Raw genomic sequence first — 45224 nt, forward strand, 5'->3', positions numbered from 1 at the left:
GCATTTCCAGCAGGAATTCCACGTTCCTGGTGAAACCTGCTTCGGTGGCGTTGGCCGACCCGAGAAGCGCGTAGGTGTGGTGGTCGAAGTCGCAGAAATATGCCTTGGCGTGCAGGCCCGTGAGATCGTCGGAAACGCGCTGGAGCCCGGACTCGTCCCTCTCGCTTTGTCCGGACTCCGACGATTCGGGGATGCCGAGTTCGTCAAAAGCCTTGAACGAGGTTGCGGAATCACCCACCGTTGTCTCGTTGAGGAGATCCAGCTGGTCTCCGCGGGAGTAAACGTAGAGGGTATCTGTCCACGGATCCTGCAGCCGGCCGAGCATCGTGTCATCGAGGAAGGGCGAGATAACCAGCTTCTCCCGCCCAAAGTGGGCCCCGCTCCCGGTCTTGCCGTTGAGTGCCTTGAAGTTTTCCGGCTTGCCGAGGTGCGCGACGACTGATCCGTCTTCGAAGTTTTCGCCTATGCCCATCGGTCGGAAGGCCAGACGATGGATGTCCTCGGGCAGGTCCCAGCGGACGTCCGCCAGGCGCGCGGCCAGGCCGCGCACCCTGGCCAGCCGCCCGGCGTCGGGCGTCACTGTGCAGAGGTCGGGGAGCCCGGCGATGAAGCGTGCCAGGGGGCCGCTGTCCGGGCCGGCGTCGTCGGCGTCCTGCACGGGTTCGCCATCCAGCCGAACGAGGAGGTCCCAGCTGGCGTCGGTGGTGAGGTTGCGGCTGCTGCACAGGAAGCGGTAGCGGCGCTCGGTGTCGTTCTCGAATTCGAGGATCCAGATCTTGGGGTGAAAGAGGCCGCGCCGGACGCTGACCTGGTGGACCATCGGCTCCAGCAGTGCGAGCAGGTCCGAGGCGTCCGAGGGTGCCTTGATGTGGCCGGCCTGGCAGAAGATGTCCACGCGGTCGGAGACTTTGCGCAGGGCGCTGAGCACCGCCACCGGGTTGGTGAATTCTTCTCCGGAGCCCGCGACGAAGCTCAGCGGGACGGAAAGGGCGCTGGTCATGTCCAGCGTGAAGGTGGTGCCCACGGCGTGGGAGAGCCGGAATCCTGCCGGCGGGCGCAGTTGCTGGGTGAGTGCCTGCCTGTTTGCTGCCTCAAGCATTCGACTGCCCTTCCAGTGCGAGTCCTGCGTGGATGTCCAGGACGTTCCGGCGGACCTGCGTCCAGCGGAAAGTCAGAGCGCCCACACGGGCCGGCGGCTGCCAAGCGCGGAGCCGGCGTTCATTGCGGAACCGCGAGTTGGACTTCTTCATGAGCCTCTCCCGGGTTTCGACGGCGGCACGGAATTCGTGGTTGTCGATCAGTTTGCCGGGGCTTGTGGCTGCCTCGGCCATGGCCCGGGCGAAGCCGGCGGTGTTGCTGTTGATGCCGCGGTTCAGTGCCGTGGCGCGGTCGATGAAACTGTCGACGTTCCATTCTGCGAGGAGCTCGCGCTTGCCGTCCCGCTGCTTCTCCCACGCTGCGAGGAGTTCCTTGGTTTGCTCGAGGGTGTCCTCGCCGGCGGAGAAGACCTTTGCCGAAAGTTGCGCGAGCAGGTGCTGGTAGAGGATGGTGGCGCCGTTGTGGATGAAGGAGAACGCTTCCGCGTCCTTGAGCCACTGCGCGGGGTCGCCATCCGCGCTGCGGCACGCCGGGTCCAGCCAGGGTGCCCAAAGTCCCGGGGTAGGACTGACCTCGGATCCGACGACGTGGGCCAGCATGGTGCCGGGGCAGGTGGTCAGGATGCGTTCCTGGAGCCAGCGGGCTTCGTCGTGGGACAGTTTCAGACCCCGGTCCTCGGCCTGCGGAAAGCCTGCCGGCGGTTTGGGGAGAGTTTGGTTCCAAACCGAGTAGCTGCTTTCGCCGTCCTCGGGCGCGGGGGCGTCCGCGCACATCAACTGGGCGACGGCAGAGCGGTCGGTGTCTGGGCTGACGATGCCGTACGTGCGCAGCGCCGTCCAGTAGGCGGCCGAGGGCAGCTGCTGGACGTTCCGGCCTGCGTCGCGGCCGATGTAACTTTGCTCGCCAATCTCTTTGAACCTGCCGATCAGCTGCCGCTCTGACTCCTCGGACCGCTTCCGCAGATCATCCGGATTTCGTGTGCTGCGGTGGGCGGTTTGATAAGCCCACGGAACGAGGAGCATATAGCGTGCGCCAAGGTGCAGCACGGAAGTACCCGGGAACAAGCTGTTGCTGATCGCGTCGCGCAGCTGCCCCATACCGAGGTCATCGGTGGTTTCCGGCGTGCCAAAGAGCTTCACGAGCTCCCGCATCTTCGAGTTCTCCTCGGTAGACGCGTCGAGCCAGGAGATGAGGGAGGTCATGTGGGGTAGGGCTCGTTTCCGGTCGGACTAAGTGCCATTCGCCATTATCAAATTCTGCCGCTCGTAGTGGGTCAGTTGGAGCCACCCACGGTCAACTGCTCCCGTGGCGCCATTGGCCCCACATCCGAACTGACAAGCTGCATGAGCTCGCCGTAGTCTGTCACGACGTCATAAGTCACGTTCTCGCCACGGCTGCGGCTCATTTCAGCGAAGAACTTGCGGGCGCAGTCAATCTTGGCGTTCTCGACACCCTTCAGCTGAAGGGTCGACAACGAGCCCTTGGTCTCGGCGACGAAGTAGACGTGCTTGACGCTGCCTTCGGTGAACGCGATCGCCCAGTCGGGGTTGTAGTCGCCGACCGGGGTCGGAATGAAGAACCCGCGTGGGAGCTTCGCGTAGACCGCAACCTCCTTGCTGGTATCCAGTTCGGCGACGAACGCGCGCTCGATCTTCGAGTCGGTGACGACGTAGTCGTAGATGTGCTTCGTGAGCTTGTCGCCTACATGTGTGAAGTCTTGCTTAGTCAGGTTCCCGGTGAAGATCGAAGAGTCGAAACGAGCCTCCAGCGCGTCATACGTGAGGTGCTCGACGATGACGGTCGCCTTCTGCTCGTTGATCAACCGTGCGGCCTCGGTGATGAACTGCTCGGGGTTCTGCTTAAACTTCGCGAAGGTCGCCGGATTGACTCCCACGAGGATCGCGGCGCATGTACGGCGGGTGAGGCGTGTCTTATGCGCGATCTCACCGAGCAAGTCATACGGCACCGTCGAGCTTGCGCTTAGCTCCGATGTTTCAGTACTCGTCTTGGCAACCTTGAACGCCGTGCCCGTGGCGAGGGCGTCGGCATCGATGTCGCTGGCCATCGTGCCTTCGACGACGACGTACTGCATCTTGGCGACGCTGAGCGACCTGTCGAGGACGCGGACGCAACTGTTGATCAGCTCCTTGGAGTCGAAATCGACTTGATAGAAGGCCTTGCGGTTGATGCGCTGCCAAAGCTCCTGGAACTCCCGCTTGTCGAAGTTCGACTTGTTGATAGGGATCAGCTTTGGCTTGCGCCCATCGGTCAGCTTCGGGGCCTCAACGTGGAGCGAGTCGATGAGTTCGGCTACTTGGTAGAAGAACGGTTCCAGCGCCGGAGGAAGGGGTGGAATTTCTGGAAGGTTCTGACGATCGATCCACTTGGCGGTGAGCTGCTGCTCGTAATCGATGAAGCCGTTAACGGTGAGCCAGTACTGAAGCTGCTTCGCCTCGTCGACTGTGAGCTTGTGCTCCGTTCCTGTGGCCACGTCGTGGAGCGCAGCCCCGGTGAAGAATTCTGAGGTCGCCTTCCGCGGCCGGGCGCTGAGCAGGTTGAGTGTCTCCCGCTGGAAGTCGCGCACGAAGTCAGCGTAGGACTCTTCCGTCACGACTGTCAGCTCGTTGATCTCGTGCACGGTGACAGGGTTGTCGGCACGCTCGCCGTTCTGATCGACAGCTAGCCGCAGACCACGGCCGACTTCTTGTCGGCGTGAGTCGCCGGCGGCCGCCCGCTTCAGGAACCCCAGGGTGAAGACATTGGGGTTGTCCCAGCCCTCGCGCAGTGCAGAGTGGCTGAAGATGAAGCGAAGTGGGTAGTTAAGGTCGAGGAGCTTCTCCTTATCTCGGAGGATGGCGTCGTATGCTTCAGTGTCGCGCGACTGGCCCTTGTTGTCGCCGGTAGCCTCGATGTCACCGTCAACCCACCGGCCGGTCTTCTTGTCGACGGAGAAGTAGCCGTTGTGGACCGTGCGGACCACGTCGCGCTCCAAATAGTCGCGGTATCGCGCAGCAGACTCATCAAGGTCTAGTTCGCTGAGCCTTTCTGCTCTGAGGGCTTCGTACTCCTCCTCGAAAACGCGAGCATACTCACCGCGGTTGCCGGGCTGGGTATAGTCGCGATACTTCGGGACCTCGTCGATGAAGAACAGAGAGAGTACTTTGATGCCCAGACCGAAGAGTTGCCTCTCCTTGTCAAGGTGGGCGCGGATGACTTCGCGGATCTGAAGGCGACGTTTCTGATCGTCGGTGACATCGTTAGTGATCTGGCCAACGGTGAGGGTCTCACCGTCGAGGAGTGTGACGACGTCGTTGTTGGCGTCGATGTCCTCGACTACGAGCCCCTTGTAGGCTTCAATCCCGCCAGAGATGTCGTGGAGGCGCGATCCCTTCTGAACCCTTACAACCTTGGGCACGATGGGGCCGGCCTTGGTCTGAACGTGAAGCTCAACCCTAGCCTTGGGGAAGTCTGCGCCCTTTCCAAGCTCCACCCCATCGACGTACAAGTAGGCGCTGCTTCCGGCGAGCCCCTTCACACTGATACCTCGAACAGCGATCTTCTTCACCAGCTTTGCCTTGTACGCGTCGAGTGCGTCGAGTCGGTGGACCCTATTGTGTTCTATCGCGTGCGTGGCGGAGTAGCGGAGTGCGAAGAGGGCGTTAAATCGTCCGAGTGCTTTCAGCGTCTCGCTAGGCTTCCTGGGGTTGCTGCCGAGGCGCTGTGGTTCGTCGATGATAAGGATGGGCCTGTTCGCGGCGATCACGTCGATCGGCCGGCGCGACTTGAAGGCGTCGAGTTCCTTGAACATCTTCAGTCCGGCAGACTTGCCCTTTCCCGTATCCGTATCGGCCTTCTTGGCGTCACGGTTGAAGTTCTGGGCATTGATGATCATGACCTGGATGCCATCGTCGGAGGAGAAAGTCTCCACTTCTTCGAGGTGGTCTGAGTCGTAGACGAACGCCCGCGCCTGGTGACCGTACTCGCTCAGGAAATGCTCGGCCGTGATGTCGAACGACTTCTTGACCCCTTCGCGGATCGCAACACTTGGCACGACAACGACGTACTTGGACCAGCCGTAGGCACGGTGCAGCTCCATGACGGTCTTGATGTAAACATAAGTCTTTCCAGTACCGGTTTCCATCTCGACGTCGAGGTTCAGAGCAGCCGCTGGGCTGGAAACCAGCTCTGGCGACAGCAACAGTCCGCTGGTCCTCTTCTGAACCTCGTGGATGTTTTCGAGCAACTGGGTCTGGCTGAGGTGGACTTCGGTGTTGCGGAGTCCTGGCGCAAGCTGGCCTGCAGCTGGTGCGACGTCCAGCGTCATTCCTGGCAGCGCGACAGGCGCGCTTGTGTCAGGAACGGGTGTGACTGTCGCCTTGCCCGGATCGATCTTGTACCTGATTCCGTCGGCGAACGGCTGTCGGTGGACAGCTCTGAAGCAGTCGACAATGGCGTTGACCGCTGTCGTCTGATACTCCTGAACCTTGAACTTCAGCTTCATAACTAGATCGCCCTGACTTCGGTGTCGGGCGAGACCTCGCGGAAGACTTCGTCGACATTGATCCGGTCGGCATCGCTGATGAAGCTCGCATCACGGAAGACGGCCTTGAGGGGCTGGCGCTCTGCCAGGCCGCGCACCAGCGCCGTGTCGACCTCATCGTCGAAACAGGCAAGCAGGGCGCCACTATCCACCGAGAACACTTTGTGCCGGTCGACAGTCTCCCGCGCGAACGGTAGCGACAGGTTGAGACCCCAGTCGAGCATGACCTCGAAGAGAATGTCCTCACTCGTTCGACCTTCCTTGATGGTCTCAACCATGTCGAGCAGAGAGGCCTGATTCGCAGCATCGGGCGTTGTTGAGACCTCCGCGAGGTTGCTCGAATCGACTCTGAACGCGCGGAAGCCGGTGTCACCGTTCCAGCCTGAGGGCTTGCGACCGGCGACAGCGCGCTCACCTGCCTTAGATATCCGAATCTTCGTCAGCTCCGAAATTGTCAGAGGCTTATTGGCCCTCTGGAGGTAATTAATCGCGTTCTGGATCGTAGACTTGGCAGAACCAGTGGCGGACTTCAGGTTCTCCTCCAGAGACTCCGGAAGCTGAACGAGAATTACAGGGCAATTGAGTCCGGTCCGCTCACAAAGGTCGAAGGCAGCTTCTGCAGTCGTTCCAGACCCTGCAAAGAAGTCCATGATGATGCCGTCACGACCGTCGAGAACGTACTCGAACAAGCGCGAGAGTTCGAAGTGATCCTTCGGATTGTTGAAAACTTGCGCCCCCATCAGATTGCGAAGGTGACGGACCGACACTTGCGATTGCTTGTAGAAGTATGTTCCCCGTACCTGCGTAGCCAGTTCAATTTCATCATCGCCCGCGTCACTTTCAAGAGACTCATCTTCGCCCGCAATTGGACGAAGATGTGATTTACGAAACGGTGGCTCCGTGTGGTCCTCCCTGAACACGATCAGGCCCAGAGCGATCCTTCGCTTCATCTCTTCTTCCCCATAACGCCAACCGGCCTCTGGGACTTTGCACGGCTGGCCGGAGATTGGATGAATGATGTCGTAGCGCGGGCCGCCACCGCCGGGCCATGAAATGTTGTCGTCTCGCCACGGCCCGTTTGCATCAACATGGCGCGTTCGCGCCTATTTTTTTGCAGGATTCGACTTCGGGAGATCCTTGAACCATTGTGTCAATTCGCGTTCGACGGCCGCATTGTCGTTACCGTAGACATCGCGAAGACGGACATACTCGTCCCATATGTCGCGAGTTCCCGGCTTCTCCTCACGCCATGCCGTCCCCAGCTGGCGAAGATGCGACTTCGATTTCGCGTAAACAAGGACATACTCATGCCCGATGGAGAAGAACTTGGCGTCGTTCTTTCGACCCTTCTCCCACACGAGCTGCGCAATGAAGTTCTGCTCGCCGAAGACCTCGTCCATAAGTCGTCGGAGCGATGCCTGTTCTGAGTCATCGATACTGACGAGTATGACGCCGTCTCGGGCTAGGAATCGCTTCGCGAGTCGAAGCCGCGGATAGATCATGCTCAACCAGTCCGAGTGGAATCTGCCGTTCGCCTCGGTATTTGTCACGAGACGTTCTCCACCCTCGTTCACCTGGTGCGACGCTTCAAGGTACTCGTCGCGGGATGAAGCAAAGTCGTCTTTGTAGACCAGGTCGCCACCGGTGTTGTACGGCGGGTCGATGTAGATCAAACGGACTTTGCCGAGGTACGACTCTTGAAGGAGCTTCAGCGCGTCGAGGTTATCCCCCTCGATGAAGATGTTCTTCGTGTTCTCGAAGTCCACTGAGTCCTCCGTAAGAGGCCGAAGCGTCTTCGCCACAGGTGCGTTTGAGCCGAACTCGGCGGAAAGCTTCCCGGGCCAATCAATTTGGTACCGTTCGCGCGATCCGTCAACGACATAGTCCGAGAGTTCCTGACGGAGCTGATCGAAGTCGATGGCCTTCCTGAGGCTGCCGTCGGCGTCGAGGCTCTCGGTGACGACGCTGGGGAACAATTCGGCGAGCTTGTCGATGTTGGCGTCTGTCAGGTCTGGCGACGTCATGCGCAGTTTCTCCATAGTTACCTCTGTTGTTCCAGTTCTAATTGCTTTGTCTTGAGAGTGCGGCGCAGATCGATTTTGCGGTTAAGTTGCGGCTCGGTGCGGAGCTTGCGTTCCAGGGCGGCTATCTCGCGTTCGAGCTTTTGCACGGCCTGTAGTCTAACGCCGACCTCTGACGCTTCCTCGCCCGGCCGGCTCGACACTGGGGTTAGCGGGTCCAGGAGTGCGGTGTAGAGGGCGGGCAGGGTGATGGCGGTCGGGAGGGGCTGTCGCTTCGTGTTGGCGGGCTGCCATCCGGTCGAGTAGTAGGCGCTGAGCTTTGGGGCGCCAACGCCGAGCTGCTTGTGTGCTGCGACCATACGGACGGACCGTTTCGTGCCGTCGTCGCGGGTGATCTCGAAGATGACCGGGAACGGGATCGCTTTGTCGATCGCGGTCAGCACTTGATCGCAGACGTTATCAATCTTGGCGTCGATCTGGAAGACCTGCACTTCGGGCACCGCCGGGTTGCCGGGGAGATTGATCGTAGCTTCTGCCAGCTTATAGACCCAGGTTATGCGCTGGACCTCTGAGACGAACGTCTCCCTGACGGCGCTAGTGACGGTGCCGCGCTCGTAGAACTTCTCTTTAGGCACGCGGCTGCCGAATTTCGCCGCAACAGGCCATCGGTACAGCAGATCAGCCATTGGCTGGCACACCCTGGGCGGGGTCGACGACGGCAATAAAAGCGATCAGTTCGAAGTCGTCCAGGCCTGCGATGGTCTGGGTCAGGGCCGTGGTGTGGCCAGCGCTGAAGAGGCTGTCGATGTCGCGTTCCTCAGTGACATCGATCATCGAGTGAATCGCATCCGTGAGCAGTTCGGAGTACTTGCCCATCTCCGCGCCCTCGCGCGTAGCTGCATTGAAATCATGCACAACGTCGGTGACCGGTTCGTTGTAGGGGCGGCAACCTCCGCGGATGAGGTCGAGAAGGTGCTTGGCTTCGGTGTGGTCGCTGACGATGTTGCCGTCGTCGTCGAGGTAGACGAGGTAGTGCGGGTGGAGCCGGTTGCCGCGGTTAATGTTCTCGTCGGCATTCACGTTTCGCAGCACGAAGATCACCCCCGGCTTCAACCCCTTGGCGGGGTCGGCTGGGATGACGGTGTGAAGGCCTTTGGGGGCTGTAGAAAGGTCGCCGCATTCCTTGATGTAACCGAGCAGGTCCATTCGGAAGTCGTTGAGGCCCAGGTCGGTGATGGAGACGCCGGTGCGGACGTCTTCCAACTCGATGACCTCATCCTGGAGCTTGCGGAGCTGTTCTTTGCGGAACGCGGCGTCGGAGTCCTCGAGGGTGAGGACATTGTCGTTCGCGGTGCCCGCGAGGTCGGCGATGACCATGCGGTTCTCGACGCGCTCTTTGAGGTTGATGTATTCGTCAAGGGAGATATCTGGCCAGAAATTCACCAGCTGAATCTGGGCGTTGATGGATCCAATGCGGTCAATGCGGCCGAAGCGCTGGATAATCCGGACCGGATTCCAGTGGATGTCGTAGTTGATCAGGTAATCGCAGTCCTGAAGGTTCTGGCCCTCGCTGATCACGTCCGTGCCGAAGAGGACGTCCAGAGCACGCGTTTCGTTCGGCATGGTTAGGTGGCGTTGCTTTGAGCGCGGGGAGAACAACGCCATCACCTGCTGGAAGTCGAATCCGGTACCCAAGCTCGTCTTAGAGCCGTGGCTTCCGCCCGTGATTACGGCGGCCTCGAGTCCAGCCTTCTGGAGGGTGGGGGCAAGTTCGCGGTAGAGATAGTTGGCGGTGTCTGCAAAGGCGGAGAACACCAACACCTTGCGGTTACCCGCATTGATTGGATGTGCGGCCTTGTCGGTGATGAGCTGTTTGAGCCTCTGTAGCTTCAAGTCTTGGGTCGGGACGACTTTGCGCATCTCGTCGAGCAACTCGCGAAGAGTCTCGCGGTCGTTCCACAGGTCGCGCTGCCAGGACTCGATGTCGAGATCCTCGAGGTCGATCTTGATCTTCTCGCCGAACGAGAGCGCCTCGACGTTCGCGTCGTCCTCGTCATCCACATCAAAATCGAGTCCCGCTAGGTCAGCGCTCACTTCTGTGAGCGGGCCTGCGTGGGAGTCAAGGCGCTGCAGGGTCCGATTTACGGAGCCCTCAATCTTCACCAGCGTCAGCCGGAATGCGTCGACCGAGCTCTCCAGCCGCTTGAGGAGGTTCACGGTCATGAGCTTCTTCAGGCCTTGCTCGCGGCCCTTCTGGCCGAGGTTGGAACGGGCGCTGCCTGCGGTGACGTTGTAGAGGTCCTCGTACTTGCCGATCCTGCTCGGGAACACGTACGCCAGCGGAGTGTAGACGGCGAGGGTGAGGGCTTGGAGCTGCTCGAAGATGTCATTGAAGCCCGGTGCTTCCGCCAAGCCGGTCAGTGGTTCACGGATTGACATGGGTGCCAGCCGTTCGGGGAAGGTACCAATCTCTGTTGTGTCGTAGAACGCTTGGATGTGCTTGCGCGACCGAGCGATCGTCACCGAATCGAGGAGTTCGAAGAAGTCGAAGTCGAGCATCTGAAGTATGCGCTCGCTCGTGCGGTCCTCCGGGGCAAGCTTGGACCATTCGTTGAAGACGCGCTGGGCGTCGCTGAAGACCTTCTCGACCGTCGTCGAAATGTTCAAGTGCTGGGCTAGGTTCTCCGACTCACCCTCGTAGGCGAGCTGGAGCTGGTTCTTCAGGTCGTTGAATCGGTTATTCACCGGGGTAGCCGACAGCATCAGCACCTTGGTCTTCACGCCCTCGCGGATGACCCGCCGCATGAGTCGCTGGTAACGGGACTCTTTCTCTTCGGCATAGTCGGCGTTGCGGAAGTTGTGCGATTCGTCGATGACGACCAGGTCGTAGTTGCCCCAGTTGATCCGGTCCAGTCGCAAGCCCAGCGACTCGCCACCGGTGCGCGAGAGGTCGGTATGAGCGAGGACGTCGTAGTTTAACCGGTCTTCGGCGAAGATGTTTGTCGTGAGGTTGGCGTTGTAGTTCGTCCAGTTCTCGGCGAGCTTTTTAGGACAGAGCACTAGCACCGACTTGTTGCGCAGCTCGTAGTACTTAATCACCGCTAAAGCGGTAAACGTTTTGCCGAGGCCGACGCTATCGGCGAGGATGCAGCCGTTGTAGGTCTCCAGCTTGTTGATTATTCCCGTCGCCGCGTCGCGCTGGAAGTTGTAGAGGCTCTGCCAGACCTTCGTGTCCTGGTAACCGGTGCGGTCGTTGGGCAACACGTCCTCGTTGATCTCATCGAGGAACTCCCCGAACAAGTTGTAGAGGATCAAGAAATATATGCGCGCGGGGGAGTTCTCTGCGTACACGCTGGCGATATGTTTGTGGACCGCCTCGGTGACGTCGTCGAGCTGTTCCGCATTGTTCCAGATCTGGTCGAACAGCTGGATGTACTGGGCCGTCATCGGGGCCTCGTCGATGCGCTGCACCATATTCGAGACTGCGTTGCCGCGCTCGTAGCCAAGGTCGGCGGTGGTGAAGCCCTGGAGCGGCATGTATGCGGCTTTGTCGTCTACGACGGCGAACTGCTGCATCGGGTTTCCAGTCGCGTTTGACCGGAAGGTGACCTTGCGGCGCACCCAGTCTGCGCACTCCTTCGCGATTGCTCGCTGGGTGAGCTTGTTCCTGAGCCGAACCTCAAACTCGGAGCCGTACAGGTTCGACTCGGCTCGACCGTCCACGGGGATGAAGAACTCGCGCCGCTCTTTGGGGAGTTTTCCAGTCACCTGAGTTGTCAGGAACGACGGAGAAGTGAAAATGAATTCAAGCTCATCGACCTGCTCAAGTTCCTTGCGAAGAGCCTCAAACGCGAAGATCGAGAACGTTGACGCGGCGATGCGCACCTTGGACCCGGATGTGACCTCGGCCTTGAGATCGTCACCGAGCAAGTCGTTGACGTTGTCGATGATCTTCACGAGCCCCCCGGCAGAATCTAGAACCTCTGCTTGTCCAGGGGTCACTCAGCCGAAATTTATCATGAATGGCGCCGGTTCCCCTGCATTGCCAGGCAACCCAGGGGCCGTGCGCTGAACACAGGTATCGAGCCAATCGTCCATCGGGCTTGGGGGAAGTTGCGCGCCGGCCTGCGGTGTGGCCCTAGGTTCAGCCCTCGACCGCGGGTGCCTGGCGTGCCTCTCTGTCACATGTCACTTGAGTGGGCTGCGCCCTACAACTCCCCCTGAATCGCGGCCGGCGCGAGGCGGTCTCGTTCCAACGCGTCGAATGTCCTGCCATCGACTGTCTTCCAGGCAGTTCGACCGTTGACGCTGCCGCCCACGACTGCGGCCGCGGCGCCGCTGGGACTGTTGAACTGGTGATCTTGCTGGAACACGATCTGAGTCCCCTCGACGGTCGCTATTCCTTGTGCGAGCAAGGACTCACGTCGCTTGATGAGGCCGGGCTCGGCGCTGGGTGCCGGCACAGCATTGCCGCGGGAGCCCCGTCTGACCACCAGACCCGACGCGTTCGCGTAGGCCGTGGCGTTGCAACCCCGCTCCCGGAGGATAAGTTCTTCGTGTTGCATGCCGACAGCCGCGCGGGGGACGGATTGAAGCTCCTGATGAACGGGATAGCCCAAGGTTGCAAGGAGCATGGAGACCGTTTCCATGTACTCTTGGCATTCCCACTCGAGCGGAACCGGCGTGTGCGGGTTGCTAGCAGAGTTTCCGTTTTCTAATGCGAACCGGGCGGCAGCGGAAGCCCTCTGAATCGATAGCCACTCCAAGTAGGCAACGTGCGTGCTCGTCCAAGTGTTGGTCAGCGATACAGCAACGAGTGCCCTCTCCCAGAAGTCTTTTCCGGAAGCATGTTGAGCTAGCCTTGTGCCGACGTTCTGTGTTTGCCCTATGTAGCAGCGCGGAGCGTCCTCGTCGGACGGGCCGAATAGGAAATACAGCCCGACCTGCCCCGCCTCCGACATTTTGGTGAATTCGGCCAGCAACGGGCGGGGGATTTCGAATACGCGGACAGTCCTGGTGGTGATTTCAGCCTGGCGGATACCTGAAGGATCACCTTGGGGAAGGAAGATCTGGATAGTTTGAGGTCGCGAATTCATGGAGACTCCGGTTCACGTTGTGGGTTGGGCGCGGCGATCAAGAACGACGGTGCCACACTTACTGACAGCCAGGCCACATTTGAGTACATGGAAGCCGGCCGCGGCGATGCTCTGAGAGACCAGTGGCCGCCACGCAGAGACGAACCCACATGGGAGGTCGACCTACCCAATTCGGGAGTCAAACAAACCTGGGCCGAGAGGTTCACCCTGCTTTCCCGTGGAGGCGGAGGTTGGGTGTCACTCCACCGAGTACTACTCTGGGCTGAGTTGAGGTGGGCGGCGCCGACGCAGGCGCCCAAGATGGGGGAACACAATGGGGCTTTCCAACCGCGAGTACGTTGGCCGTGCTCTGGATACCTTGGCAGCCAGCCTTGGTTCACACATTGCTTCAGTACTGGAAGGCGTTGCGCCGGGCATTTCGTGGCCGAAGCTTCTGGAGCACAAGGATGCCAGCGCCGGGAGAGCGCCGATAACATACTCGTCCACGGATCTGAGCGTGCAGCTCCGGGTCATGACGGAGCCGTTGGGATCCCTTGGCTACCCCTTCAACCTCAGCCACGACGCCCGAAGCTACACCTCCGAGCTTCGCCAGACCCGAAACCTCTGGGCCCACAACGAGACCTTCGATGACGCTGACACATACCGCGCGCTTGATACTGCCAGCCGCCTCGCCAAGCATCTGGAGCTAGAGGGCGCGGCGCAGGCGCTTAGCGCCCTGCTCGCTGAATACAAGTTGCGCGACAGCGCAGAAGGCGCAGGCCAAGCGCCGGAGGCCCCGGTCAGGACAGAAGCAAGAGAACACACGGAGCCGCTCGAGGCGCCAGGGAGCCCGGTGAAAAAGCATGCCGTGGAAGTCGAGGTTACGGCCGCCGAGTCGCTCAGCTATGCCATGGTGCACAACGGCTTCAAGTTTGTACGGCAAATCAAGATCACCAACCCGGGCGCGGAGATTCGCGGTGCTGTAGTCCGCGTGGAGGCGTTCGCCAGCACGGGCAGGATCTCAGAGGACTTCCAGCAGTACGTTGACCTCGCTGCTGGGCAGGCGATCGTCTTGGACGATGTCGACGTGCACGTCTCCGCCGCCACGATGTATGAGCTCTCCGACAAGCAGCCTGGCCGAGTGGTTGTCACGATCGAGAGCGGTGCCGCCGGCTCAGCGGCAACGAATCTAGGCAAGGCGGAAGCGCGCCTTCAGCTCCTCCCGGCCCAGCTCTGGATCGCCGGCAGAGGTCTCGTCTCCTACGAATTCTTAGCAGCGTTTGTTCAGCCTCATCACCCTGCTATCGCCAAGTTGGTCTCCGAAGCGGCCGACATCCTGGCAAGCACCACGGGCAGCAGCAGCCTTGACGGGTACATGGACGGTGCCGAACGGGTGGACGAAATAGTCTTCGCGCTGGCTGAAGCAGCAAGCAACCGCGACATCCGATACAGCATGCCACCCGCCAGCTGGGGTCTGCAGGGCCAGCAGGTCCGGACTCCAGCCCAAGTGCTGGAAGAGCGCCTGGGAACCTGCCTCGATACGACGGTCGTCATGGCAGCCGCGCTTGAGTTCTGCGGCGTCGCGCCGCTTCTGTGGGTCGTCGACGGTCACGCGTTCCTTGGGTACTGGCGGGAAGACACAGGGCTTTCGACGGCGGCTTCCGACGACGTCCCCGAACTTGTCAGTCTGGTCCAGCGCGGCTACATCGGTCTGGTAGAAACCACACTGCTGGCAAGCAGCCAGCCCATCACCCCGGCCATGCTCCGACGTTCCCCGGAAGCTAACTACATCGAAACGGGTCACGACGAAATTCAAGCAGTCACGGATGTCCGCCGCGCCCGGCTTGATGGCATCTACCCTTTACCCGCACGAACTACCGCTCCCTCCGGAGAGCTGGTCGTCACCAAGTACGTCCCGCAGGCCAAGGTTGCCCCGCTCTTTCCAGAGAAGGCAGGCAAGTTAGCGCCGCGTCTGGGGACCGCGTCAGATGTACCGCCGCGCGTCACCCAGTGGAAGAACGCGTTGCTGGACCTCAGCCTCAGAAACCGGCTGATCAACTTCACCGACACGGCACGTTTCCCGTTAGCCGTTCCCAGCACGTGGATTGGCCCGTTCGAAGATCTCGTCAACAACGGCACCCCCATCAGCCTGCTTCCGTCCAACCAGATCAGCGCCGTCCACCAGGAACGCGGCAACCGTTTCGGCCGGGACCTTCCGCAGGACGAACTTATTGGCCTCCTCAGCTCTAAAAAGGCTGTCTTCGCCGAGGTCACCGAGGAGGCCTACAACTCCAAAATGCGGGGCCTGGCCTACAAAGCCAAGACCCAGGCCGAAGAAACCGGCGCCAATAACCTGTACCTGGCCCTCGGGAGTTTGCTTTGGGACCTGGATGGCCGAGCCCTGCGTTCGCCGCTCGTGCTCGTCCCGGTCAACCTGACTTCTGCTGGAAAGAATGGCCTGTACCGGGTCACGTTGGATGAAGCCGGGCAGTCAACGCCGAATTACTGTCTGCTTGAGAAGCTAGCCCAGACCCATGGCCTTCGGATTCCCGGTCTGGCCGAACCCACGGAAGATGGATCCGGCATCGACCTCGACGCCGCCTTCAACGCCGTCAGGGAAGCCGTATCGGCCAAGGGACTCGCGTTCCGGGTGGAGAACACCGTGGACCTGTCCATGCTGCAGTTCGCCAAATTCCGGCTCTGGAAGGACCTGGACGAGAGCTGGGAGCAGTTCGCCAAGAACCGACTTGTGGACCATCTCATCAGCAGCCCTACAGAACTCTTCAACGATCAGGTGGATGTTGCAGAGGAGCCGGATCTCGATGCTCTGTCTGCGCTGTGTCCCATCCCGGCCGACTCGTCGCAGCTGCAGGCCGTCGCCTCGGCGGTTGCTGGCCAGACCTTCGTGCTGGAAGGTCCTCCCGGCACGGGCAAGTCCCAGACCATCACGAATCTGCTCACCCGAGCGATCGTCGAGGGTAAGCGGGTCCTGTTCGTCGCCGAAAAGCGCGCCGCTCTGGACGTTGTGCAGAAGCGCCTCCAGGAGGTGGGCATGGGTCCCTTCTCCTTGGACCTGCACGACAAGGGCAGTAAACCGGCGGCCGTCCGGGCCCAAATCAAGCACGCGTTGGAGCTGCGTGTGGATTCCGATGCCCAGCAGCTGGACACCGCGTCCACCGACCTCGCGGCCGCGCGTCGCGGACTGGTTCGCTATGCCAGCCGTCTGCACGAGGAAAACGGCGCCCAGCTGTCCCTCTACAGTGCCCGGACCAAAGCCTTGACGTTCGATCCGGATATCCCCGGGCTCCCGCTGGGCGCGGATTTCGCCTCTTCGGCAAACGCGGCGGTCCTTGAGCCCGTGCGGGCCCTCTTGCGTGAGCTGCCCGAGTACACCGACCGGGCCCGCCCCGCGGCTGAACACCCGTGGCGGTTCGTCACCTTCGCTGCCAGCCCCGACGTCAAGGCTCAACTTACCGAGGTGGGACGCCGAATCGACGAGGCTCTGGACGTTGCCGGATCCGTTGACGGGCTGCCTGACGTCGTCGTGTCCGCCGCATCCCCTGACGACGTTCGCACGCTTGCTGCGCTCCTTGAGGATCGCAGTGTCCCGGTGGAAACCCTCGACGTCGTCAGGTCTGGTCAGTGGTCCGCCGGCGCCCAGCACCTGGAGCAGTTGGTGGCGGCGTTCGCGGCGGTGAACCACCCGGGCCTGGACAAGGTGGGCCCTGAAGCCATGGAACTGCCGCTAAAAGAGATCCTGGGCCGCGCGGAACAGGCGGCGGCCAGCGGCTTCTTCGGGCGCAAGAAGCGGTTGCTGGCAGTAGTGGCGGAGCTTGACTCCGTGGTGCACGCGGGTGCGAGCATCCGGCCTAAGGAACTCGTGCCGTTGATGCAGAGTCTGGTCGCCGCGCAGCTCGAGATCCGCGGACTCCAGAGCGAAGCGCAGTCGGTTCCCGGTGTGGCCGTCCCCCGTGGCTGGAATCCCTTGACCGAGGCCGGCCAGCAGGCGCTGGAACGTCGCCTCGGGTGGTTGCGGTGGGCGGCGCAAGCCGTCCAGCCCAACGCCGGCGACGGAAGAGTGCCCTTCCAAACGGCTCTGCGCACCTTCCTCGACGGCGGCCAGCCCGTCCACGAGAACGTCATTGCCTGGCTGTACGAGCTCGCATCAGCGTGGGAAGCCTTGACGGACGTCCCGGCCGTCGACCAAGTCGAACTCGCACGCTGGACCGGGAACAGGGGATTCCTGGACGCTTGGGGCAGCACACGCGCCGCACGCAGTCTCGACGCCGCAGGGTCCCGCGCCTTGGAACGGTGGCTGGAACTGCTGCACCATGTGGAGCCGCTGCGCTCCGTGGGCCTGCCCGGCGTGCGCAACGCAATTCTGGACGGCGAACTCGACGCGGATGACGCCGCCACAGCTTTCGAGCGGGGACTGGCGGAGAGCTCCCTGGAGGAACGCGGCCGGGCAACTGGACTGCAGGATTTTGACGCGCAGGCCCACGAACGAACCATCGAGCGGTTCACCACCAGGGCAACGCTGGTACGCGAGCTGCTCAAACGCAACCTTGCCGCCGGCGTCCTGAATTCACGGCGGGTGTCGACGTCGTCGACCTCCGGACGTATGGGAGAGCTGCAGCGGCAGCTGACCCGGCAGCGCGGCGGTCTCACCGTCCGCAAACTGATGGAAAACTACGCAGACCTCATCACCCAGATCATGCCCTGCACGCTCGTCAGCCCGGATTCCGTGGCACGATTCTTCCCGGCACGAGCCGGCCTCTTCGACATTGTGGTGTTCGACGAAGCATCGCAGATCCGGGTGGCAGACGCCGTCGGTGCCATGGGCCGCGGCGCCTCGGTGGTGGTGGTGGGTGACAGCAAGCAGATGCCCCCGACGTCGTTCGCAGAACCGTCCAACGATTCCCTCGACGATGCGGAGAACGAGATCGCCGCTGTTGAGGACATGGAGTCAATCCTGTCTGAATGCGTTGAGGCGCGCGTTCCGAGACAATGGCTCTCCTGGCATTACCGCAGCCAGGATGAATCGCTCATCGCGTTCAGCAACCAGCAGTACTACGAGAGCAAGCTCTCGTCCTTCCCCGGTCCCTCCCACGGAGCCCCGGACCCCGGGGTGCGCGGTTACGGCGTAAATTACGTCCGAGTCGACGGCCAGTTCCACCGGACGGGAACTTCGAAGGTGCTGCGGACCAACCCCATCGAGGCGGCCGCCGTCGTGGCGGAAGTGCGACGGCGGTTCGAGGAAGGCTCGGGTTCGCCGTCGGTGGGCGTGGTGACGTTCAATCTGCAACAGCGAGCATTAATCGAGAGCCTGCTCCGCGACACTGATGACCCGCGCATTATCAAGGCGCTGGACGAAGACCCGGAGGGTCTCTTTGTGAAGAACCTTGAAAACGTCCAGGGTGACGAGCGGGACGCCATCCTTTTCTCGACTGGCTTCAGCAAAAACGACAAGGGCTACCTGCCGCTGAACTTTGGCCCGTTGAACCGGGCCGGCGGCGAACGGCGGCTGAACGTGGCTGTGACCCGAGCGCGGCGGCAGGTCATCGTGTTCTCCAGCTTCAGCCCCTCCGAGCTGCGGGCCGAGGAGACAAGCTCCGTCGGGGTCAAGCACCTGCGCTCCTATCTGGATCTTGCCGAGCAAGGAACCGGCGCCCTGCCCTATGACGGCCGCCGCACCATGGCGGTTGATCTTCACCGCGAGGAAATCGCCGACGCGCTCCGGGACCGCGAGTATGCCGTCGCCACCGACGTCGGGCTGTCCGACTTCAAGGTCGACATCAGCCTGGCTTCGCTGGACTCCCCCGACCGGCCGTCCATGGCCATCCTCCTGGATAGCCCGGCCTGGGCTGCGCGGCGCACGGCGGGGGACCGGGATGGATTGCCGGGGGATGTTCTTACCCGGATGATGCGCTGGCCGTCAGTGCAGCGTGTGTGGCTGCCGGCCTGGATTAGCGACCGTGAGTCCGTGCTGGACAAGCTGGAGAAGGCGTTTGTTGAGGCGGGTTCGGGGATTTCTGGCGGCGAAGTCGAACCGGTTCGTTCCGTGGGAGTGGAAGGTCTGAATGCTGAGCCGGCTGTTTCAATCCCTGGAGTCGCTTTGAACAGCCCGATACCAACGGCGGCCGCTACTGCCCATGCTGGCGGCCTTGCTCCGCTCTTGGCTTCCGCGGGCGGCGGATCCGGGGGCGGCGGATCCGGGGTTTCGGCAGCTGTCGTCGACCAGGAACATCCCGAGTACAAGCCCTGGACCGTCCGTCGCTTTGGTGGCAGGGACGTCCTCGATGCGCTGCCTTCCAGGCGTTCGGTACTTGCCGTGCGGGACGCCATCCGCACCATTGTGGAAGCGGAAGGCCCCGTGCACCAAGAGCGTCTGGCCAAACTCGCCTGCGCGGCGTTCAACCTCAACAAAATGAACGCGGACCGGGCCAATTCAGTCCTGGACGCGCTGGATTCCTCGGTTCACCGCTGCGACCGCGACGGGTTCATCTGGGACGCATCCGTTGACCCGGCGGAATGGACTGATTTCCGGCCTAACGGACAGGAAATCGACCGGAAACCTGAGCACATCAGTGTTGTGGAGCTTCGCAACGCCATGGTGGACGTGGTCCGTGGCTCCGGCGGGATCTCTGTCAGCGAGCTGCACCGGGAAACGATCCGACTCTTTGGCGGGAAGCGGCTGACTGCCGGTATCACCGCGCGGCTGAACGAGGGGCTTCAGTATGGCGTGGATACGGACAGGCTTGAGCTGCGCGGCGACGTGGTGCACCTGGCCGCGTAGTGCGGCGTTGGAACAAGGTGTGGCCGGGCAGGTACGCCCGGCCACACTCATCCGAATTTGGGAGGATTCCAGAGCAGAGTCGGCGCACCTGGCTGTCTCGAATTTCTCCGCGGTCCCTGGTCATTTCCACCACACAGTGAAATTGTTTAAAAACAGCTGGGTGCAGTATCCGAGACACCAGAGGTGGAAGAAGCCGGCGATGGGACGCAGGACCTTGAAGACCGGCGGACGTGACTTTCCATAACTAACTCTCACTCCGGAGCTCATTCAGCAGATTCTGGCTCAGTAAAAATCGTCCAAGGACATGGCTTTCTTTCCTACCGGAGCACTCCCGGGGTAGGTATACCCCAGCTCTCTACAGGAAACGGCTGCCAGCAGTTCCATATGACGGTAATAGTTCAGGACGGACTTCAGGCTGGCATCGCCGATTTGCGGAGCGCGTCCCAGCTTGTGCTTTGCATTCATTAGGTATCCAAGAGCTCGCAATGCCACACCTTTACGCGTTTCCTCTTTACCTATCCATTTGATCGCTTCATCAGAACCATAATTGCTGACGGCCAACTGAACACGCTGTGCGACCTGACTCATATAGTCCGCGACGACTGCTTCCGGACCATTGCTCCGGGCACTCGAATCGATTTCCAGTTTGCGGGCATAGTCCTCCACCGGTGTCGCTCTTCCCCACTGATCCATCAGGAAGAGGGCCACTCCCGATGATTCGGCTTCATGAATCGCAGCCGTCGTGTATCCTGACGTTGAATAGAAGAGGTGATGCTGCAGCTCTGGGCTTGCGCCACGAAGTTGCTGGATCATGGGGGCGCCCACTGGGACGCCCTGCACCTTAACTTGTGCGACCGCATGCGAATGAGCTATGTCCACACCCTTGTCGCTGGAGCCGCCGGTGAGGTGTGATCCAGGAAACCCGAGATGCTTCATGTGCTCTAAAGCGAAGGACTCAGCAGCCCGCCAATCGGTCATCAGAACGAAGTCTTCTCGTGTGGCAGACCCCGCCGTTTCGGCCGTTACCTGCGACAGGTCGGGAGCCTCTGGAACATCATCAACTGATGGAAGGCGAAGAATATCGAAACCGGCCCCCTTTTGTATTAGCTCCAGAGTCGGTGAATCACGGTCATCAAGGAAAACCTTCACGACCAAGTCACCGAGTGACGTAGTCCAGCTTGGTTCGGGATCAATTTGAGCAGATCCGATGCTCATCCCACCAGCGGCCGGACCGTCAATTGTGAAGGCAGGACCTAGCTGTTCAGTCACCATAATCCAACGGCGCATTGTGCGTGCAAGAAAGTTCGATGCCGCACGACTAAGCTTTCTGTCCTTGGCCCGCAGGACATTCGCTTCTACCCATATATCGCCGTCTGCCAGAACCTCGACGTGATCACCAGCAGGGACCGCATCGAGAATTTTTAGGGCTAGTCCATCCGAGATCTCCCGGGCGTTCCTTGATTGCTTGTACTCATGCCACGCCCACGCTGTGCGTGCATCATTTGCCAATATCTCACTCATGGGTGCAGCCTAGCTGGCTGATCCGATGCGACGCCGTATTTACGGCAGCGTCGAGCTCAATTGGGGCTGACTGCGTGCGGGAACGGGCGCACTCTAGGCAGTCCGTCAGGCGCAGCTTTCGTGTGCGTTCTCGTTCGAGGCTTGAGGCTCGTCCTCACACGCGGGTCTCATGAGGTCGCGAACATCCATCCTCCTCTTGAGGACCTAAACCTTCGGGGTCGGAAATCCTGCTTCCCGTAGTTCCTTCGCCTTCCATTGTTCGCCGATGGCCCTCTTGAAGGATTGAATGTAACGTTCTCGAGCCTGATACAGCGGGCGCCACCACGATCATCAGCGAACTGACCCAGGCGCGGAAGGAAATGGCCGCCTCCAGCCGGGTGACGGACGAGGTCCTGGACCCCAGCCAGGAGGACGTCCTGGCCCGGGTGCCGGAAATCACCGGCGGTACCGGCGCCGACGTCGCCTTCGAATGCGCCGGCGTGAACGCGGTGCTGGACACCATGCTCGACGCCGTCCGGCCCGGGGGAGTCACGATCGTGCTGGACGGCCTCTGGAGCAGGGCTTCGACACCCTCATCAACCACAAGGACACCGCCGTGAAGGTGCTGGTGCATCCGTAGCGGCTACCCAGAGGGGCGTCACCGGCCCGGGCGCACGAGCGTGGCCCACGTATGCCAGAGCATCGCTGCGAGGGTGGCGAGGAAGGCTGCGACAGCCAGCCACAGCTCCGTGCGTCCGATCAGCGCCACAATGGGCAGCTGGTCGGCGCGGCCCAGGTAGATCCCGGCGACGGCGTACATGCCCAGCGGAAAGATCACACTCCACAGCCCGGGTTCGTAGGACAACGGCACCTTGTGGATCACGTGTCGCCACCAGCCGGCGGCGAGGAGGACCGGGAAGAGCCAGGAGGCGAAGGCCCAGAACACCACGGAGGAGCCGGCCACCAGCCCGCGGGTCGCGTCCACCATCGGCGCGCCGGACATCTCGACGATCCGCGCGCCGGCGAGGACGCTGATCGCCATGGCGCCCATGGCCACGAAGTAAGGTGGCCGCAGGTCCTCGGGCCGGATGGGGTAGGTCATGAGCCGCAGCGAGACGAAGATCCCCACCGCGGCGTACAGGATGAGCCCCACCGACCAGGCGACGACGGCGACCAGCGCCAGCGCGGCGCGCCAGTCCGGCCCGGCCTGGGGTTCGAGCGAGGCTGCCGCGACCGCCACGGACTGGCTGGCCACGCACCAGATGAACCAGCTGCCGTTTGCGTCCTTCACCACGGGCCGCTCGGCGCGGCCCAGGACGGCGGTCCACGGCACCACATAGCCGAGCACCACCCAGGCGAGGACCGCGACGGCCAGCAGCGCCGCCGTCGTCCCCGGCCACCCCGCCATCCCCAGCCGCACCCCGAGCACGTTCGTGCCGGCGATGAAGGTGAAGAACCCAAACGCCCGGGCAGGATCCAGGAAGTCCCGGCGCATGTCGGCGCGGAACCAGACCAGGCGCACCACGCTGAGCACCAGGATCACGGCGTAGGAGATCCCGCAGACCACCAGGAGTGCCGCCGACAGGGCGGTGAAGCCTTCGAGCTCGAGCCCCACCGAGATGATCCCGCTGGCCATCGTGAGGGCGAAGTACCCGGGGGTGAGGGTCTGCACCGCCTGGGAGATACGGCAGCCGAAGGGGGTGCGACCGGCAAGGGCAGTGGACATGGCACCCAGCTTAGGGCTTGCCGGTTTCACCCATGCCGCTCCGTCGCAGCAGCATCCCGCAGCGCCAGCGCCGCCTGGACCAGTGCGGTGTGCGTCAGGGCCTGGGGGTAATTCCCCAGCAGCGCCCCGGTGCCCGGATCGGCTTCCTCGCTGAACAGGCCCAACGGGCCGCCGGCTTCCAGCAGCGCTTCGAACAGTTCCTCGGCTTCTGCGGCCCTTCCGGTGAGAGCCAAGGCCTGGACGAGCCAGAAGGAACAGGACAGGAAGGCGCCCTCCTTCCCGGGCAGTCCGTCCTGGCCGGGCGGGTAGCGGTAGAGGAACGGGTAGCCGGCGGACAGCTCCGCGGCGACGGCGTCGACCGTACCCCGGAGCCGCGCCGAACCCGGCACCTCGAAACCGGTCACCGGCAGGATCAGCAGGGCCGAGTCCAGATCGCTCGAGCCGTAGGAGCGGGTGTAGGTATTCCGGGACGCATCGAATCCCCGGACAGTGATGTCGGCGGCGAGGGCGGCTCGCGCCGTTTCCCAGCGGCGCCGCCGTCGTGCGCTGACGCGGTGGGTTTCGGCAATGCGCAGTGCCCGGTCCAGGGCCAGCCAGCCCATGATCTTGGAGTGCACATGGTGCGCCGGATCATCGCGGATTTCCCGGATGCCGGCGTCGGGCTCCGGCCAGCGCCGCGCCACCAGATCCGTGAAGCCGCGCATCGCCCGCCACGTCTCCGAGTTAAGCCGGTGCCCCTGTTTGACCAGGTTCCAGGCGGCGTCGAGGACCCAGCCGTAGCCGTCGAGCTGGTGCTGGTGGGCGGCGCCGTTGCCCGTCCGCACCGGGGCGCTGCCCGCGTACCCCGGCCAGCCCGCCAGGGTGCGCTCGCGGGGGACATGCCCGCCGGTGAGGGTGAGCAGGGCCGGCAGCCGGGGCCGCTGCAGCCGGCTGGCGTGCAGCAGCCAGTTCAGGAAGTTCAGGCCGCGGCGTCCTTGCCCACGGCGAGGAACGCGGCGATGCCGATGCTGGCGTCCCGCGGCCAGGCGTACCGGTAGTCCCAGTTCCGGAGCCCGCCCGGGTCCTCCGGCAGGGACGTGGTGGGGGCGGCCACCGGCGCGCCCGACGGCGAGTAGGTCAGCAGCTTCAGCGTCAGCAGGCTCCGCAGCACGGGTTCACGGAACGGGACGTCGTCGCTGACGCCCGCCGTCCACTCCCGCCAGCGCGCCTCGTCGGCGCCCACCAGCTCCCACGCGCTGTCGGGATCCACCCAGATCAACGGCTCCGCGTAGGCCAGGGCGAGCACCAGCACCACCGGACGGCCGGGCACCACGGTGACGGCCGCCGTCGTCCCCGGCTCCACCCGCAGCCCGCCGCTGCAGCCCAGAGACATGGCCAGGGCGCCCCACTCGCAGACCACGTGCTGCCCGCGCCGGACGCGCGGGCGGAGGTGGCGCTCGCCGAAGCGCGGATCAAAGGCGCCGGCGCCTGCGCCGGTGCGCCTTCGGCCTCCAGCCTCCGGATCAGGAGGGTGGTGGGGAGCAGTTGGCCGGCGACTTCCGCGACCATCGCCTCGGTGAGGGTGAGCGTGCCGCCGTCGGTGGCCCAGACTGTTTCCAGCGTCGCGGTGTGCGGCCGGTATCGCCGGACGATTCGTTGGGCGGGCCGGGCGGGGCAGGCGCGGAAGGTGCCGGCCTCCGGGCCGCCGGGCAGGGAGCCGAAGACGGGGCTGCCGTCGGCCGAGACCAGGGCGGCCGTGCGGGTGTCGCCCAGCAGCCCGTAGTCGGCGAGGGTGGGGGAGGGAGCTGTGGCGTCCACGGCGCTTCACCTTCTTTCGCGCTGCGGTCAGCGGACCGTGAGGAGCAACCCGAGCAGCGAGCCGTAGACCAGGTGGGCTGCCACCGCCACGGCCGGGGTCTGGATGCCGTAGTTCAGGCCCAGCAGGCCGGGTGGTTCCAGGGCGGCGCGGCTGGCCGGACCGGCCCTGGTGCTGGCCATGCGGGGATGGATGCCGGGCAGCAGCGGCAGGATGATGGTCAGCGCGACGGCGACGTGCAGGAGGCCCAGCAGCGCGCCGATCCACCAGGTGGCCCTGCCCAGCAGCGCGAAGACCGCCGCGTAGCCGAGGGCGAAGACCTGCCCGGCCGCGATGTGGATGAAGAACCCGGCAATCCGGGCCCTGTCCGGGTCCGGCGTGACGAGGCTGCCCAGCACCAGCGGCAGGTCCAGCCGGGTCCAGCCGGCCATCTGGCAGGCGATCATCACCGCGGTCAGGGTTGTAGTGGCCAGTAGCCCGAACAGTGCCCAGCCTGGCCAGTCCATCTGAACCGCCGCCGTGGGTTCGGGCGTGCGGGCCGCCGGGATTGGTTCCATAACGCACCTACAAAAACTGGATGCTTCAGCTTTAAAGTAGCCCCAGAGGGACCGGCAAGGGCCGGACTGCCCGGCGGGGGCGACGTTGGCACCGCGGACGTCATCGATCGCTGGTGGAGGGCACCGTGCCGGGGCGCATCCATACGTAGCAGGCCAGGATACAGGCGACGGAAACCGGGAGCGCTGCCGAAAATCTGTTCCCGGCCGCCGAGCGCAAGGAGCCCGTTACTCTCGCGATACAGCCGCCACGTCGCCGAACTGGGCGGACGCTATTTCAACTGTGCCAGTATGTAGCCAGCCAACAGGAAAGGTTGTCGACGGGACCATGAGAGCAGCGCTATTCCTTGACTTTGATAATTTCTTCAGCGGCTTGATGGCAGCGGACCCGGCATCCGCCACGGCACTCGTTACGAGCCCTTCACGATGGCTCCACAAATTGACCCGTAGCAACTCCGACGACGCCACTCGCCGATGGCTGGTGCTACGGTGCTACATGAATCCGGCGGGTTGGCTTCCCGACCCGCTAAAACCCGGCGAGCGTTTGTATTTTTCTAAGTACCGGCCTTTTTTCACGCAGGCTGGCTTCGAAGTCGTGGACTGTCCGGCACTGACCAGGGGGTCGAAAAATGGCGCCGATATTCGTATCGTCATCGATGTCATGAGCGCTCTGAGGGCGAACACGAGATACGAGGAGTTCGTTGTCGCATCCGCCGACGCGGACTTCACCCCTCTACTTCAAGTCTTGCGAGCAGATGACCGTCGAATTTCGGTTATTGCCACTTCGGCAACTGCGACGGCTTATGAATCGCTTGCCGACCGATTCCTCGACGAGCAGGACATGTTTGACTTGGTCGCCGAAGGTCCTGCCGCGGACACTGAACTCGAATTAGAGGAATCGAGTCCCGAACTCAATGACCTGCCGTCCGCACCTCCGCCGCTGGTCGCTGTTTCAGATGTCGGTCCGCAGTACCAAGCATTTTCGGAGAGGGTGCGCGAAATCTACTCCCAAGCGACCGCTCCTATCAACCTGGCGCGTTTGTCGTCCGACCTCCAGATGATGTCGGGAACTGGCTCAACAGATGGTGCTTGGTTTGGAGCAGGATCGTTTCTTCGAGCAGTTAAGGACTTGGAACTTCCCGACGTCCGATTTTCGCAGCACCACCTGTGGGATGCCGTCCGCCACAACGAGCCGGTAGCAAGGCCGAAGAGCTCGAGGCCCAGCCCGCCAGCCATCGTTATGAATTTTGCGGAGGTCACCGGGATGCCGACGATAGCTTCGAGCGGATGGGCGGTCATTTATCAGACCCTCCAAGCGTATGCGGAGCAGCACGTCTTCAACTTCACGGAAGCCTCCAAATGGTCCCGGGATCAGGCGGTGCGAAGCGGTATAGAGATCCCACGTCGGGCATTTACGTTTGCTATTCGAGCATGCCAGAACGGCGCCGTCGACCTGTCCGCGAAACCGGCCCCGGACGCCCCGACCATCGCCCGGGCACTGTACAACGGCGTCTTGCGGAGAGCCGAGCTGGCAGGGCTGGAAGCAACCGCAGCGGAGAGATGCGAACTTGCAGCGTGGCTCCACTTCCAGGAGCCACAGAGTCAAGAGTGATCCTTTTCCCCCCGATGCCTTCCCAGCGCTACTGGCAAGCGAAACGTCTGACGGCGTCCGGCGTCGGACGCCGCCGTCGTCGGCTAACCCTCCGCAGCCGCCTCCGGCCGTTCGTCGATGCCGCACCACTCAGCGATGAACAGGGCGATGCTCTTGGTGATCCGGCGGATGGATTCGACCGAGACTCGCTCGTCGAAGCCGTGGATCGCTTCAGAGACTGGGCCGTACACCAGCGCAGGCGTGCCGGCGTAGAGGGTGAAGACCCGGCCGTCCAGGTAGCCGGGGGTGGTGAAGCTTTCCAGCTCCCGACCGAACACCTGCGCGTGGGTGCGCTCCAGCACGGCCTCGGCCTCGCTTCCCGGTTCCAGCACGTAGCCTTCCGAGAAGAACCCCGTTTTCTCGCCCACTGCCTTGATCGGGGCGGGCCCGCGGCCCAGGGACTCGAGGCACTCCTGGAGTTCGGCCCACGCCTGTTCGGCGCTGATGCCGGGATAGATGGCCGCCCGCACATCGAACTCACACCAGGCCGGGACACTGGAGGGCCAGTCCCCGCCCGCGATCCCGCCGAAGTTGAAGTTGATCGGGTGGTCCAGGTCTTCGAAGTAGCGGTGCTGGACCCGGTCCGCGTTCCACTTTTCCTCGACCTCACGCAGCGCCACCATTGCTGTGTACGCGGCGTCGATGGCGTTGAAGCCGGTGCCCATCTCACGCGGATGGGTTGGGCTGCCGGTGACCCTGACCTTAAACCAGAGCACGCCCACGTTGGCGCGCACCAGCATGTCCTCCTCGGGTTCGGGAATGATGACGGCGTCGGCGCCGTAGCCGCGCATCAGGGCGGAGAGGGAGCCGTTGCCCGTGCATTCCTCCTCCACGACGGACTGGAAGTGAATGCGGCCGGCCGGCTCGAACCCGGCGGTGCGGACGGCGTCGAAGGCGAAGAGGTTGGCCGCGAGCCCGGCCTTCATGTCGCCTGCGCCGCGGCCGTACAGCCAGCCGTCGATGATGGGGGCGTCCCAGGGCACGCGGGACCAGGCCTCGGACGGGCCTTCAGGGACGACGTCGATGTGGCCGTTGAGGATGAGGGAACGGCCGCGCTCGGCGGCCGGCCGGTAGGTGCCCACCACGTTGGTCATCCCGTCATAGGACACCGTCACCGGGCCGAAGCCCTCATGGGCGGACAGCTCCTCGGCGTTCAGCTCCCAGCGGTCCATCTCCAGGCCGCGGCCGGCCATGGCCCCGTGCATCAGGTCCTGGGCGCTGCCCTCCCGGGTCCGCAGCGACGGGTGCCGGACCAGGTCCTGGGTGAAGGAAAGCTGGGCGTCGAACGCGGCGTCGACGGCGTCCAGAATGCGCCGGGTTTGGTCGTCACTGAGCATGTTCGTCTCCTAATGAGCTCGGGGAGCCGTCCGGCGGCGGACGGCTCCCCGAGTGTGGTGGTTGAGCATTTGCGTAAGGTTGAGCTACGGCCCGCGGCCGCGTCCCGGCGTTAGCTGCTGGCGACGAGCTTCTTGTCCTGAACGCGCAGGCGCTCGCCGAAGAACCCGCCGACGGCGGTGAGCAGGGAGATGATCGCCAGGATCAGCGCCGCACCCCACGACTGGTTGTTCGAGATGCCGAGCATGGCCGTGGCCAGCAGGGGCATGAAACCGCTGGTGGCGCCGGCGATGTTGTAGCCCAGGGCCACCCCGGAGTAGCGCAGCTTGGCCGGGAACAGTTCGGTCAGCAGGGCGCCGTTGACGGCGTAGGCGACGGCTATGAGCATGATGCCGACGGTGATGGCCAGCGTGATCATCAGCGGCGACTTGGTGTCGATCATCGCAAAGAGCGGGAACGCCGTCACGGCGCTGACGATGCCACCCCACATGGTGACCTTGCCCGGCCCGATCTTCTCGGCCAGCCGGCCCATGAGGAAGGTGACGCCGATCTGGGCAACGGCGGCAACCAGCGTCGCGTTGACCATGACGTTCCGGTCCACCTTCAGGGTGTTCGCGCCGTAGCTCACGACGAAGGTGGTGATCATGTAGAAACCGCCGACGCCGAGCAGAGCAGCGAGGACTGCCACCAGCAGGCGGCCACCAGCGTGGCGGAAGACGTCGAGGGCCGGGACCTTGGCCGTTTCGCCTTGGGCGAGCAGGTCCTTGAAGATGGGGGATTCCTCGACTTTGAGGCGGATCCAGAGCGCGATACCGAGCATCGGGAAGGCCAGCAGGAACGGAATGCGCCAGCCCCAGGCGTCAAAGGCTTCGGACGGGAAGAGCAGGACGAGCGAGAAGGCACCGGAGGCCAAAAGTGTCGCGACCGGCGAGCCGACCTGGACCAGCGCGGCGTACCGGCCGCGCTTTTCGACCGGAGCATGCTCCACGGCCATGGTCACTGCCCCGCCCCACTCGCCGCCGACGGCAAGGCCCTGAACCAGACGCAGAACAGCGAGCATGATGGGCGCAGCCAGGCCGACACTGCCGAAGTCCGGCAGCAGACCGATGAGAGCGGTGGCCGCGCCGATCATGACGATGGTCATCAGCAGCGCCGGCCGGCGGCCGTAACGGTCGCCGATGTAGCCGAAGATGACGGCGCCGATCGGGCGGGCGGCGAAGCCGACGCCGAAGGTGGCGAAGGAGGCCAGCAGGGCGGCGGTGGGGTCCATGTTGGTGAAGAAGAGCCGGTTGAAGACCAGCGCCGCGGCGGTGCCGAAGAGATAGTAGTCGTACCACTCCAGAGCGGTCCCGACGAAGGCTGCGCGGGCAATTTTTCCGGCGTCTTTGCCGGAGATCACCGGAGGAGCACCTGCGGTGGAGGAGACTGAGTTGGAGGTCGTCACTGGGTGAGCCCTTTCGAGCGGGGTTGAGTTTTGCGTCTCGGGTCCCGCGGCGGTCGAAAGGCCAAAGCCTGCACTGCTGCGGTGGTTATCCTTGAGCGTAGGCGAGTGACAACGCCCACAACAATGACAATATCCACCCACCTTCTCCGTTTCGCTTGGGCATTTTCACAACTCACCCGTTGAAATCGGGGTGCCTGCTGAGCGCAACGAGGGCGCGTGCGGCTTCCGCCGGCACGGTGAGGTCGAGGCCGATCACCTCGTGCAGGCTGTGGAGGCGGTTCACCACCGTGTTCCGGTGGCAGAAGAGTTCCTCCGCCGTCTCCTTGATCGATCCGGTCCGTCCGTAGCTGCGCGCCACCTGCAGCAGCCGCTGGCGTTCCAGCGGCGTGCACCGGTCCAGAGCCTGCTTTATCGGGGCGGAGAACCCGGGGAACTTCAGCTCCAGTAGGCCGCCGGCGATGCCCATCCATGCCTCCTCCATGGTCGCCAGCCCGGTGCCTCGGCGCTTCTGCTGCGCGAGCACCAGGGCAGACGCGGCCGCGGCGCGGACGGCGGCCAGGCCCTCGACGTCGGGGACGTACCCGGCCGGGAAGCCCGGCCCCTCGTCCTGCCAGGTCCGTCCCTTGCGCTGCTGACGGAAGAGATAGAGGGCCCCGGTGTTCTCGTACACGTAAGTACGGTGGTCGGACTCAAACTGCCGCTGGGCCACGCTCACGGCATCCAAGGTGACCGCCAGGACCTCGAAGGTCCCGGCGGCCTGGACCCCGAGGGCTGCGGCCAGCTCCTGCGCCTCGCCGGAGCCGCCGAGGTCCGCGTTGAACAGCCGGGAAAGCAAGCGCTGACGGTACAGCTGCTTGTTGCGGGCCAGCCGGGCTTCTTCCTCCGCATAAGCCTGCTGGATGCTGCTCACATAGCCTTCGACGGCGTCGAGCACCCGGTCCATGTTGGCCACCAGGACGCCAATCCCCTTATCCCGCGCGACGCGTTCCAGCCCCCTCCAAAGGACGCGGAAGTCGTTGCGGATGGCCTCAAGGAACGCGTCCAGGGGGACGCCTTGGCGGGCCCGGCGGGCAGCCACCTCCCGGGGCAGGGCCTGAAGGTCTTGGGGAAGTTCAAGCCCGGCCATCTGAAACAGGAACATGTCCATGGTGTCCGCGGCGGTCCGGTAGACGTCGTCCTTTGGCACCAGTGCTTCGCCATAGGAAATGGTGGCAAAGCGCTCCAGGAAGTCGTTCACCAGCAGGGAGCGGTCCTTCCACAGGCTCTCCAGCAGCTCGACCCACTCCGGCTCCGTGGGGCGGCCCGGCCGGAACTCCCGGGGTGGCGGCTCGGGGGTAGGTGCCGTGTTGCCGGCTGGTGCTGTCATGCCGCCATTTTATGCAAATGCCTAAGCAGCGCTGCTAAAGCGGCGTTCTATGTCCATTGAGGCCAGCAATGTTACAGCGTTGAATGGACTCGAGCCCGACTTACAGACCCGGCCCGGAACCTCCTTGGACCCGGGAGCCACAGCAAAGAGGATTAATGCCCGTCGACCTGCTGATTCGCAACGCCCACATACTGACGCAGGATCCCTCCCGCCCCACTGCGACGAGCCTGCTCATCCACGACGGCCGTATATTCGGCGTGGATCCGGACGACGATCTCGCCCGCCATGCCGTCCGGACCATCGACGCCGCGGGAACCACCATCGTCCCCGGATTCAACGACGTCCATGCGCACAGCGTGTGGTTCGGTCTCGGGCTGATGGAGGCCAATGTTGGGGCAGCGGCAAGCCTGGACGAGGTGTACGGCATCATCGCCGCGGCCGCCGAAGGTACTGCTCCAGGCGAATGGGTGGTGGCGTCCGGCTACAGCCCGCTGCTGCTCGACGGCCAGCAGCCGGACCGCGACCGCCTGGATGCAGCGGCCGGGGGGCGTCCGGTGTGGATCAAGCACTCCTCGGGTCACGCCTGCACGCTCAACGGGGTGGCACTGGAGCTCGTCGCTGCCCGGGGCGACCTCACCGCACCAATCGACGGCGGGGCCGTCGTCGTTGCCGACAACGGTGAACCCACGGGGCTGCTGGAGGAAAACGCCATGCGGCTGGTGCAGGACATCCTGCTGCCATATCCGCTGGAGACGATAGAGCGCGCACTGGATCTGGCGACGTCACACTACCTCTCCGAGGGAATCACCAGCGTCACCGATGCCGGCATCGCCGGCGGCTGGATCGGCTACTCGCCGCGCGAATTCGCGGCCTACCAGAACGCCCGCGACAAAGGACTGCTCAGCGTTCGGATGCAGCCCATGCTGGTGATGGACGCCCTCCACGATGTCCCGGGCCATGCCGACGACCCGGCCGCCCGGGGCCTCGACGCAGGAATCCGCTCGGGGCTGGGGGACGACTGGCTGCGCCTGGGCCCGGTCAAGATCTTCAGCGACGGATCGCTGCTGGGCAGCACGGCCTACATGACCGAAGACTATGTCGGCTGCACCCATAACCACGGGTACCTGCAAATGGACGCGGACCAGCTGCGCGAATCGGCGCTTGGCGCCTACCGGGCGGGCTGGGCGATTGCGATGCACGCCATCGGTGACCGCGCCATCGACCATGCGATCGACATCATCACCGAGGCGCAGGAGAACTACGGTTCCAACGCCCAGCCGAACCGGATCGAACACGGCGGTGTGGTCCGTCCCGAACAGCTGGACCGGATCGCCGACGCCGGAATCGTGCTGGTCCCGCAGCCGCACTTTATTACCGAGTTCGGCGATGGCATGGCCCGCCTGCTGGGCCCGAAGCGCACCTCCTGGTCCTACCCGGCCAGGAGCCTGCTGGAACGGGGCATCACGCTGCCGGGAAGCTCGGACCGTCCCGTCTCCAACGGCAGGCCGCTGGACGTCATGCAGTCCTTCGTCGAGCGGCTGACTCCTTCCGGCGAGGTCTACGGCCCGGACGAAAGGATCACGGCAGCCGAGGCCCTGGCCGCCTACACCACCGGCTCGGCCGCCGCCACGGGAACCGGCCATACGAGAGGGCGCCTGGCCCCGGGGTACCTGGCGGACCTGGTGTTCCTCGACCAGGACCCGACCGCCGTCGACCCCTCCCACATTGCGGCCACCCAGGTGCTGGCCACCATGGTGGGCGGGCAGATCCGTTTCGGCTCGGACAATCTACCAACGCCGGTCCGCGTCACGGACCTGGCGGCAGCACTGACAGGGGAGGAAACCCTATGAGCACCACCCACGACCAGTTCCTCGCGGATTTCGCCACGATGTCAGGCTTCGGCGCCACGCCCGGCGGAGGCGTGGACCGGCAGGCGGGCACACCGGCCGACCACGCCACCCGGGCCTGGTTCAGCCAGTGGCTAGCCGAGCACGGCTACACCGAAACAGTGGATGAGGCAGGCAACCAGTTCGGCGCCGTCGAACTGGTCCAGGGCGCCCCTTACGTGCTGGTCGGCTCGCACCTGGACTCACAGCCCCTGGCCGGCCGGTACGACGGGGCCTACGGCGTGCTCGCGGCGGCGCACGCGGGTGCCCGCGTCGCGGCGGAGGCCAAGGCCGGGAACCTGGAGCCCGCCTACAACCTGGCCGTCGTGAACTGGTTCAACGAGGAGGGCAGCCGCTTCGCGCCCAGCATGATGGGAAGCGGGGTCTTCACCGGGAAGCTGCAGCTGGAAGACGCGCTGGCCACTGACGATCCTGCCGGCACGACCGTAGCCCAGGCCCTGGCCGCAGGGCACCGCGCCCCGGACGGGAACGCCCCAGTCCTCGCCCAGGTTGCCCGCTACGCCGAGATCCACATCGAGCAGGGCCGGAACCTGGAGGAGAGCGGTACCCAGGTGGGGATCGTGGACCGGACCTGGGCCGCCAGCAAGTACCGGGTCACGGTGGACGGAGCGCAGTCGCACACCGGCGCAACCCGGATGGAGGACCGCCGGGACGCCCTCTTCGGAGCCGCGCTGGTCATCGCCGCCGCGCGTGAACTGGCCGCGGAATTCGAGCCCGGGCTGCTGCATACATCGGTCTCCGAACTGTATGTCCTGCCAAACTCGCCAGTCACCATCGCCCGGCAGGTGCTGATGAACCTGGACCTGCGCTCCCCGGACGAGTCCGTTCTGGCCCTTGCCATGGAACGGCTGGCCAAGAGGATTATCGACGCCGAGGCAGACTCCCGCACGGAAATCCGGCTGGACCTGACGCATAACTGGGGCGTGGTGTCCTACCAGCCCAAGGGAGCGGCGCTAGGCAGGGCCAGCGCAGAGAGCTTGGGCTACACCCACACGGACGTGATGACGGTCGCCGGGCACGATTCGACCAACATGAAGGACGTGGTGCCGACCGTGATGCTCTTCGTTCCCAGCGTGGAGGGCATCTCGCACAACGAGGCGGAGTACACCCGCGACGACGACGCGTTGCGCGGCGTCGAACTGCTCACCGACGTGACGCGGAGCCTCGTCCGCGGCGAGCTGGAAGAGGAGTAACGGCGCGACGGGGGGACGGCGGACTACCTAGGGGAGCGGCTGGCGAGCACCGACGTTCAGGTCACCGTCCGACGCCACGTAGTCCCGACGTCGTCCCTCCAGCCGTGCCTGCTTCCCGGGCGAAGGTATACGAGCCCCTTTCGCACGGTTGCAGCCAGCGCAGGCGGCGACAAAGTTCTGTAGGTTCGTTGAGCCGCCCTTGGACCAGGGGTAGAAGTGGTCACCATGCTCGGCGGGTCGTGCGCAGCGCCGCCGGAATCCTGCTTCCAGCTCGCACCGGCCGCCGGCCCGCGCCATGCCCTCCTTGCGCTGCTGGCGGCTGAAGCGCCGGACCGGATCCCGACGTCGGACATCGCGGGCGTGGACAACGGCGGCAACGATGCCCAAACCAACGATGAAGAGCCCCGGAAGCGCGGCCGCGGCCAGGGCCCTGCCGTAAAGGCTGTTCAAGACCCCGGCGGCAGCAGCTACGCCCGGGCCACCCCCGGTGCTTCCCGTCTGCATGAACGCCAGGAGGAGCGAGACGGCCATCCACACGATCACAGCCGAGTAAGCGAGGCGCAGAGCCTGCCGGCTCCAGTAGATGCGTTTCAGTTCCATCATCGGTCCATTCCCCCAAATGAGCTCCAGCCGGCAGCGCCGCTGCGATGCCAATGGAACAGATCGTACCGTCCTGAGTCAGCAACGTCCGGAGTTAGTCGAAGCGTGCAGCCGCCCTCATAGTGCAGGGTCCGTCGTCCCTATCTATGCCAGCACCCCGGTGGGAGGATGAGCGGGCTGGACCAAGGCACACGGTACGTCTCAGTAAATTCGTCGTATCCACAGAATGGAAAGGACCATCATGAAGGCAGCACGTTTCCACGGCCGCAAGGACATCCGGATCGAGGACATCCCGGAGCCGGAGCTCCGGGCCGGGGCGGTGAAGATCGATGTCGCGTGGTGCGGGATTTGCGGCACGGACCTGCACGAATATCTGGAGGGCCCCATTTTCTGCCCCGCTCCGGGGCATCCGCACCCGCTGTCCCACGAGGAGTCACCGGTGACCCTGGGGCACGAGTTCTCCGGGACCGTCTCCGAGGTCGGCGAAGGCGTGGAAGGGATCGCGGTGGGCGACAACGTCGTCGTCGAACCCTATTTTGTCGACGGCGACTGCGACATGTGCCAGGCGGGCAGCTACCACCTGTGCCGGCAGATGGGCTTCATCGGGCTCTCCGGCGGCGGAGGCGGGCTCAGCGAAAAGATCGTGGTGGACCAGCGCTGGGTGCACCCCATCGGCGACATCCCCCTGGACGAGGCGGCCCTGATCGAGCCGCTGTCCGTGGCGCACCACGCGGTGGCGCGGAGCGGCGCCAAGGCCGGCGACGTGGCCCTGGTGGGCGGGTCCGGCCCGATCGGGCTGCTGACCGCGGCCGTCCTCAAGGGCATGGGTGTGACCACGATCATCAGCGAACTGACCCAGGCGCGGAAGGAAAAGGCCGTGTCCAGCGGGGTGGCGGACCATGTGCTGGACCCCAGCCAGGAGAACGTCCCGGCCCGGGTGCTGGAACTCACCGGCGGTACCGGCGCCGACGTCGCCTTCGAATGCGCTGGCGTGAACGCGGTGCTGGACACCATGCTCGACGCCGTCCGGCCCGGGGGAGTAGTGGTCAACGTGTCCATCTGGGGCGCGCCCGCCACCGTGGACATGCAGAAGCTGGTGCTCAAGGAGATCGACCTGCGCGGCACCATCGCCTACGTCCGGGACCATCCCGCGGTCATCAAGATGGTGCAGGAGGGCAAGGTGGACCTCAAGCCGTTCATCACCGGCAGGATCGCACTGGACGACCTCGTGGAGCAGGGCTTCGACACCCTCATCAACCACAAGGACACGGCCGTGAAGGTGCTGGTGCACCCGTAGGGGCTTGAAATACGCGGTGTCACCGCCCGGCGATGCGCCCCGCCACGAATTCCGCGTCGTCGCCCACCACGGACAGCGTGGCGGACAGGTGCTTCGTAAGCCAGGGGAGGCCCACGGCGTAGAGGCCCGGGACCTCGGTGACGCCGCGGCTGTGCCGCGGGTAGTTCCAGTCGTCGAGCACCGGCACATCGAGGAAGCTGAAGTCCAGGCCGTAGCCGGTGCACCAGATGATCGAGGTGACACCCTCGGCAGCCAGGCTGAGCCGCGCCCCCGATTCGGAAGGCAGCCAGTCGTCCGCCGGCGCGGGTTCCGCCGGCGGTGCGTCGAGGCCGGCTGCGGCGATGTAGGCGTCGGCCATCCGCCCCAGCCGCGCACCGAAGCCCGCCTCCACCAGGGCGAGGCGTGCGGGGAGGTCGTCGCTGAAGACGAGGGCGCCGTCGTCCGTTCCCTCAAAGCGGCCGTGCAGGCGGACGCCCCGGCGGCCGAGGTCCCGCAGGTGGATGCTGTGGCCGCCGCCGTTGCCGGAGATCAGCGGGTTGCACATGAAGCGTGCGGCCGGCGAGGGCAGCTGGTCCGCCTGGAGGCCGTTGATGCCGAACGCGGGGCCGTGGAGGTTGAGCTGCAGGATCCAGTAGAAAACGTCCTGGCCGCGGTACCGCCGCGGAGCCTCGGGGCAGCTCGCGACGGCAAGGTGGACCTCCCGGCCGGCCTCGAGCAGGTCCTCCGTGATCTGGCCGCCGGACTGCCCGGTGCCCACCACCAGCACCGCGCCGGCGGGAAGCTGCTGCGCGTTGCGGTAGTCGTGGCTGTGCAACTCGCGGATGTGTCGGGGGAGATTGGCGGCCGACGCCGGAATCCGCGGACGCTGGAAGGCGCCGTTCGCGAGGACGACGTTCCGTGCGAGCCAGCGGCCCTGGTTCGTGTCCACCGTGAAGTAGCCGTCGACGACGCCGACCCGGGTCACCTCCGTGCCGAGCCGGACCGGCGCCTTGATCCGCGCGGCGTAGTCACGGAACAGTCCGATCACCTCGTCGCGGGGGAGGAAGGCGTCCGTCTCGGGACCGTCGTAGCTCAACTCCGGCAGCAGGAACCCAAAGTTCGGGGTGTTCAGGTAGAACGAATCCCAGCGGTCCTGCCAGGCGCCGCCCAGTTCCGGCCGCCGTTCCAGCACCTGATGTTCGATGCCGTGCCGGCCCAGCCAGCAGCTGGTCGCCAGGCCGGCCTGCCCTGCACCGATCACGAGGGTGTCGACTTCCTGGACTGGTCCTGCGCCGGGGGAGGGCATGGCTACTTCTTCGGAGCCTTGGGGGCCTTGGGCGCCTTCGGCGGCAGCCCGGCTACATGCTCGAACGCCTTTTCCACCCAGGCCCTGGCGCGCGCCTCTTCGCCGTCGCCCTCGCCGTTCCAGATCTCCGGCAGCCCGGTGTAGCCGCCCATGGGGCGCTCGGCCGGGCCGAACGGAACGGTCCGCTCGGTGCTTTCGAGCGTCGCCTGGTCCGCCTCGGAGAGCTTCACGCCGATGGTGGGGCCGAACAGCCCGGCGAACATGTTGCCGTTCACGAACGCCCCGAGGTTTCCGAACATCGGCTTGATGGCCACCTCCGGGAGGTCGGGCATGATCGAGCGGAAGTGCTCCTTGTCGGCGTCGGACGCTTTAGGCATTTCCATGAGTACCTCCGGTACGCTGCGGGCCACGAACGGGCTTTCCTGCAGGATATGCCTGCTGCTGGGCGGGGTACAGACGGCCCCGCTAGGACGCTCGGGAACCGTCCGCCGCCCGGGGAGAGGGAAGCGTCTGTAAGGATGGACCCATGAATCAGAGCATCCGCCAATACCAAGAATCGGTCACGGTCAACGCATCAGCCGACACGCTCTACGACCTAGTCTCAGACATCACCCGCACCGGTGAGTGGAGCCCCGTGTGTAAGTCATGTTGGTGGGACGACGCGGAGAGCGCCGGCGACGTCGGTGCCTGGTTCACCGGCCGTAATGAGCTCCCGCAGCGGTCCTGGGAGACCCGGTCGCAGGTGGTGGCTGCCGAGCGCGGCCGCGAGTTCGCCTGGGTGGTGGGCGGCAAGTATGTCCGCTGGGGCTTCGCCCTCTCCCCGGCCGACTCCGGAACCGTCCTCAGCGAATCCTGGGAATTCCTGCCCGAGGGGATCGCCATGTTCAGGGAGAAATTCGGGGATAAGGCTGACGCCCAAATCGCCGACCGCACCCAGCAGGCGCTGGACGGCATCCCAAGGACGCTCGCCGCGATCAAGCGGATCGCCGAGAGCAGCGCTGCAGAAGAAAGAGCCAGGTCCTAAGACCGGAGCTGCTCCAACACTGCACGGCGGGGCGGACGACGTCGAGCGCGGCGGCCGCCGCCTGCGCGTGACTGGGCGCAGACGGGGCGTAGCCCGCCCAGAATGTAACGAACTGGTAACATGGAGTTGATGCCGACTCAGTCTAGACAAACCCGAGTGACCCAGTTGGATGGCCTGCGCGGGATCGCCGCCCTCGTGGTGGTCGCCTGCCATGTGCTCTCCACCCTGCCGACCATCGGACGGGCGGTGTTCAACGACCGGTCCGAGGCGCTCAGCAGCGAAGAGGCGTGGGTCGTGTTCTCCCCGCTGCATCTGCTCTGGAACGGCACCCCGGCGGTCCACGTCTTCTTTGTGCTTTCCGGCTTCGTCCTGGTCCTGCCGTTCACCCGGGCGGGAGCGGCCGCTCGCTGGGCACCTTACTACGCCAAACGACTGCTCCGCCTCTACCTGCCAGCCTGGGCGGCCCTGGCCCTGGCGGTTGCGCTGATTGCGCTGATTCCGCGCACGGCGTCGCCGTTGCAGAGCTCCTGGGCGGACATGTACGTGATCCACCCGAGCGTGGGGCAGGTGGCCAAGGACGGCCTGCTCCTGCTGAACGCGAGCACCATCAACACCCCGCTGTGGTCGCTGAAATGGGAAGTGATGTTCTCCCTCCTGCTCCCCGTCTACGTGTTGATCGCGCTCCGCTGGCGGCGCCTCTGGCTCGTGAAGCTCGGCGTTGCCCTGCTGCTGGCTGTGGTGGGCGCGGTGCAGCACGTGGACTGGCTGACGTACCTGCCGATCTTCGCCATCGGAGCGGTCCTGGGCGTGGAGCGTACCCGGATCCGCGACCTGACCCGGTCCTGGCCGCGCCCGGTCTGGGTGCCGGTGGCCGCCGCCGGGCTCTTGCTGGCCAACGCGGAATGGTTCAGCCGCGAGCGGCCGATCCTCGGAGTTGAGGCGCTCGTGACTGTGGGTGCGACCCTGATCGTCCTCGTGTTCCTGTTGTGCGGTTCGGCCAAGAAGCTCGGCGACACGGCCGGGGCGCAGTGGCTGGGCCGCGTCTCCTTCAGCCTCTACCTGGTGCACCTGCCGATCATCCTGGCCGGCGTCACCCTCCTGCGGTCGGTCTCGCTGCCTCTGGCGCTCGCCGTCTCCGTCGGGGCCTCCTTCGTGGCCGCTGAGCTGTTCCACCGCTACGTGGAACGGCCCTCCCAGCGGCTCTCGATCGCCGTCGGACGCGCTGTGGAACGCGCTGTGGATCGCGGGGTCCGGCGGGACGTTGCCATGGCGGAGCCGGCCGCTGCGCCGGTGGCTCAGCCCATCCGGGAGTTGGCGGACGCGGGGTCGGGGCAGCGGTAAGGGGCGAGGTTGCGGGCAGGCGCCCGGAACCTGCAGCGCCCGCGCCGTCGCTTACCCGGTTGCTCCGCTGACCCGCGGACTAGGATCGCGGGTATGGGGACAGCAGAGGACTTCTTCGACGGGCCGCCCACCGGATTGCCGGTGCCGATGCCGAGCGGCGTGGCGCTGTACCGGGAAGCGGCCGGCCCTCCGGCGGCGGTCCGGCACGTCGGCGGCTACGCTCCGTTTGTGGATTTCTGCGCCGGCAGCGGAGAACGCCCCGACGAGCTGGCCTCGGATCCCGCCAGGCTCATCCGGTTCCTCCGCACATCCGGCGCCGACCTCGACCACGACGGCGGCCTCCGCGCAGCGGCAGCCATCTTCTTGGGGAACGCCCTGGTCCGGCTGAGGCCCGACGCGCACTGGACCACCTATGAGGGCGCCCCGGCGCGCGTGGGAAACCGCGAGACGGGCTTCGAGGTCGACCGCCTGCTCAAGGCGTTGGACAGTGCCGACGACGACGCCGTCCGTGGGCTCCTGTCCAAGCTGGCCGACTGGGCCACGGACGAACCGGACGATTCACCGGCCGTACGGCCCGTCCCGGTACCTCCGCCGCCGGGTGCGCCCCGCTACGTCCGGCCGCCCCTGCCGGCGTCGACCTACTACTCCGCCTCGGGGGAGTCCTTCCGCTACGGGCGGCGCTGGGGTGCCGACGGTCCCGACCCGGACACCTACGGCGTCGACAGCCACCCCGAGCGTTTCGCGGGGCTGCACGACGTCGCCCGCGCCCTGATCGAGCACCTGGCCGCCGTCTACGACGTCGACGTCGACGAGGATCCGGCCCACGCGGGCGAGCTGCTGCGGGAGGCTTCGGACGTGAGGGGAGCGGTGCGGGTCACGCCGCGGAGTTCGGGGGCGGCGCCTCTGACGTTTGTGTGGACCGGGTATCCCGGCATCATGGTGCACGCCGGGGTGCTGCACGACTTCCCGTTTCCGGTCTGCGGCTGCGATGCGTGCGACGAAACGGCCGAGACCGCCGCGGACCGGCTGGAGCGGCTGGCGCTCGCGGTCGCCGCAGGCGGGTACAGCGAACGCTACCCGGTGGGCCGCCGCCGGTGGAGCGAGTACGCGGTCACCGCCGTCGACGGCTCCGGCTTCGAAAGCGGGCAGGGCGAACCCGGCCCGGTGGACCCTTCCCGCCTCGAGGCGGCGGAGCGCCGGCTGCGGCAGGTGGCCGGCGGCTGGGCTGCGTGGCCGCCGCGGCATTGACGTCGGGCGCCAAACGGGCGGTGCCGGTCGGCCGTCGTCGGCCGTCTCCCAGCCCGGTGGTAATCTTCTCCGGAAATCTCCTGTACTGTTGATCCTGTTGTTGTGTTTATGCAGTTCGTAGTTCAGGCAGTACGCGCGGTCGAAAGTCCGCGTTCTTCTGAAGCAGCGGTTTTGAGCACCCCAAACAGGAGGACCCGAAAGTCGGGACAGTTCCTCCACCTTCACGAAGGACAAAAATAATGGCTACTGGTACCGTCAAATGGTTTAACGCTGAAAAGGGCTTCGGCTTCATTTCCCCCGATGACTCCTCACAGGACGTCTTCGCACACTACTCCGCGATCGCCTCTTCCGGCTTCCGCTCCCTCGAAGAGAACCAGAAGGTTTCCTTCGAAACCGAGCAGGGCCCCAAGGGTCCCCAGGCCGTAAACATCCAGTCGCTCTAATTCTTTAGAGCTGCGGGACCGTTAGGTTTCGAGCAGGGCCCGTCTTCGGACGGGCCCTGCTTTTGTTTAACCCGGGTGTGCCAGTCCGCGCCCAAGTAACTCGCAATTGTTGTCGTTTTGAGCCTTCAAAACGGCACCTACTGCGAGTCAGTTGGGGTGGCGCGCCCTCTTGACGGCGCTCACTCTAGACACCCCACACGCGCGGGAGCATCCTGTTGGTGTCCGCGTTGGCCAGCCCACCGGACCCAAGGATCGGCGAGGGAAGCTGGGATCGGATCATGAGCGAATCACCAGAGGCGAGGCAGCGGCTGTCCACCCTGATTGACGACAAACGGCAGGCCATCCGCGCCTACCTGGCCCGCGAACGACCCCGCCGGAACCGGCTCTCCAACGTCAGCATCGTGGGCAGCGCCCTGGCCGCCGTGCTCACCGCCGGGCCCGCGGTGGGCGGCACCAAGTTCACCGAGGCCCTGGGCCGCATCTTCGCGCTCGGTGACGACTCGATCGTGTGGCGGGTGCTGTGCCTGTTCGCCGTGATCCTCTCGGTCGCCGCGGCCCTGTCGACCAACTTCGCCACCTCCCGCTCCGTCGCGGACCGGGTCAGCGCCGCGGAGACCTGCAACGCCCAGCTCGAGGGCCTCGCCGTCTCGCTGGATATCGGGCACATCGACATCGACGAGGCGGTGAAGCTCTACCAGCAGTACGCGGGCCAGGTCGCCTTCGTGGACACCGCCGCGGCGCGGTAATCGGGAGCGCTCAGCCTGAGAACGACGTCGACGTCGGTCGGCCCAGCCCGCCCGCCGAGCCGGTCCGCGAACGCGGTCCCCCGAACCCTGGAAGGAGGCAACCTGCCACGCGCGTTCCGTACGTGTCGGCGAACCGGAGCCTCCCGGCGTCGTTATGGTCCCGCTAGCTTTTCCGGCGCGACCCCGCACAGGCGAGCCGGCCCCTCACGGACATCCCGGGAAGGACCGGCTGGTTTGTTAGCGGTGGTGACCGCGACGCCGTCCGGCGGTTACGGCGTCGGCATGCCGCCGTTCACGTTGAGCGTCTCGCCGATGACGTAGCTGGACTCGGCCGAGGCGAGGAACACGTAGGCCGGCGCCAGTTCGGCCGGCTGCCCGGCACGGCCCAGCGGCGTCTCCTTGCCGAACTCCGGCAGGTCCTCGGTGAGTTGGCCCCCGGTGGGCTGCAACGGCGTCCAGATAGGGCCGGGCGCCACCGCGTTGACCCGGATGCCTTTGGGCGCGAGTTGCTGGGCCAGGCCCTTGGTGAAGTTGTTGATCGCGCCCTTGGTGGAGGCGTAGTCCACCAGCGTCTTTGACGGACTGTACGCCTGGATGGAGGTGGTGTTGATGATGGTCGATCCGGCGGGCAGATGCGGGAGGACCTCCTTGGTGAGCCAGAACATGGGGTACACGTTGGTCTTGTACGTGTGGTCGAACTGGACGTCGTCGATGTCGCCGAGCGACTCCTGCGCCACCTGCTTACCGGCGTTGTTCACCAGGATGTCGAGGCCGCCGAGTTCCCGCACGGCGGTCTCCACGAGGTCCCGGCATACCGCGGAATCCTTCAGATCGCCCGGAACCTTGACCGCCTTCCGGCCGGCCTTCTCGATCAACGCCGCGATCCGGCTGGCGTCCTCTTCCTCCTCCGGCAGGTAGGACATCACGACGTCGGCGCCCTCGCGGGCGAACGCGATCGCCGTTGCGGCGCCGATGCCGGAGTCCGCGCCGGTGACGAGCGCCTTGCGGCCCTCCAGCCGGCCAGTGCCGCGGTAGCTGTCCTCGCCGAGGTCAGCCTTGGGCGTCATCGCGGCGTCCAGACCGGGTTCCGGCTGGCTCTGCTCGAGCGGTTCGATCTGCGGGTACGCCGTAACGGGGTTCCTGAACGTGTACTGGTCAGTCATAGTTCTCCTCAGATGGTTCGTTCGAATGGATGCCAACACGCTAAGCATGCTTAGTATTAGCCTAGCCACGGTGGGGGACTGTGTGCAACGGGTGCGCCGGACTCCCCGTTTCCGGAGTCCTCTTGACACAATGGCCAGCATGCAGCCCCCGGACCCGAACCCTGCGCCCGTTCCCGCCGTCGACCTCCGGATCAGCATCCAGGGCAGCGAGCCGGAGATCTGGCGCCGGTTACTGCTCCCTGAAACGGCCACCGTCCCGCAGTTCCACGAAGCCATCCAGCGAGCCTTCGGCTGGCAGGACCGCCACCTCTACGGCATCCGCTGCGTCGACCGGCACGGGACGCCCCGCATTATCGTCGGCCCCGACGAAGCGGTGGAGGACTCCGGCGCGGAGCCGGCATCCGGCGTCGTGCTGTTCGAACTGCTGGACGCTGCCGGTCCGGCGCCTGAGCTGTTCGAGTATGAATACGACTTCGGCGATTCCTGGACTCACACGGTGGAGCTGGTGGGGCCAGCCTGGGTTCCTGAGGGGACGATCAGCTGTCTGGAGGGCGCCAACCGCGGGCCGGTGGAGGACTCCGGCGGCCCGGACGGCTATCGGAACCTGGCCAATGTGCTGGCGAACCGGCGGCACCCGGAGTTCCACGACGCAGCCACCTGGTTTGAGCAGGTCACCGGCGAACGCGCCTCGGCGTTCGACGCCGGTGCCTTCGACCGCGACGCCGTCAACCGGGACCTCCGGCGGCTCAGCCTGCAGCTGTGGCCGCAGCCGGTCACCGCCGCCGAGCGGAACGCGGTGCTGCGTCCGATCCTCTGGTTCCTGGAAAATGCCGCGGGGGAGGGGCTGGAGCTGACGAAGGACGGGTATCTGAAGCCGGCCATGGTCCGCCGCACACTCGAAGAGCTCGGCTGGCACGACGAGATCATGGGCAAGGGCAACCGCGAAATCAACGCCATGGACGTGCTCAACCTCCGCCTGCGCCTGCTGGACTGGAAACTGCTGCGCAAGCGCAACGGCAGGCTGCTGCTTGGCGCCATGGGAAAGCGCGGGCTGGCCGAGCCCGACGCGCTCTGGGACTACATGGTGGACATCATCGCTTCCCCGCAGCACGACGCCGTCAAGCTCATGACTAGGCTCTCTGCCCACTGGCTGGTCCAGGGATTCGCGCCTTCATACTCCTTGCGCGACGAGGTCACCATCGCCGCGCTGGAGGCGTCGGGCTTTGTCAACCGGTCCGGGGCGCCGATCCCGGAGGAGTGGGTGTGGGACCTTGACCGCAAGGTGCGCGAGTCGATGGACTGCCTGCAACTCACGGACGCCGGCCCGCGGTTCCGGACTCGGAAGGCGGAGCCGACCGACGGCGGCCTGAAGTTCCTGCTCGAGATCCAGGCGCGACTGGGGGACAGGTAGGCGGGCGGGGCGGGCCCTCCCGGGCTGCGCCTTCCGGGCGCTGGCCGTTCGGCCGGCCCCGTGAATGTGACCCACTCCATAGAAGTCCGACGCTGGCCGACTCGCCTTCTGCGGGCGGCCTTGGTAACTGGTTTCCTTGTGTTTTCGGGGTTTTTGGTGGGTGGGGGTATCGGTGGGGGTCGATTTGTCGGGGTCGGGTTTGGTGTGTAAAGTAGTTCGAGTCGCCGCCGCTGAAGCGGAAAGATAGCGACCGACCCCCTTGATAAACGGCCTGGAAAACGGCGCATTTTGGTGCGCTGAAGACCGGGTGGGGGCCTGTTCCTGGACCGGGTGATCGCGGAAACGCTGATTTGCCTGGGGGTCTGGATTCGGGTAAGTTTGAAAAGTTGCTCCGGAGCGATCCGCGACTGTGAAGTTGTGGTGGTGCCGGGTGTGTCTGTTGTTTGAGAACTCAATAGTGTGCCAAGTTTGTTGATACCAATTTATTGTATTGAATTGGTTGAATTTGCCGGAYCCGCCACCCCGTGGTGTGGTCTGGTGTTTTTGGCTGGTTTCAAATTTTGTGCATTGTGTGGTTCCCGTTTTCCCGGGGGCGCATGGTGTGTCTGTTTTTCTTCAACGGAGAGTTTGATCCTGGCTCAGGATGAACGCTGGCGGCGTGCTTA

33 protein-coding genes (1 of these 33 only partly in view) are annotated in these 45224 nt (G+C 64.6%); 12 read left to right on the forward strand and 21 right to left on the reverse strand.

The window, feature by feature from the left end:
* The 8 genes from AC1DGI_RS12045 to AC1DGI_RS12080 all read right to left on the reverse strand — a co-directional run.
* A protein-coding gene (locus tag AC1DGI_RS12045; protein WP_476898999.1) for a phospholipase D family protein crosses the window boundary here: on the reverse strand, window positions 1-1099 show its 5' portion. It extends 782 nt beyond the left edge of the window; only the first 1099 of its 1881 coding nucleotides appear in the window; the start codon lies at window positions 1097-1099; its stop codon lies beyond the left edge, outside the window.
* Window positions 1092-2300: a DUF6361 family protein gene (locus AC1DGI_RS12050; RefSeq protein WP_476899000.1), complete on the reverse strand. Its 1209-nt coding sequence runs from the start codon at window positions 2298-2300 to the stop codon at window positions 1092-1094. Before AC1DGI_RS12050 ends, AC1DGI_RS12045 begins: the two co-directional genes overlap by 8 nt.
* 71 nt (window positions 2301-2371) lie before the next feature.
* Window positions 2372-5599 (reverse strand): type III restriction-modification system endonuclease, encoded by a 3228-nt coding sequence (locus tag AC1DGI_RS12055; RefSeq protein WP_476899001.1) that lies wholly within the window; start codon window positions 5597-5599, stop codon window positions 2372-2374.
* Between the two features lie 2 nt (window positions 5600-5601).
* Window positions 5602-6588, reverse strand: a complete 987-nt coding sequence (locus AC1DGI_RS12060) for a site-specific DNA-methyltransferase (protein WP_476899002.1) — start codon at window positions 6586-6588, stop codon at window positions 5602-5604.
* Window positions 6589-6741: 153 nt separating this feature from the next.
* Window positions 6742-7662: a site-specific DNA-methyltransferase gene (locus tag AC1DGI_RS12065; RefSeq protein WP_476899003.1), complete on the reverse strand. Its 921-nt coding sequence runs from the start codon at window positions 7660-7662 to the stop codon at window positions 6742-6744.
* A 17-nt stretch (window positions 7663-7679) separates the two neighbouring features.
* On the reverse strand, window positions 7680-8345 hold the full coding sequence (locus AC1DGI_RS12070) for a DUF4391 domain-containing protein (RefSeq protein ID WP_476899004.1): 666 nt from the start codon (window positions 8343-8345) through the stop codon (window positions 7680-7682).
* Window positions 8338-11616, reverse strand: a complete 3279-nt coding sequence (locus AC1DGI_RS12075; protein ID WP_476899005.1) for a helicase-related protein — start codon at window positions 11614-11616, stop codon at window positions 8338-8340. Before AC1DGI_RS12075 ends, AC1DGI_RS12070 begins: the two co-directional genes overlap by 8 nt.
* A gap of 251 nt (window positions 11617-11867) precedes the next feature.
* Window positions 11868-12755 (reverse strand): GIY-YIG nuclease family protein, encoded by an 888-nt coding sequence (locus AC1DGI_RS12080; protein ID WP_476899006.1) that lies wholly within the window; start codon window positions 12753-12755, stop codon window positions 11868-11870.
* Window positions 12756-13068: 313 nt separating this feature from the next.
* Between AC1DGI_RS12080 and AC1DGI_RS12085 the strand changes: the two genes are divergently transcribed.
* Window positions 13069-19530 carry a DUF4011 domain-containing protein gene (locus AC1DGI_RS12085; protein WP_476899007.1) on the forward strand — a complete coding sequence of 2154 codons (6462 nt, stop codon included), beginning with the start codon at window positions 13069-13071 and terminating at the stop codon, window positions 19528-19530.
* 282 nt (window positions 19531-19812) lie between these two features.
* Here the strand turns inward: AC1DGI_RS12085 and AC1DGI_RS12090 are convergent, their stop codons facing one another.
* Complete coding sequence (locus AC1DGI_RS12090) at window positions 19813-21051, reverse strand: restriction endonuclease (protein ID WP_476899008.1); 1239 nt, start codon at window positions 21049-21051, stop codon at window positions 19813-19815.
* Window positions 21052-21410: 359 nt separating this feature from the next.
* Between AC1DGI_RS12090 and AC1DGI_RS12095 the strand changes: the two genes are divergently transcribed.
* On the forward strand, window positions 21411-21650 hold the full coding sequence (locus AC1DGI_RS12095; RefSeq protein WP_476899009.1) for a zinc-binding dehydrogenase: 240 nt from the start codon (window positions 21411-21413) through the stop codon (window positions 21648-21650).
* Between the two features lie 38 nt (window positions 21651-21688).
* Here AC1DGI_RS12095 and AC1DGI_RS12100 read toward each other — a convergent pair whose 3' ends face one another.
* The 5 genes from AC1DGI_RS12100 to AC1DGI_RS12120 all read right to left on the reverse strand — a co-directional run bounded on the left by AC1DGI_RS12100 (window position 21689) and on the right by AC1DGI_RS12120 (window position 25108).
* Window positions 21689-22756: a tellurite resistance/C4-dicarboxylate transporter family protein gene (locus AC1DGI_RS12100; RefSeq protein ID WP_476899010.1), complete on the reverse strand. Its 1068-nt coding sequence runs from the start codon at window positions 22754-22756 to the stop codon at window positions 21689-21691.
* 26 nt (window positions 22757-22782) lie between these two features.
* Window positions 22783-23580 (reverse strand): glycoside hydrolase family 15 protein, encoded by a 798-nt coding sequence (locus AC1DGI_RS12105; RefSeq protein ID WP_476899011.1) that lies wholly within the window; start codon window positions 23578-23580, stop codon window positions 22783-22785.
* Window positions 23581-23714: 134 nt separating this feature from the next.
* Window positions 23715-24041 carry a glycoside hydrolase family 15 protein gene (locus AC1DGI_RS12110; protein ID WP_476899012.1) on the reverse strand — a complete coding sequence of 109 codons (327 nt, stop codon included), beginning with the start codon at window positions 24039-24041 and terminating at the stop codon, window positions 23715-23717.
* Window positions 24011-24553 (reverse strand): trehalase-like domain-containing protein, encoded by a 543-nt coding sequence (locus tag AC1DGI_RS12115; RefSeq protein WP_476899013.1) that lies wholly within the window; start codon window positions 24551-24553, stop codon window positions 24011-24013. The genes AC1DGI_RS12110 and AC1DGI_RS12115 overlap by 31 nt, the downstream gene beginning before the upstream one ends.
* A 27-nt stretch (window positions 24554-24580) precedes the next feature.
* On the reverse strand, window positions 24581-25108 hold the full coding sequence (locus tag AC1DGI_RS12120; RefSeq protein ID WP_476899014.1) for a hypothetical protein: 528 nt from the start codon (window positions 25106-25108) through the stop codon (window positions 24581-24583).
* 325 nt (window positions 25109-25433) lie between these two features.
* On the opposite strand from AC1DGI_RS12120, the gene AC1DGI_RS12125 reads away from it, so the two are divergent.
* Complete coding sequence (locus AC1DGI_RS12125) at window positions 25434-26717, forward strand: NYN domain-containing protein (RefSeq protein WP_476899015.1); 1284 nt, start codon at window positions 25434-25436, stop codon at window positions 26715-26717.
* Window positions 26718-26800: 83 nt separating this feature from the next.
* On the opposite strand, the gene AC1DGI_RS12130 is transcribed toward AC1DGI_RS12125, so the two are convergent.
* The 3 genes from AC1DGI_RS12130 to AC1DGI_RS12140 form a co-directional block, all read right to left on the reverse strand.
* Window positions 26801-28093: an ArgE/DapE family deacylase gene (locus tag AC1DGI_RS12130; RefSeq protein WP_476899016.1), complete on the reverse strand. Its 1293-nt coding sequence runs from the start codon at window positions 28091-28093 to the stop codon at window positions 26801-26803.
* Window positions 28094-28203: 110 nt separating this feature from the next.
* Complete coding sequence (locus tag AC1DGI_RS12135) at window positions 28204-29535, reverse strand: MFS transporter (protein WP_476899017.1); 1332 nt, start codon at window positions 29533-29535, stop codon at window positions 28204-28206.
* A 172-nt stretch (window positions 29536-29707) separates the two neighbouring features.
* Window positions 29708-30901 (reverse strand): helix-turn-helix domain-containing protein, encoded by a 1194-nt coding sequence (locus AC1DGI_RS12140; RefSeq protein ID WP_476899018.1) that lies wholly within the window; start codon window positions 30899-30901, stop codon window positions 29708-29710.
* Between the two features lie 155 nt (window positions 30902-31056).
* On the opposite strand from AC1DGI_RS12140, the gene AC1DGI_RS12145 reads away from it, so the two are divergent.
* Window positions 31057-32751, forward strand: a complete 1695-nt coding sequence (locus AC1DGI_RS12145) for an amidohydrolase (protein ID WP_476899019.1) — start codon at window positions 31057-31059, stop codon at window positions 32749-32751.
* Window positions 32748-34001, forward strand: a complete 1254-nt coding sequence (locus AC1DGI_RS12150) for a M20 family metallo-hydrolase (RefSeq protein ID WP_476899020.1) — start codon at window positions 32748-32750, stop codon at window positions 33999-34001. The genes AC1DGI_RS12145 and AC1DGI_RS12150 overlap by 4 nt, the downstream gene beginning before the upstream one ends.
* A 27-nt stretch (window positions 34002-34028) precedes the next feature.
* On the opposite strand, the gene AC1DGI_RS12155 is transcribed toward AC1DGI_RS12150, so the two are convergent.
* A complete protein-coding gene (locus AC1DGI_RS12155) occupies window positions 34029-34604 on the reverse strand; it encodes an HNH endonuclease (RefSeq protein WP_476899021.1) in 576 nt (191 codons plus the stop codon).
* 238 nt (window positions 34605-34842) lie between these two features.
* Between AC1DGI_RS12155 and AC1DGI_RS12160 the strand changes: the two genes are divergently transcribed.
* Complete coding sequence (locus tag AC1DGI_RS12160; protein WP_476899022.1) at window positions 34843-35898, forward strand: 2,3-butanediol dehydrogenase; 1056 nt, start codon at window positions 34843-34845, stop codon at window positions 35896-35898.
* Window positions 35899-35917: 19 nt separating this feature from the next.
* Here AC1DGI_RS12160 and AC1DGI_RS12165 read toward each other — a convergent pair whose 3' ends face one another.
* Window positions 35918-37183: a flavin-containing monooxygenase gene (locus AC1DGI_RS12165; protein ID WP_476899023.1), complete on the reverse strand. Its 1266-nt coding sequence runs from the start codon at window positions 37181-37183 to the stop codon at window positions 35918-35920.
* A 2-nt stretch (window positions 37184-37185) separates the two neighbouring features.
* Window positions 37186-37566: a TfoX/Sxy family protein gene (locus AC1DGI_RS12170; protein ID WP_476899033.1), complete on the reverse strand. Its 381-nt coding sequence runs from the start codon at window positions 37564-37566 to the stop codon at window positions 37186-37188.
* A 143-nt stretch (window positions 37567-37709) separates the two neighbouring features.
* Between AC1DGI_RS12170 and AC1DGI_RS12175 the strand changes: the two genes are divergently transcribed.
* From AC1DGI_RS12175 to AC1DGI_RS12195, 5 genes are all read left to right on the forward strand, one after another.
* Window positions 37710-38207: an SRPBCC family protein gene (locus AC1DGI_RS12175; protein ID WP_476899024.1), complete on the forward strand. Its 498-nt coding sequence runs from the start codon at window positions 37710-37712 to the stop codon at window positions 38205-38207.
* Window positions 38208-38363: 156 nt separating this feature from the next.
* On the forward strand, window positions 38364-39548 hold the full coding sequence (locus tag AC1DGI_RS12180) for an acyltransferase family protein (RefSeq protein ID WP_476899025.1): 1185 nt from the start codon (window positions 38364-38366) through the stop codon (window positions 39546-39548).
* 93 nt (window positions 39549-39641) lie between these two features.
* A complete protein-coding gene (locus tag AC1DGI_RS12185; protein WP_476899026.1) occupies window positions 39642-40796 on the forward strand; it encodes a DUF6226 family protein in 1155 nt (384 codons plus the stop codon).
* A gap of 239 nt (window positions 40797-41035) precedes the next feature.
* On the forward strand, window positions 41036-41239 hold the full coding sequence (locus AC1DGI_RS12190) for a cold-shock protein (RefSeq protein ID WP_066274236.1): 204 nt from the start codon (window positions 41036-41038) through the stop codon (window positions 41237-41239).
* Window positions 41240-41517: 278 nt separating this feature from the next.
* On the forward strand, window positions 41518-41985 hold the full coding sequence (locus AC1DGI_RS12195) for a hypothetical protein (protein WP_476899027.1): 468 nt from the start codon (window positions 41518-41520) through the stop codon (window positions 41983-41985).
* A 269-nt stretch (window positions 41986-42254) separates the two neighbouring features.
* Here AC1DGI_RS12195 and AC1DGI_RS12200 read toward each other — a convergent pair whose 3' ends face one another.
* Window positions 42255-43148, reverse strand: a complete 894-nt coding sequence (locus AC1DGI_RS12200; RefSeq protein ID WP_476899028.1) for a glucose 1-dehydrogenase — start codon at window positions 43146-43148, stop codon at window positions 42255-42257.
* Between the two features lie 139 nt (window positions 43149-43287).
* On the opposite strand from AC1DGI_RS12200, the gene AC1DGI_RS12205 reads away from it, so the two are divergent.
* Complete coding sequence (locus tag AC1DGI_RS12205; protein ID WP_476899029.1) at window positions 43288-44559, forward strand: plasmid pRiA4b ORF-3 family protein; 1272 nt, start codon at window positions 43288-43290, stop codon at window positions 44557-44559.
* Window positions 44560-45224 lie beyond the last annotated feature (665 nt).

The sequence above is a fragment of the Arthrobacter sp. 05N428_2 genome (assembly GCF_056397065.1).

Bases quoted from the DNA above. Each gene is read 5' to 3' on its own strand.
- AC1DGI_RS12070 (WP_476899004.1), bottom strand. From the start codon at position 8,345: ATGGCTGATCTGCTGTACCGATGGCCTGTTGCGGCGAAATTCGGCAGC.
- AC1DGI_RS12050 (WP_476899000.1), bottom strand. From the start codon at position 2,300: ATGACCTCCCTCATCTCCTGGCTCGACGCGTCTACCGAGGAGAACTCG.
- AC1DGI_RS12155 (WP_476899021.1), bottom strand. From the start codon at position 34,604: ATGATGGAACTGAAACGCATCTACTGGAGCCGGCAGGCTCTGCGCCTC.
- AC1DGI_RS12080 (WP_476899006.1), bottom strand. From the start codon at position 12,755: ATGAATTCGCGACCTCAAACTATCCAGATCTTCCTTCCCCAAGGTGAT.
- AC1DGI_RS12165 (WP_476899023.1), bottom strand. From the start codon at position 37,183: ATGCCCTCCCCCGGCGCAGGACCAGTCCAGGAAGTCGACACCCTCGTG.
- AC1DGI_RS12065 (WP_476899003.1), bottom strand. From the start codon at position 7,662: ATGACGTCGCCAGACCTGACAGACGCCAACATCGACAAGCTCGCCGAA.
- AC1DGI_RS12175 (WP_476899024.1), top strand. From the start codon at position 37,710: ATGAATCAGAGCATCCGCCAATACCAAGAATCGGTCACGGTCAACGCA.
- AC1DGI_RS12060 (WP_476899002.1), bottom strand. From the start codon at position 6,588: ATGAAGCGAAGGATCGCTCTGGGCCTGATCGTGTTCAGGGAGGACCAC.
- AC1DGI_RS12145 (WP_476899019.1), top strand. From the start codon at position 31,057: ATGCCCGTCGACCTGCTGATTCGCAACGCCCACATACTGACGCAGGAT.
- AC1DGI_RS12185 (WP_476899026.1), top strand. From the start codon at position 39,642: ATGGGGACAGCAGAGGACTTCTTCGACGGGCCGCCCACCGGATTGCCG.
- AC1DGI_RS12190 (WP_066274236.1), top strand. From the start codon at position 41,036: ATGGCTACTGGTACCGTCAAATGGTTTAACGCTGAAAAGGGCTTCGGC.
- AC1DGI_RS12150 (WP_476899020.1), top strand. From the start codon at position 32,748: ATGAGCACCACCCACGACCAGTTCCTCGCGGATTTCGCCACGATGTCA.
- AC1DGI_RS12200 (WP_476899028.1), bottom strand. From the start codon at position 43,148: ATGACTGACCAGTACACGTTCAGGAACCCCGTTACGGCGTACCCGCAG.
- AC1DGI_RS12205 (WP_476899029.1), top strand. From the start codon at position 43,288: ATGCAGCCCCCGGACCCGAACCCTGCGCCCGTTCCCGCCGTCGACCTC.
- AC1DGI_RS12140 (WP_476899018.1), bottom strand. From the start codon at position 30,901: ATGACAGCACCAGCCGGCAACACGGCACCTACCCCCGAGCCGCCACCC.
- AC1DGI_RS12055 (WP_476899001.1), bottom strand. From the start codon at position 5,599: ATGAAGCTGAAGTTCAAGGTTCAGGAGTATCAGACGACAGCGGTCAAC.
- AC1DGI_RS12125 (WP_476899015.1), top strand. From the start codon at position 25,434: ATGAGAGCAGCGCTATTCCTTGACTTTGATAATTTCTTCAGCGGCTTG.
- AC1DGI_RS12170 (WP_476899033.1), bottom strand. From the start codon at position 37,566: ATGGAAATGCCTAAAGCGTCCGACGCCGACAAGGAGCACTTCCGCTCG.
- AC1DGI_RS12100 (WP_476899010.1), bottom strand. From the start codon at position 22,756: ATGTCCACTGCCCTTGCCGGTCGCACCCCCTTCGGCTGCCGTATCTCC.
- AC1DGI_RS12160 (WP_476899022.1), top strand. From the start codon at position 34,843: ATGAAGGCAGCACGTTTCCACGGCCGCAAGGACATCCGGATCGAGGAC.
- AC1DGI_RS12090 (WP_476899008.1), bottom strand. From the start codon at position 21,051: ATGAGTGAGATATTGGCAAATGATGCACGCACAGCGTGGGCGTGGCAT.
- AC1DGI_RS12095 (WP_476899009.1), top strand. From the start codon at position 21,411: ATGGCCGCCTCCAGCCGGGTGACGGACGAGGTCCTGGACCCCAGCCAG.
- AC1DGI_RS12130 (WP_476899016.1), bottom strand. From the start codon at position 28,093: ATGCTCAGTGACGACCAAACCCGGCGCATTCTGGACGCCGTCGACGCC.
- AC1DGI_RS12120 (WP_476899014.1), bottom strand. From the start codon at position 25,108: ATGGAACCAATCCCGGCGGCCCGCACGCCCGAACCCACGGCGGCGGTT.
- AC1DGI_RS12085 (WP_476899007.1), top strand. From the start codon at position 13,069: ATGGGGCTTTCCAACCGCGAGTACGTTGGCCGTGCTCTGGATACCTTG.
- AC1DGI_RS12195 (WP_476899027.1), top strand. From the start codon at position 41,518: ATGAGCGAATCACCAGAGGCGAGGCAGCGGCTGTCCACCCTGATTGAC.